The sequence below is a fragment of the Secundilactobacillus muriivasis genome, assembly GCF_054785195.1.
The window spans coordinates 1-57671 of sequence record NZ_BAABMI010000010.1 but is presented as its reverse complement, the minus strand read 5'-3'; the positions used below and the strand labels follow the sequence as shown (position 1 = coordinate 57671).

Annotated in this window: 52 protein-coding genes, 4 tRNA genes and 1 pseudogene (1 of these 57 running past the window's edge); 15 read left to right on the top strand and 42 right to left on the bottom strand. The window is 46.9% G+C overall.

From position 1 onward, the window contains the following. Positions 1-682, bottom strand: the 5' portion of a protein-coding gene (locus ACYVR3_RS02770; protein WP_054737033.1) for a serine hydrolase. The gene continues 461 nt to the left of window position 1, outside the view; only the first 682 of its 1143 coding nucleotides appear in the window; it begins with the start codon at positions 680-682; the stop codon falls past the left edge of the window. 295 nt (positions 683-977) lie between these two features. On the opposite strand from ACYVR3_RS02770, the gene ACYVR3_RS02765 reads away from it, so the two are divergent. The 4 genes from ACYVR3_RS02765 (at position 978) to ACYVR3_RS02750 (ending at position 2165) form a co-directional block, all read left to right on the top strand. Next, entirely contained in the window at positions 978-1364 is a 387-nt protein-coding gene (locus ACYVR3_RS02765) for a fluoride efflux transporter FluC (protein ID WP_461243018.1), read from the top strand. Further along, a complete protein-coding gene (locus ACYVR3_RS02760; protein WP_082405134.1) occupies positions 1361-1711 on the top strand; it encodes a fluoride efflux transporter FluC in 351 nt (116 codons plus the stop codon). The genes ACYVR3_RS02765 and ACYVR3_RS02760 overlap by 4 nt, the downstream gene beginning before the upstream one ends. 11 nt (positions 1712-1722) lie before the next feature. Further along, positions 1723-1908 carry a hypothetical protein gene (locus ACYVR3_RS02755; protein ID WP_156301787.1) on the top strand — a complete coding sequence of 62 codons (186 nt, stop codon included), beginning with the start codon at positions 1723-1725 and terminating at the stop codon, positions 1906-1908. Between the two features lie 89 nt (positions 1909-1997). Continuing rightward, entirely contained in the window at positions 1998-2165 is a 168-nt protein-coding gene (locus ACYVR3_RS02750) for a hypothetical protein (RefSeq protein WP_156301788.1), read from the top strand. A gap of 112 nt (positions 2166-2277) precedes the next feature. Here the strand turns inward: ACYVR3_RS02750 and ACYVR3_RS02745 are convergent, their stop codons facing one another. Together ACYVR3_RS02745 and ACYVR3_RS02740 are read right to left on the bottom strand one after the other, a co-directional pair. After that, positions 2278-2550, bottom strand: coding sequence for a hypothetical protein (locus ACYVR3_RS02745; protein WP_054737028.1), 273 nt, complete (start codon positions 2548-2550; stop codon positions 2278-2280). A gap of 275 nt (positions 2551-2825) precedes the next feature. Further along, complete coding sequence (locus ACYVR3_RS02740; protein ID WP_156301789.1) at positions 2826-3002, bottom strand: hypothetical protein; 177 nt, start codon at positions 3000-3002, stop codon at positions 2826-2828. Positions 3003-3317: 315 nt separating this feature from the next. Here ACYVR3_RS02740 and ACYVR3_RS02735 point away from each other — a divergent pair, with 315 nt between their 5' ends. After that, on the top strand, positions 3318-3743 hold the full coding sequence (locus ACYVR3_RS02735) for an OsmC family protein (RefSeq protein ID WP_461243017.1): 426 nt from the start codon (positions 3318-3320) through the stop codon (positions 3741-3743). Between the two features lie 122 nt (positions 3744-3865). Here the strand turns inward: ACYVR3_RS02735 and ACYVR3_RS02730 are convergent, their stop codons facing one another. Beyond that, positions 3866-4321 (bottom strand): MarR family winged helix-turn-helix transcriptional regulator, encoded by a 456-nt coding sequence (locus ACYVR3_RS02730; RefSeq protein ID WP_054737030.1) that lies wholly within the window; start codon positions 4319-4321, stop codon positions 3866-3868. A gap of 238 nt (positions 4322-4559) precedes the next feature. On the opposite strand from ACYVR3_RS02730, the gene ACYVR3_RS02725 reads away from it, so the two are divergent. The 4 genes from ACYVR3_RS02725 to ACYVR3_RS02710 are packed head-to-tail and all read left to right on the top strand — an operon-like array spanning position 4560 to position 10055. Continuing rightward, on the top strand, positions 4560-5372 hold the full coding sequence (locus tag ACYVR3_RS02725; RefSeq protein ID WP_461243034.1) for a LicD family protein: 813 nt from the start codon (positions 4560-4562) through the stop codon (positions 5370-5372). A 20-nt stretch (positions 5373-5392) separates the two neighbouring features. Further along, on the top strand, positions 5393-6925 hold the full coding sequence (locus ACYVR3_RS02720) for a Ppx/GppA phosphatase family protein (protein WP_461243016.1): 1533 nt from the start codon (positions 5393-5395) through the stop codon (positions 6923-6925). Continuing rightward, positions 6922-9096: an RNA degradosome polyphosphate kinase gene (locus ACYVR3_RS02715; RefSeq protein ID WP_461243015.1), complete on the top strand. Its 2175-nt coding sequence runs from the start codon at positions 6922-6924 to the stop codon at positions 9094-9096. The genes ACYVR3_RS02720 and ACYVR3_RS02715 overlap by 4 nt, the downstream gene beginning before the upstream one ends. Next, positions 9096-10055 carry a Ppx/GppA phosphatase family protein gene (locus tag ACYVR3_RS02710; protein WP_461243014.1) on the top strand — a complete coding sequence of 320 codons (960 nt, stop codon included), beginning with the start codon at positions 9096-9098 and terminating at the stop codon, positions 10053-10055. The genes ACYVR3_RS02715 and ACYVR3_RS02710 overlap by 1 nt, the downstream gene beginning before the upstream one ends. Positions 10056-10499: 444 nt before the next feature. Here the strand turns inward: ACYVR3_RS02710 and ACYVR3_RS02705 are convergent. From ACYVR3_RS02705 to cdaA, 13 genes are all read right to left on the bottom strand, one after another. Next, positions 10500-10571: transfer RNA gene (locus tag ACYVR3_RS02705), tRNA-Asn, on the bottom strand. Positions 10572-10612: 41 nt separating this feature from the next. Beyond that, positions 10613-10684: transfer RNA gene (locus ACYVR3_RS02700), tRNA-Asn, on the bottom strand. 40 nt (positions 10685-10724) lie between these two features. Further along, positions 10725-10796 (bottom strand) — tRNA-Asn (locus ACYVR3_RS02695). A gap of 64 nt (positions 10797-10860) precedes the next feature. Then, complete coding sequence (locus ACYVR3_RS02690) at positions 10861-11169, bottom strand: hypothetical protein (RefSeq protein ID WP_057152113.1); 309 nt, start codon at positions 11167-11169, stop codon at positions 10861-10863. 626 nt (positions 11170-11795) lie between these two features. Beyond that, positions 11796-12881 carry an ABC transporter ATP-binding protein gene (locus tag ACYVR3_RS02685; RefSeq protein WP_461243013.1) on the bottom strand — a complete coding sequence of 362 codons (1086 nt, stop codon included), beginning with the start codon at positions 12879-12881 and terminating at the stop codon, positions 11796-11798. A gap of 167 nt (positions 12882-13048) precedes the next feature. Continuing rightward, positions 13049-13897 (bottom strand): glucosaminidase domain-containing protein, encoded by an 849-nt coding sequence (locus ACYVR3_RS02680; protein WP_461243012.1) that lies wholly within the window; start codon positions 13895-13897, stop codon positions 13049-13051. Positions 13898-14104: 207 nt separating this feature from the next. Next, on the bottom strand, positions 14105-15310 hold the full coding sequence (locus ACYVR3_RS02675; RefSeq protein ID WP_461243011.1) for a glucosaminidase domain-containing protein: 1206 nt from the start codon (positions 15308-15310) through the stop codon (positions 14105-14107). Positions 15311-15494: 184 nt separating this feature from the next. Continuing rightward, positions 15495-16202: a glucosamine-6-phosphate deaminase gene (locus tag ACYVR3_RS02670; RefSeq protein ID WP_057152126.1), complete on the bottom strand. Its 708-nt coding sequence runs from the start codon at positions 16200-16202 to the stop codon at positions 15495-15497. 128 nt (positions 16203-16330) lie between these two features. After that, positions 16331-16480, bottom strand: coding sequence for a hypothetical protein (locus tag ACYVR3_RS02665; RefSeq protein WP_202813656.1), 150 nt, complete (start codon positions 16478-16480; stop codon positions 16331-16333). A 971-nt stretch (positions 16481-17451) separates the two neighbouring features. Next, positions 17452-19269, bottom strand: coding sequence for a glutamine--fructose-6-phosphate transaminase (isomerizing) (glmS, locus tag ACYVR3_RS02660; RefSeq protein WP_461243010.1), 1818 nt, complete (start codon positions 19267-19269; stop codon positions 17452-17454). Positions 19270-19539: 270 nt separating this feature from the next. Continuing rightward, positions 19540-20892 (bottom strand): phosphoglucosamine mutase, encoded by a 1353-nt coding sequence (gene glmM / locus ACYVR3_RS02655; protein ID WP_057152116.1) that lies wholly within the window; start codon positions 20890-20892, stop codon positions 19540-19542. Between the two features lie 24 nt (positions 20893-20916). Further along, a complete protein-coding gene (locus tag ACYVR3_RS02650; protein WP_225352108.1) occupies positions 20917-21888 on the bottom strand; it encodes a CdaR family protein in 972 nt (323 codons plus the stop codon). Further along, complete coding sequence (gene cdaA / locus ACYVR3_RS02645) at positions 21885-22736, bottom strand: diadenylate cyclase CdaA (protein WP_054737201.1); 852 nt, start codon at positions 22734-22736, stop codon at positions 21885-21887. The genes ACYVR3_RS02650 and cdaA overlap by 4 nt, the downstream gene beginning before the upstream one ends. A gap of 252 nt (positions 22737-22988) precedes the next feature. On the opposite strand from cdaA, the gene ACYVR3_RS02640 reads away from it, so the two are divergent. Further along, positions 22989-23651 carry a DUF1361 domain-containing protein gene (locus ACYVR3_RS02640; RefSeq protein ID WP_461243009.1) on the top strand — a complete coding sequence of 221 codons (663 nt, stop codon included), beginning with the start codon at positions 22989-22991 and terminating at the stop codon, positions 23649-23651. A gap of 437 nt (positions 23652-24088) precedes the next feature. Here ACYVR3_RS02640 and ACYVR3_RS02635 read toward each other — a convergent pair. Next, positions 24089-26194, bottom strand: a pseudogene (locus ACYVR3_RS02635) (cation:proton antiporter). Between the two features lie 20 nt (positions 26195-26214). After that, entirely contained in the window at positions 26215-27123 is a 909-nt protein-coding gene (gene murB, locus ACYVR3_RS02630) for a UDP-N-acetylmuramate dehydrogenase (protein WP_461243008.1), read from the bottom strand. A gap of 186 nt (positions 27124-27309) precedes the next feature. Between murB and ACYVR3_RS02625 the strand changes: the two genes are divergently transcribed. Then, entirely contained in the window at positions 27310-28074 is a 765-nt protein-coding gene (locus ACYVR3_RS02625; protein ID WP_461243007.1) for an exodeoxyribonuclease III, read from the top strand. Positions 28075-28099: 25 nt separating this feature from the next. Beyond that, entirely contained in the window at positions 28100-28633 is a 534-nt protein-coding gene (locus ACYVR3_RS02620) for a 3'-5' exonuclease (protein ID WP_461243006.1), read from the top strand. A 66-nt stretch (positions 28634-28699) separates the two neighbouring features. On the opposite strand, the gene ACYVR3_RS02615 is transcribed toward ACYVR3_RS02620, so the two are convergent. The 16 genes from ACYVR3_RS02615 to ACYVR3_RS02540 form a co-directional block, all read right to left on the bottom strand. Further along, entirely contained in the window at positions 28700-29200 is a 501-nt protein-coding gene (locus ACYVR3_RS02615; protein WP_461243005.1) for a GNAT family N-acetyltransferase, read from the bottom strand. Then, positions 29193-29672, bottom strand: a complete 480-nt coding sequence (gene tsaE / locus ACYVR3_RS02610) for a tRNA (adenosine(37)-N6)-threonylcarbamoyltransferase complex ATPase subunit type 1 TsaE (RefSeq protein ID WP_461243004.1) — start codon at positions 29670-29672, stop codon at positions 29193-29195. Before tsaE ends, ACYVR3_RS02615 begins: the two co-directional genes overlap by 8 nt. 88 nt (positions 29673-29760) lie before the next feature. Then, entirely contained in the window at positions 29761-30741 is a 981-nt protein-coding gene (gene pta, locus ACYVR3_RS02605) for a phosphate acetyltransferase (protein ID WP_054737195.1), read from the bottom strand. A gap of 54 nt (positions 30742-30795) precedes the next feature. After that, positions 30796-31506: a uracil-DNA glycosylase gene (locus tag ACYVR3_RS02600; RefSeq protein WP_054737194.1), complete on the bottom strand. Its 711-nt coding sequence runs from the start codon at positions 31504-31506 to the stop codon at positions 30796-30798. A 183-nt stretch (positions 31507-31689) separates the two neighbouring features. Continuing rightward, positions 31690-32265 (bottom strand): LURP-one-related/scramblase family protein, encoded by a 576-nt coding sequence (locus ACYVR3_RS02595; RefSeq protein WP_461243003.1) that lies wholly within the window; start codon positions 32263-32265, stop codon positions 31690-31692. A 489-nt stretch (positions 32266-32754) separates the two neighbouring features. After that, on the bottom strand, positions 32755-33225 hold the full coding sequence (smpB, locus tag ACYVR3_RS02590) for an SsrA-binding protein SmpB (protein WP_420852582.1): 471 nt from the start codon (positions 33223-33225) through the stop codon (positions 32755-32757). A 23-nt stretch (positions 33226-33248) separates the two neighbouring features. Then, positions 33249-35657, bottom strand: coding sequence for a ribonuclease R (gene rnr / locus ACYVR3_RS02585; RefSeq protein ID WP_461243002.1), 2409 nt, complete (start codon positions 35655-35657; stop codon positions 33249-33251). Between the two features lie 19 nt (positions 35658-35676). Beyond that, the gene (locus ACYVR3_RS02580) at positions 35677-36426 is read right to left on the bottom strand and encodes an alpha/beta hydrolase (RefSeq protein WP_461243001.1); all 750 of its coding nucleotides are present in this window, start codon (positions 36424-36426) and stop codon (positions 35677-35679) included. A gap of 70 nt (positions 36427-36496) precedes the next feature. Then, positions 36497-36733 carry a preprotein translocase subunit SecG gene (gene secG / locus ACYVR3_RS02575; RefSeq protein ID WP_057152119.1) on the bottom strand — a complete coding sequence of 79 codons (237 nt, stop codon included), beginning with the start codon at positions 36731-36733 and terminating at the stop codon, positions 36497-36499. Positions 36734-36846: 113 nt separating this feature from the next. Next, positions 36847-38385 (bottom strand): ClC family H(+)/Cl(-) exchange transporter, encoded by a 1539-nt coding sequence (locus ACYVR3_RS02570; RefSeq protein ID WP_461243000.1) that lies wholly within the window; start codon positions 38383-38385, stop codon positions 36847-36849. 154 nt (positions 38386-38539) lie between these two features. After that, positions 38540-40099, bottom strand: a complete 1560-nt coding sequence (locus tag ACYVR3_RS02565; protein WP_461242999.1) for a hypothetical protein — start codon at positions 40097-40099, stop codon at positions 38540-38542. A gap of 314 nt (positions 40100-40413) precedes the next feature. Next, on the bottom strand, positions 40414-41733 hold the full coding sequence (gene eno / locus ACYVR3_RS02560) for a phosphopyruvate hydratase (RefSeq protein ID WP_054737137.1): 1320 nt from the start codon (positions 41731-41733) through the stop codon (positions 40414-40416). Positions 41734-41895: 162 nt separating this feature from the next. Continuing rightward, entirely contained in the window at positions 41896-42654 is a 759-nt protein-coding gene (gene tpiA / locus ACYVR3_RS02555; RefSeq protein WP_461242998.1) for a triose-phosphate isomerase, read from the bottom strand. Positions 42655-42803: 149 nt separating this feature from the next. Beyond that, the gene (locus ACYVR3_RS02550; protein WP_057152123.1) at positions 42804-44006 is read right to left on the bottom strand and encodes a phosphoglycerate kinase; all 1203 of its coding nucleotides are present in this window, start codon (positions 44004-44006) and stop codon (positions 42804-42806) included. Positions 44007-44127: 121 nt separating this feature from the next. Next, entirely contained in the window at positions 44128-45141 is a 1014-nt protein-coding gene (gene gap / locus ACYVR3_RS02545) for a type I glyceraldehyde-3-phosphate dehydrogenase (RefSeq protein ID WP_461243033.1), read from the bottom strand. A gap of 27 nt (positions 45142-45168) precedes the next feature. Beyond that, on the bottom strand, positions 45169-46197 hold the full coding sequence (locus ACYVR3_RS02540; protein WP_461242997.1) for a sugar-binding transcriptional regulator: 1029 nt from the start codon (positions 46195-46197) through the stop codon (positions 45169-45171). A gap of 273 nt (positions 46198-46470) precedes the next feature. Between ACYVR3_RS02540 and ACYVR3_RS02535 the strand changes: the two genes are divergently transcribed. Continuing rightward, positions 46471-46542 (top strand) — tRNA-Arg (locus tag ACYVR3_RS02535). A 513-nt stretch (positions 46543-47055) separates the two neighbouring features. Here the strand turns inward: ACYVR3_RS02535 and ACYVR3_RS02530 are convergent. Both ACYVR3_RS02530 and ACYVR3_RS02525 read right to left on the bottom strand, forming a co-directional pair. Continuing rightward, positions 47056-47259: a hypothetical protein gene (locus tag ACYVR3_RS02530; RefSeq protein WP_461242996.1), complete on the bottom strand. Its 204-nt coding sequence runs from the start codon at positions 47257-47259 to the stop codon at positions 47056-47058. 104 nt (positions 47260-47363) lie between these two features. After that, a complete protein-coding gene (locus ACYVR3_RS02525) occupies positions 47364-48302 on the bottom strand; it encodes a DMT family transporter (RefSeq protein ID WP_461242995.1) in 939 nt (312 codons plus the stop codon). A gap of 531 nt (positions 48303-48833) precedes the next feature. On the opposite strand from ACYVR3_RS02525, the gene ACYVR3_RS02520 reads away from it, so the two are divergent. After that, positions 48834-49427: an ATP-dependent Clp protease proteolytic subunit gene (locus ACYVR3_RS02520; protein WP_057152125.1), complete on the top strand. Its 594-nt coding sequence runs from the start codon at positions 48834-48836 to the stop codon at positions 49425-49427. A gap of 393 nt (positions 49428-49820) precedes the next feature. Here the strand turns inward: ACYVR3_RS02520 and whiA are convergent, their stop codons facing one another. The 4 genes from whiA to ACYVR3_RS02500 all read right to left on the bottom strand — a co-directional run bounded on the left by whiA (position 49821) and on the right by ACYVR3_RS02500 (position 53582). Continuing rightward, the gene (whiA, locus tag ACYVR3_RS02515) at positions 49821-50759 is read right to left on the bottom strand and encodes a DNA-binding protein WhiA (protein WP_057152098.1); all 939 of its coding nucleotides are present in this window, start codon (positions 50757-50759) and stop codon (positions 49821-49823) included. A gap of 14 nt (positions 50760-50773) precedes the next feature. Then, positions 50774-51784: a gluconeogenesis factor YvcK family protein gene (locus tag ACYVR3_RS02510; RefSeq protein WP_461242994.1), complete on the bottom strand. Its 1011-nt coding sequence runs from the start codon at positions 51782-51784 to the stop codon at positions 50774-50776. 1 nt (position 51785) lies between these two features. Continuing rightward, positions 51786-52661: an RNase adapter RapZ gene (gene rapZ / locus ACYVR3_RS02505; protein WP_054736791.1), complete on the bottom strand. Its 876-nt coding sequence runs from the start codon at positions 52659-52661 to the stop codon at positions 51786-51788. 96 nt (positions 52662-52757) lie between these two features. Then, a complete protein-coding gene (locus ACYVR3_RS02500; RefSeq protein ID WP_461242993.1) occupies positions 52758-53582 on the bottom strand; it encodes a LysR family transcriptional regulator in 825 nt (274 codons plus the stop codon). Between the two features lie 168 nt (positions 53583-53750). Between ACYVR3_RS02500 and ACYVR3_RS02495 the strand changes: the two genes are divergently transcribed. Then, entirely contained in the window at positions 53751-54764 is a 1014-nt protein-coding gene (locus tag ACYVR3_RS02495) for a YeiH family protein (RefSeq protein WP_461242992.1), read from the top strand. Positions 54765-54845: 81 nt separating this feature from the next. Here ACYVR3_RS02495 and ACYVR3_RS02490 read toward each other — a convergent pair. Then, the coding region (locus ACYVR3_RS02490; RefSeq protein WP_461242991.1) for a beta strand repeat-containing protein at positions 54846-57671 on the bottom strand (2826 nt) is incomplete at its 5' end.

Below are 57671 nucleotides of genomic sequence, written 5' to 3'. Positions count from 1 at the left end.
ACTTGGTGTTGTAGCTTGGTGTTGACCCACCAGCAACCCACTGACCAAGCGCGATGGCGGCGTTATTCGATGATTCGATCAACGCGGCATCGTACAATTGCTTAACCGTGTAACTGTTCTTGGTAAACTTAAAGCCACCATAGGTACTTGAGTTCCCCATTGACTTCAAGCCTGAATAACTGGTTGTTACCTTAGAATCCCAGGTTGCACTGGTATCGTCAACCTTTTGTTCGACAAGGTAAAGGGTCATCAACTTCGAAACTGATGCAATTGCCCGTGGGGTGTTGGCGTTCTTTGACCAAAGCACCTTCCCCGTTGAGGCGTTCATTGCAACTGCCGCTTTGGCATACTTCAACGAAAGTGGCGCCTTACCAGCCGTTAAATACTTGTGCCAAACGTAACCGGAAACGGTGCCGGCACCATTTTTAACCGCGTAGTAAATGGCCTTAGTTGAGCCATGCTTTAAGACGACCTTCTTTGTCGCGTACCAAGTGGTGTTGGGGTACTTTGACAAGCTTGCCAATTTCTTAGTGTGTGTTAAGTTGTAAACCGCTCCGGAAGCGGAAGTGCGGTGATAAGCAGTCGACGTCATTGACGTGGTGCTGACAACGCTATAACTCGCTGCTGACGCGGATGTAGTGGTGGTCATGAGACCGAAAATCGCCATTAAAAAGGCAATCATCACGAAGACCGCGCGTTGAGACTTTGTTTGTGTATTTGTCATGTGATCCTCCTTGTTTATTATCAAAAATAGCATGCACCCCTCCGGAAGACAACGGCTGACATGGAATTGTAACTAAATTGTGAGAAAGTGAAATAACTGATCCACGTCAATTACTACTGAACCGGCACCCTGATTATGATCAGATTAGTGCCGTTTCGAATCGTCGATGTCAAACTTTCCTTCCCCTGCTTGAAGTTTCTCCCACAGACGCCTAGACTAAATAAATATTCTTAATCCGAAAAGGAGGCTTTCAATGTTAAAACGAATCATTGCCATCTTTGTCTTTGGGTTCCTGGGAAGTGCAATCCGTCTTGGGTTAACCACGCTTTTAGGCACCCATCACTACCTCACCATCTTTTGCATCAATGTAGTTGGCTCGCTCTTACTTGCCTTAATTACTCAGGCCCTACCACGATTGCTACCAATTAGTCCGGCAATTCTCAGTGGCCTAAGTGTCGGTCTAATTGGCAGTTTTACCACTTTTTCAACCTTCAGCGTGGACACCGTCACGCTTATGCAACAGGCAGGGGGCCTACTTGCCGGACTTTACTTTGCTGGTAGTCTATTTTGTGGGTGTCTGGCTGCCCTTTGGGGGCGTCAGCTTAGTCACAAATGGGTTGAAGGGCGGCGATTTCAATGATGATAACCATCCTGATTTGCCTCGCTGGTGCCATCGGTGCCGTATGTCGGTTTGGTATCACCCAACTTGGTAATCGTATCTTCAATTGGGTGCCACTGCCCCTCGCAACTCTGGTCATCAATCTTAGCGGTGCGTTCGCGCTTGGCGTTTTAGCCGGTGCGTTCGCCGCCACGACCACCATCTGGCTCGTTGGGAGCGGCTTTATGGGCGGTTTCACCACTTTTTCAACGTTCAGTAACGAAGTCGTGACCCTGTTTAACAAACGACGATTACTTGCGATTGGTTACTTAGCACTCACCGCATTTGGTGGTGTCTTGTTGGCGGCACTCGGTGCAAGTTTAGCTTGAGGAGGCTCGTTTTGAAAAATGTACTAGTTGAACTCTTTGTTCTATTATTAACGATTCTTCTCTTCTTAATTGGCATGACACAGTTTAACCAGCCAAATCACCCTAAACATCAGCGGTTATCGGTCATGTCGACTAGTTTAGTTCTACATACAATATCTTTAAATAACCGAAATACCAGCAAAGTCATGACGTTTTAATTCATCCTCGAAAAAAAGATGCATATTGCTCCCCTTTTCCAATCACCCCCGCTATAATGGTGGCAACATTGATTAAGGAAGTGACACATATGCAAGCGAACCAATTTAATGATCACCACTCACAGCCACACATTGACGATAACCAAGTCCGTCCCGTAACCCCTAAGGACGTTCAACAAGTTCACGATCCCGCCGTTTTAAGTTACCTACAGGCGCATTCCTTTGGGATCGATCCTCGAACGAACCGATTCTTCTAGTCTTCTGTAGACGAGATAAAAATAATGCCGCGGATTCCTCAACATTAGGAATTTGCGGCATTATTTTGTATTTTCACTTATTCAGTTTTTATAGACACGCGTTGTGTTTCGACTACCCCTCTTCAGGATCATCAAGGTCACGTTCAATATCAATTCCGTACAGCTGATTAACAGCTGCTTCTTTTGGTGCTTGGTGAACGACCAAAATGGTAGTTGCGCCCTTGCTGCTGACGTAACCCGCAAAACTGGTGACCTCTTCAACAACGTACGCTAACCCATCGGAGTGAATGATGTACTGTCCCGCAACCGGCATGGTTTCAAAGTACACCTTGTTCATCCGAATATAATCATCTTCATCATGCAACACAACCATTACTTTATACAACACGTTGACTCCTCTCAATGATGCCCAGCTCGTCAAAATTCGTTTCGCACCAACCCAGACGAGCCATAGATTGATGTCCGTTAATTTTATTAAACCACGGTTAAATGTGGATAGCAAGCGCCCCAATGCTCTACTACATGAACACCAATCACGACTTAACCCTCTAAATCTAACATGGGGCGCTCAACGCAAGCTACCTCCAAAATAGCTTGGGTTGAACGCCCCAATCAGTTATCCTAATCATCTAAGCTCATATTCAGTCCGATTGCCAACAACTAATCGTGATTCAGCTTCGGGCGCACCCGGCGTTCCCCATACTGCCGGTTATACGCTTCAGCTAAGGCCTTAAACCGAGTCATCGCCTCTGGTTCGATCAGCTCTCCCTGCTGGCCGAGTTGGTGCATCCAAGCGCGTTGCACCGCTGGATGGCTCGAGAAGTCAATCATGCTCATTATTGATTCCCTCCAAATAAGTTAAATCTGCCCAACCTCCTTCGATAGTCCTATTATAGCGCATCAATCAATAATGGTCTAGTTATTAATCGTTAATTATTAAATAACTCAGTCAAAACAAGAAGTTGTTATAACGCGCTTATCAGTGTCCTTTTGCGCATTGTTACTCAACACAGCATTTAAAATATATCAAAAAGATTATAAAAATTGGTATACCTCTGAAATGATAAAATTAGTTCCGCCTAATTTCAGTGATAAATAATTGAAATCGGTTTTGAAAGCGGTTAAACTAACACCATTAGGAGGTTATTTGGTATGACACTAGAACGAAATGGTAAACGATACATTAAAAAATACGAAACGGACGCTATTAATCAAGATGGCCTCAACGGCGCAGCGTACATTCCAAACGGCTTAGCCGTCGTCGTTAGTGATCCGCTAAAGGATACGCCGGGTGCCAACCCCGAACAGTTGCTCGGCCTGTCTTTGAGTACCTGCATGGGGGCAACGTTACAGGCAATTGAACGCGAAAACGACCTCCCGCACCGGGCAAAAGTTCGGGTTCACGTCACCATGGTCAAGGGGACTGGCGGCCTCGAATTTTTAGTTGATGCCAAGATTCAAATTCCGGGCATCTCCCACGATCAAGCCGTCGATTTCGTTCATCAGGCTGAAAAACGGTGTCCGGTTTCAAAACTTCTCAGTAATAGCGGTAATTACACGCTGGAAGTGATTGATTAAAATTGATAAGCCAAATAGCCCCACATGCCCATCGCGAGACATGTGAGGCTATTTCATCTTCATGAGGTTAACTGGTCCAGCTCATGGTCGCCAATCAACAACCAGTCGTTCGCTTGTGGCGTCTACTCGCTGGCCTTACCATTATTCTCTAGCTTGGCAACTTCACTGAATTCTTTAATAAAGTCAAGCAACGATTCCGCTTTTTCCTGTCCAAAGATGTTCACCCAGCTGGTAAACCGGTCGCTTGCCTTTTGGGTCACGATTTCTTCAATTTGACGGCCACGAGGGGTCAAGTGCAGGTATTGACGTCGGTGATCCTTATCATCACGTTGTTGATAAATGTAATCAAGATTCAACAACACTTTGATCTGCCGTGAAATAGCGCTTCGCGTCACACCGCGGTTATCGGCAATTCGGGCAAGGGTCACGTTGCTCTTCTCCGCGATGTCGTGCAAAATGAGGTACTGCTCAAACGACAAATTGTAGGCCGTTGCGGGTTCTGAAACAAACGAATCCAGGTATTTTAGTGATTTGATATACACATCAATATATTCATCAAGCAACTGTTGAACTTTCATAATTTCCACCCATTTTTCTATAATATATCCCTTAGTATCCTATCATTAACCCCGTTAAATTACCACTCGCTGAGTTAAAAAAACGCGACTTGCCACCCGTGCATTTCAGCCCGCCTATGGTAAGATTAAGGTAAATCAATCAACGATTCGATAACGTTGCTCCCGAACTGGTCCAGTTGGCCAGCGACGCCTGTTCGCTGTCGATCGTTTTACTACTTTACCTAGGGAGGCAACACTCATCGACTTAACAACCCGTATTCACCGAGTTGAACTCGGCAACTTAAAACAGATCATCGACATTTGTGACGACTTATCATTAAACTACTTTCTCATCGGCGGGTCCCTCCTAGGCGCCATCCGTCACAAGGGCTTCATTCCCTGGGACGATGACATGGATATCGGCATGACCCGAAACGATTATGAGCAGTTCGCCAAATACGCCCCGGCACGACTTCGCGACAGTCACTACTTTCTTCAAACCGCCTATTCCGACCATAACTACGGTTTTAGTTATATGAAGCTACTGGATCGCTATACTTATATTGAAGAGAAAAATAACGCTAATAACGCGCGTAAAGGGGTGTTCATCGATATCTTCCCCTTCGATCGAATTCCCGATGACCCAGCTAGTCGTCGTAATCAGATCACGCGGTTTAAACTACTTGATAGCCGCATCATTTTAAAAGCTGGTTACGGGTTAATCGAAACCCCACTTCGGCGCCTCAAACCCGACCTGGATCCCGATCAAATTGAATCGATCACCGACCTCAAACAAGAGCGCGACCAAGTTATGCGTCAGTACAACGCTGGACCGTTCCTTAACCTCAAAAATCTGGCCTCACAGTACGCCTACGACAAAGAAATTTTGACCGTTGCAGAAAGTACGCATTTGACAACGGTACCTTTTGAGTCGTTGTCGGTGAAGGTGCCGGTTGATTACGACGCCATTCTGACGCGACTTTACGGCGATTACATGACATTGCCACCGGAACATCAACGGACAGAAAAGCACATTAGTAAGTTAATTATGGACAACCAAGTATTTCAATAAGTTTTATGGAGGCGATAGTCATGCCAAACCACTATTTTGGCACTATGATCGTGACGGTTCAGGGTCTAGAACTTCTCATTGTTGACCTGAAGACCCTTAAACCAATTGAACGGGTGCATAAAGAACTCCCTGTTGGCGACGACCTTTATCAGCACCAACCCATTAACTTCGAGTTAGTGAGTCAGATGTCCTCGGCGCTCCGGGGATTTCTCCAAATTATCAACGATTACCAGATTTCGGACTACCAGCTTTGGGGGAGCGAAGCCTTGTCGCGTGCACTCAACGCCGATTTTATCGCCGACCAGCTATTCTTACGGACGGGGGTTCAGATTCACTGGCTATCGATCAGTGAAGAAACCTATTACCGTAACCAAGCGGTCTTACTGGATCTGCGACAGGAGAAACACACCAAGCGCGGCCAACTGATTCACTTTATCGGCATCAATTCTGGGAACACAAGCATTACCCAGTTCTGCGACCTCTCCTTCGTATACTCGACCCACTTTTCACTGGGGCCCGTTCGAATTGCTGAGGATCTGCAAAGTTTACGTCAAAGTGCCCCTAACTCAGTGGAGGTCCTTCGAGACTACATCGACAGTAAATTGACCGATGTGAGTCAGTTACTTCCTAGCGAAGCCATTGCGGGTCCTAGTGAGGTTATCTTACTGGGGTCAATGCCGTTAAGCCATTTAACCCTGAACACCACGCAGCAGGCGACGTTATCAATTGACGAGTTCGATGCGTTATTTGACCAAGTCGTTGATGCTTCTGATCAATATCTGATCGATCAACTGGGCGTTCCTGAAACCGAAGTCCCCCTGCTGTTGCCGGAAATGCTGTTGTTGCGAAAACTACTGCGCTTTACGCAAGCAACCTCCGTGCATTTTTCCCACAACACCGTCCTCGACGGTCTCGCCATTAACGAGTCCATTCGGGCCGGGTTTAGCAATTACGATTTTTCGGAGCAAACCATTACCGCTGCTGAAAATATCGCGAACCACTACAACGTGGAGCCGATTCATCAACACTTGGTGACCAAGTTTGCGCTCCACTTGTTTGATCAGTTAAAGCCGATCCATCAATTAGACAAGCGCGCTCGATTACTCTTGCAAGTTGCCTCGATTTTACATGATGTCGGCGCCTACATTGATACTCACGAGCACTACTTACACTCTGATTACATCATTCAGCACTCCAACATCGTCGGACTATCAGTCCACGAACGACAGTTAATTGCAGCAATCACCCGTTACCATAGCACAACCACCCCGAGTGAAGATTTAAGCCACTTCCAAAAAATGGCCACTTCTGAGCGATTATTGATTGCAAAACTGGCGGCCATTCTGCGATTAGCGGATGCGCTGGACGATGACCGGCAGCAAAAAATCAAACGAATCTCCGTTTCCATCAAATCGCCAGCCGTTGTCATCACCGTCTTCAGCAACGACAATTTATCGTTTGAAAACTGGGAGTTCGCCTTCAAGAGTCGATTCTTTGAAGAAACCTTTGGTCTGAAACCCCGTCTTAAACAAAGGAGCGTGACAGCAAAATGAGTGGTAAACGAAACTACAATGATCCTAACTACTACACCAACCGCGAACTCAGCTGGTTAGCCTTCAACGACCGGGTTTTAGAAGAATCCCGGGATAAGCTAAACCCGCTGTTGGAACGCCTAAAGTTTTTAGGGATCACCCAAAACAATCTGGATGAATTCTTCATGGTTCGGGTCGCCTCACTGGCTAAATTAGCAGCGGTTGACTACCCCAAACCTGATGCGTCCGGAATGACCGCGGAAGAACAACTTCGAGCGGTGAATAAACAGGCGCACGAGATGTTAGTCAAGCAATATAACACCCTCAACCGGTCACTGTTACCGGCCATCGTTACGGAAAACATTTTTCTAAAATCAATCGATGACCTAACGGATGCCCAGTTCCAGTTCATCAAAGGTTACTTCCATGATGAACTCTATCCGGTCCTAACCCCAATGGCTGATGATAGTTCTCGGCCATTTCCGTTCATTGCAAACGACACCTTGAATCTTGCAATTCAACTCGTTCAAACCGATGATCCTGACACTAAGTTATACGCAACGTTACAGATTCCCGATGTTTTCCCACGAGTGGTTCGTTTACCTGGTGAGGAAAACAGTTTTATCCTCCTCGAAGACATCATTAAAGCCTTCGTTGGCCAGCTGTTTGTCAATTACCAAGTCACTGAAAGTGCTGTATTCCGGGTGATTCGGGATATGGACCTCGATGTCGCTGAAGAAGATACCTCCGACCTCCTCAAGGAAGTCCAGCAGCAGCTCAAACTTCGTGAACACGGAAACGTCATCCGGCTTGAAATCGAAAACACCATTAGCAAAAAAGTCCTGAAGCGTCTCACCAAGCAACTCAGCATTCCGGACTACGCCTTTTATGAAACGAGCGGCCCCGTTGACCTGACCTTCTTGAATAAGCTCGCTAGTGCGGTCGTGAACCACCCCGAACTCAAATACCCGAAGTTCACTGCCTACCAAGCTAAAGCGCTCGATCACAACCACAACATTTTTGATGCGATTCGGTCTCACGACTGGCTGATGCAACACCCGTACGATAAGTTTGACGCCGTTGTTGAATTTATTCGCCAAGCCTCCGTTGATCCCGACACCTTAGCCATCAAAATGACGCTTTACCGGGTTTCTGGTGACTCACCAATCATTCGTTACCTTGGCCGCGCCGCTCAAAATGGCAAACAGGTCACCGTTTTGGTCGAAGTCAAAGCCCGGTTCGATGAACAAAATAACGTTCACTGGGCTAAACAACTTGAAAAAATGGGCTGTCACGTTATTTACGGTTTGATTGGCTTGAAGACCCACTGTAAGCTATCGCTCGTTGTCCGCCGTGAACAAGGTGATATTCGCCGGTATATGCACATGGGAACTGGTAACTACAACGACGTTACCGCCCACTTCTACACCGATATGGGCATTTTCACCGCTAACAATGACATGGGCATCGATGCCACCAATATTTTCAACATGTTATCCGGCTACTCAAAGCCGCCTTACTTCCACCAGCTCCACATTTCACCAAAGGGGATTCGCGAATTTATTGATGATAAGCTCGATCAAGCCATCGCACTCGCCAAACAGGGCAAACCCGTCACGATCCGAATGAAAATGAACTCACTATCAGATCAAAAGATGATTGCGCACCTCTACCGTGCTTCTCACGCAGGTGTGAAGATTCACCTGATTATTCGCGGTATCTGCTGTTTGAAAGTTGGCATCGAAGGCATCAGTGATAACATCACCGTTCACTCCATCGTCGGTCGTTTCTTGGAACACAGTCGAATTTACATCTTTGACTTTAACGGTCAGCGCACAACCTACCTTGCCAGTGCGGACCTGATGACCCGTAACTTGAATCGGCGGGTAGAACTTCTCTTCCCCATTAATCAATCAGACCTTGAGGAACAGGCCAATCAAATTTACGATACCATGTGGAACGACAACCTGAAGACTCGAGTACTGACACCTGACGATACCTACCGTCGAGTTGACCGTCGCGGATTGACGGCGTTGGACGCTCAAACGTATTTTGCCGAAGCAGCCAGCGCTAAAGTGGCCCGTGATCAACAACTTGAAGCGGCAGCTAAACCAACGGAATTTCAACCCATGCTCAGTCCAGAAAACCAACCTAATCCGTTGAACTATGATGATGGGAGTGACCCCGACTAATGGAAAACTTTGCTGTGATTGATCTAGGCTCCAACTCAGCCCGGATGACCATTACCCAAATCAACAACGACGGCACGACACAGGCCGTCAAACAAATGAAACAATATGTACGTTTATCTGAAAACATGGGACCCAAAAAGGTGCTCCAACCAGAAGCAATCGATCGGACCCTTGAAGCGTTAAACGACTTTAAGGCCGTGTACAGCGGCCTCGACAATTTACATCTAAAAGCCGTTGCAACCGCTGCAACACGTCAGGCCAGCAACCAAAAGAAATTTCTTAAACTCGCAGAAGCTCAACTCGGGGTACCGCTCGAAGTTCTTCCTGGTACCATGGAAGCTTATTACGACTACCTTGGCGTCAGCGAAACGTTACCCTCAACCAATGCCGTTATCCTAGACACTGGCGGCGCAAGCTCTGAGATCGTGCTCGTTCAAAATGGCGCAATCAGTCACTTGATTAGCATTCCATTGGGAAGCGTTAACCTGACTCAGCAGTTTTTATCGCCCGACACCATTACGGCTAATTCACTTTTTGACGCCATGACCTTCTTCAATGATATTTTAAATAACGTCTGGTGGCTCCGAAACGGCCTTAACCTCCCCGTCATCGGGCTAGGTGGTAGTAATCGAACCATGGCGAAAATCAACCGCCGTTTCAACAACATTCTGGATTCCGAAGACATCCACGGCTATCGACTAAGCCGTCAGGCCATCGATGACACCTTTTCACGAATTGTGAGTCAGGACTTAGAAGGACGTAAAGCGATTCCGGGCTTGAGCAAGGACCGAGCCGACATCATCGTTGGTGGTCTCATTCCATTAGTGCTGTTGATGCGCTATCTTGATTCAGACCACATCACCTTTTCAAACAGCGGTCTTCGTGAAGGCATCTTGTTTGAACACCTCAAGGCGTTACAGACTGAAGCCGTTCATGATGAGATGACGGATGATTTATAATAATTGACATACAGTTTGACCACAGCATGCTTCATTGAGTGCTGTGGTCTTTTTTTAGCTTTGTCACTGTCGTTTGTGTCCAGCGTAAGTGTTGAGTGCAGTTTTGAGTGTCGGCTGTTTGTCGTCGCTTCGCTCGCCAAAGCCGCATGAAAACCGGCGCTCTCAGGCTACAAAATTCGGCGCCGCTTAAACTGTCATTTCTAGGGTTCCTGTCACTGCAAAAACTTGTCAACCACGCGCTTTCTGGCCACCACGCCGAATGGTGCTGCGCGAGACTGAGAGCTGCATGCAAGGCGACATCGGTAAACCCGCCAGGCCCGGGCGCCTTCACCGATGTCGCCTTGCACACTGCTCTCAACCCGTCTCGCTCCGCACACTTACGCTGGACACAAACGACAACAAAAAAGTCACCCATCAAAATGATGAGTGACACACGACTTATGACTGCCCCGGCTGGGTTCGAACCAGCGACCTCCTGATTAACAGTCAATTATTCTACCACTGAACTACGGGGCAATAATTAAATTGATGTTACTGTTTGAAACTTAAATGGTGAACTGCCCCGGCTGGATTCGAACCAGCGACCTCCTGATTAACAGTCAATTATTCTACCACTGAACTACGGGGCAATCATGTATACTATAAACTCATAAATGAATATTTATGAAACTGCCCCGGCTGGGTTCGAACCAGCGACCTCCTGATTAACAGTCAATTATTCTACCACTGAACTACGGGGCAAAAACACCATGTAATATTTATACCATAAACTCTCATACTATGCAAATCTTTTTCGCAGAAGAATTTAACCAATATGGTTTTCTTTTAAGACCATATTAACCTCGTTTTGAATCTTTTCGGGTTTCTCCCACTCTTCGAAATGATCCAACGCTTCCGTTGGCATCTCATAATTTTCATTCACATAGTCTTCGTAAGCAACCACGTGTGGTGAATGAGGAATGTTGAGTTGTAAAATTCGCACCTGTTTAATATAACCGCGCTCGGCAGCCAATTCGGCTCGACCATTTTGGACCATATTACTGATCTCCATGTACTTCGAACCATCCAGACGGGTAATTTCTTCGATCAACGTAAACGTTTCATGACTCTTCATTCTACGCCCTCCTTCATCGCAACTTGATTAGTATACCATAAAATAATTGACAGTGAAATATTTTTTCAAGACATCAATCAATCTTTGAAAACTGCTAAATCAACACCTTTCATCCTTAAATCTTGTTTTATAAGGTCTGATTAATCCCTATTTATAGATACCAAAAAGCCACTATCGGCTGATAGTGGCGGCATAAGAGAGAAAGAGAATTGATTAGAAGGTAATTATTCATACCTTACAAGAACTAATATAAGGCATTTTGTAAGCGCTGTCAACAGCTTTATTAATATATTTTTCCGGTTTTGGTTTTTTAGCAACAAAAGTTAATTATTGATTGCTAATTTGTGCATGATGGCGGTCTAGGGACAGCATCAAACATCGCTTTTAGGCTACTCACGTCCCCAAATCCCAAACTTCCTTTATTTCAACACGCACCCAGTTATTCGGACAACAAAAAAAGCCTTCATCACTGACGGCTTTTCGATCATTTGATTCAATTGTCAAATGAGAGATGGGCCTACTCATCGCTAGACAAGTAGGTGGTAAATAAATGGTTAATTAAAGAATACCATTATAAATTAGAAAAGTCCACATTTATGATGATAATTCTTTAATTAAATTTTCATTTATTTTAATTTATCATAACTCCCAACAACGCTAACGTGTTCTGTTGGGTGCACCAGGTTAGTTGGGTTGGTCACAACTTCACTCAGTGAGTGGCCTGACACGTTGACCCAGCAGAACAGAATAAACAGCGCGAGTACCGCAAAGGTTAACACCCGGTTGCCACCTGACATCTTTTCGCTAATGACTGAGCCATAGAAATCATGCTTAACCTTTGCTGCAACGTTCTTTTCTTCAGGATTGGCTTCTTGCCGCACCGCCACTGCTTCAGCTTGATAAGCATCAATATCAAACGCCTTTTGGGCTTCCTTCATCCGTCGCTGGAAGTGCTTCTTTTCCTTCTTATCCAGGTTCTTAAACCACTTAACGAACGACTTGTAGTTCTTCACAACATCCGCCGTAGGGCCAACCTGCTTCAAGGTACCGTAGTGAATCCACGCAACCCGATCACAGAGCATTTCAATCTGCTTTAATGAGTGACTGACGAAGATAATGGTCTTACCCTCTTCTTTAAATTCAGTGATTTTGTCCACACACTTTTGGTAGAACGTATCATCACCAACGGACAGAGCTTCATCAATAATCAAAATATCAGGGTTAACGTGAACCGCAATTGAGAATCCCAACCGGGATTTCATCCCACTTGAGTAGCTCTTGACAGGTTGATACAAGAAATCGCCAATATCAGCAAAACTGACAATATCATCCATTAACTGATCAATTTCTTCGTTGGTCAATCCCTGCATTAACGCTTTCAAGCGAATGTTTTCTAATCCGGTCAAATTGCCTCGTAGGCCAGCCCCAATTGCAATAATCGAGGTGTCACCACGAACGTCAACAATCCCAGTCGTTTGCGGAATAATCCCTGAAATGATGTTGGATAACGTCGATTTACCTGAACCGTTGACCCCAATTAAGCCCATCGTTTCACCGGCTTTAATCTCCAACGAAATGCCCATTAAGGACCAAAAATGAGGGACTGGTTTGCGGTTAAGGGCGAAGAACGCCTTTAACTTATCCGACTGAGTCTTAAATAATTCGTACTCTTTCGTTACATTTTGAACTTTAATTTTATAATCAGTTGCCATGTCTAATGTCTTCCTTACCTCTGTTTTAAGTCGCCTACATCATCGTTATCGGCGACCAGTAACGGTGAGTTTTACTGCCGTTATGCGCGACCAGTATTGCGCCGCACATATGCGTCATTATAGCAAAGTTCTCTTAGTTAAGATAGACTCACCGTCATCGTCAAACGTTATTTAGTTGCTAAATTCAGTAAATCTGTTAACTGAACCCAGCCGGTTGCTTGGGCGGTCTTAACCTGATACCAAATCGTTTGTGATTTAGTAATAATGCCCCGCTGAAGCACAGTTACCTTTTGATTGGCTAACTGATCCGTTTTGATGGACTTCGCCTTGACGCTTGGTCCGGGAACATTCTTATAAAACCGAATCGTGCCTGATTTCACCGTTGCAGTGCCATCGTAAGTTGCGTAGCTCACGCCGGGGGTGATCACCGTCGTATGGTCAGCATCGGTCGCGTGGGCCGTTGCCCGGTCAAAGCGATCATGTAGGTCGTACTGCGCAATTATTTGATTGAGCTTGTCCTGATAATTCGTATCAGTCGCATAGTTCTTGGCCACGATTGCGGTCGCTGACATATACGAATCGGCATTTTCACGCCAAGCACCCTGATATAAAAACGGGTTCCAAGTCGTCCCGCCCCGCAACACTTTAGCATAATCGTTCAACGATGCTGCGATACTTGGGTATGCTTTAAACTGGGCAAGCGTTTTATACAAATCGCCACTGGTGTTCGCTTCCGACGTTGACATCGTCACCGAACGACCGCCATAATTGCCCTTCACGCCAAAGTAATTGTTGGCCTGGGTCGATAGCGCGCTCGTTCCCCAGTCACTCTCCAAAGCCGCCTGAGCCATCATAACGGAGCCGTACAGGTGATACTTCCGGCTGACTTGTAACACTGGGGTACTGAGTTCATCGATAAACGCTGTGTGACTATCTGCTTGAGCCGTGATGCTACTGCCGACCCCAACCGACAGCAACACCCCGAGCGTTAACGTTACTTTTTTCCAAAACCTCATTGAGTCAAGTCTCCATTCTAAATGTTCTAAGCCGTGCCTATTATACCGGTTTTTCACGATTGTACAAGAACCTCGCGATAAAAATAAGCAAATCCTTAACCAATTGGCGCTAAATACCTGAAAAGGCATCACAAATTCCAATTTTGGAATCCATGATGCCCCTTGATCATTAAGTGTCAAAATTGGTAGTCCGTTGCTTATTTAACACTAACCTACCTTTGAAAATGCACTTGCTTTCACCCAGCCAGTAACATCACCGGCACTAAATCGGTACCACGTCGTCGTAATGCCGCTTTGGACGTGCGTTGCCTTTTCGTTCACGGTCACTTTTTGGTTCTTCAATGCATCGGTGGTCGTTAACTTCTTCGCGAGATAAGCCGAGTTATAAACGTGGTTATAAACCGTCTCGGATGTCGAGCCAATCGTCGCTGACGTCTCTAACTTACTATAAGTCGTTTTTGGGAAAGTCAGCGCCTTTTTGTACACCCAGTACTTCTTAGCAGTTGTTTGCTTGCTAAACCGGATCCGGTACCAGTTTGTCTTGGTAGCCGACTTGTACGCCCGACCATCGAGCCAAACTGGCCGATTTGTCCAACCACCAATCGTATACCAGCTATACTTGGTCGTTTTATAAGCACTCCCTTTAACGTGATTATAAATCGCGTAATTTCGGAAGCGACTCCCTAATACCACTGATTGGCCATTCTCACCCGTGGTATAAGTAATCTTCTTTGACTTAGTTGTTGACGTCGTATTCGTCGCCCCTGTTGTCGGCGTCGTTGGGGTTGTTGCGGTACTGCTACTGTTTGCGCTACTACTATCAGCAGTTGAACTCTCACTTGCCACACTACCGCCACTATCAAGCGTTGATAACCCATACGTTTGAATCAAATTGATCAACGACGTGCCATAAGTTGGTGCAGTCGCGTACTTACCCGTCAACGCATTGGCAGCATCTTGATAAGTGGCCGCGTTCTCACGCCAGGTGCCAGAATAGTAACTACTATCCCATGCTGTCCCATTACGTAACAATTGCGCATTATCGACCATTGATTCTTGCACACTTGGGTATTTTTTAAATGCCGCGTTGGTGTAATACAACTGTCCGTTTGCGTCATATTCGGCCGTCGACATCGTTACCGACTGACCGTTATAACTGCCTTTCACGCCAAAATAATTGTTTGCTGACGTTGACAGTTGACTCGTGCCCCAGCCACTCTCCAGCGCTGCTTGCGCCATCATGACTGATGGATACAATTTGTACTGGTTCGCAACGGTTTTAACTGGCGTTGATAACGTGCTAATAAACTGTGTCGTTTGGGTACTAGCTGCCGGTTTCACCTGGTCAGCCCCCACTAACCCACACGCCACCAAGCCGGTCAAAGCCAGCTTGAGGATGATTGGTTTTCGCATCTTTGCGTCTCCTCCTCGACATACCTATGATGTTAAGGCCATTATATCGGGATTTCTAGGTGGCTTCAATAACGAGAACATTACAATTCAACCAACGGCCACTCAATTTTTTAATTCATAAAAAAAAGAGAGCGATGTCACCATCTGCCTCTCTTATGCCGTACTGTTTAGTTTTAAGCGAAACTTACTTGGTTAATAAACTTGCTGATGCCTCATCAAGAATAACCGTCACGTGGTTGTGATTTTGTAAGAAACTGGCTGGTACATCGGTCGTTACTGGGCCTTCAATCATGGCCTTAACCGCTGCGGCTTTTTCTTCACCATAGGCTTCTAACAAGATCTGGTGACTCTTCATAATTGAAGCAATTCCCATTGAGTACGCATAACGTGGCACATCAGTTTCATGTTCAAAGAACCGGGCATTCGCCTTGATCGTTGATTCAGTTAACGTCACCTTGTGAGTGCCCATGGCTGGATCAGTCCCAGGTTCGTTAAAACCAATGTGGCCGTTTTGACCTAAGCCCAAAATTTGAAGATCAATCGGGTTGTCAGCAATGATCTGGTCGTAGCGCGCCATTTCATCAGCGGCATCCGCGTTCATGCCATTTGGCACGTAAGATTGTGCAAATGGTTTTTGATCAAATAAGTGAGTCTGCATAAAGTAATGGTAACTTTGTGGGTGGGTTGGTTCCAATCCGACGTATTCATCAAGGTTAATGGACGTCATTTGACTAAAATCAAGGTCGCTCTTAATAATGGCGTCGTACGTCGTCACCGGCGTACTCCCCGTAGCAAGGCCGTAAACCTTTGCTCCGTTTTCGTAGGCTTCCTTAAATACTTGATAGCCTTGTTGACCGCCTTCTAGCCGATCCTTAACGACAATCACATTCATTTTTGCTTTCGTTGATTCTGACATGGATTCCGCCACTCCTTTTGTTGGTATAGTCCAATAATAAGCTATCTAGACCAATATTGCAAGCAAAAGGCACCTAAAATCGGACTTTCGCTCCCACCAACTCATTAATACTTAGGCTGACGAGCACCTTTACTGCGGTCACCACGCTTGTTTGCAGCTAATGTGTTTTGTTGCGATTTAAATTTTTCCCACGTTGCATCCCGTTTAGCAGACGCCTGTTTGTTAGACGCCGTTCTTTTTTTCGTAAATTTCATTCTAATCATCTCTCTTCTATGCGCGATTCTATCACGAAAACTGGTTTAGGTCTAATACTGGGATTTGAGTTATCTATTTTGACTGTCGATTGTGTCCAACGTAAGCATTCTTGTGTTCAGTTTGTGAAGTGCAGTGATTTGCTTGGACTGTCGATTCCGGTCAGCGCCTAGGTTCCTGCTGTGGGGCCGGCCTGAGCCGAAGAGCGGTCTCAGTCCTCGAATTCAAGCCTCGCCAAAATTCATGCGAGTCTTCAATTCGTCCCCGATAATTGGCGATTGTTGGAAGTTCGTCAACAACCACCAATTATCGCGACACAGCATCCACCTAGCCGCTGACCGGAATCTTACATTGGCGCAGTTCGGCACTATCGCAGAACATCTCAAAACGCGTTGAACGGTAACGTCATCTTATCAAATCAACATAGACGTGACGGTCAACTGATGAAGCTCGACATCACGCAACCGTTAGTCCATTGCGGTTACTGAACATTGACCACAATTGCTTCCGTAGTTGTCGAGTTATCGTCTAACGTTGCCGGTACACAGTTTAGTCAACTTCAATATGTGACAGTCAGCGGTTCTGGTTGACAACAGCGCACCATGTAGTTGGAGGCGGAGGCGCGCGAGGCTCAGCAGTGTCGGTATGACTTGGGCAATCGTGCCCCGTGGGGTTCGGGGTGCGAGTGCCTTAGTCATACGCGGGCCCGGAGAGATCCGGCATGGCGGTCCTCAGCCATTCCTAGCTCGTAGGCCCGCGACCCAGCGAAGCTTGGAAGCCTATCTGGCCACTGCGTTCCAGCCTCGCATAGTGCCGGAGCCTCCCGCGGCATCCTCCCACTATCTAAACCCAGAATCATTTCACAAACTAAACACGCTTACGCTGGACACAACCGACAGCAAAAAAAGCGATGCCACTCTACTAACGTAGAATCGCATCGCTCAAATTAAACATTCATTTCAGTCACAGTCGACTATTCAACCGTCACACTCTTGGCCAAGTTCCGTGGCTTATCAACGTCTAAGCCCTTGTGTAAACTCGTGTAGTAAGCCAACAATTGCGTTGGTACAACGCTCAACAATGGTGTCATGAGTTCATCAACCTCTGGCAAGACGATGTTATCGCCATCCTTTGCCAAGTTTTCGCTCACAATGGTGATGATCTTCGCACCACGTGCCATCGTTTCTTGTAAGTTTGACCGGGTCAAACCAGCCGTCTTAGCTTGCGTGATGATCCCGATAACTGGCGTACCTTCTTCAATCAACGCAATGGTCCCGTGCTTTAATTCACCCGAAGCAAACCCTTCTGCTTGTACGTAAGAGATTTCCTTCAACTTCAACGCTGCTTCCAATGAAACGCTCCAGTCGAGGCTCCGACCAATGTAGAAGGCGTTTGAGGTGTTTAAGAAATCATCCTTGGCTAACTGTTCAATTTCAGATTTAGCATCAACGATGGCTTGGATTCCAGTTGCTACTAACCCGAGTTGTTGGCGAATATCGAACCGTTGGGCAACGATTTGGTTGTCGGATTCGCCCAAGGCCTTCGCTAAGATTGCTTCAATTGCAATTTGAGCCGTGTATGCCTTGGTTGAGGCAACCGCAATTTCTGGACCGGCGTGTAGCAACAACGTGTAGGTTGCTTCCCGTGATAACGTTGAGTTTTGAACGTTCGTGATCGTTAAGCTTTCGTACCCAGCAGCGTTAACGTTAACTAATACTTCACGACTATCAGCCGTTTCACCACTTTGTGACAAGAAGATGAAAAATGGCTTCTTTGACAAGATAGGTTGTTCGTAAGCAAATTCTGAAGAAATATGAACTTCAGTTGGCGTTTGAGTTAAGTTTTCAAATAACCGCTTGCCGACTAAGCCCGCATGGTAACTCGTCCCGGCCCCAACGATGTAGATCCGGTCAGCTTGCTTCATTGATGATAACAACTTGTCGCTGATAACGGGTTCGCCAGTTTCTGATAGGTAAACTTGGGCTAACTTCCGCATCACGTTAGGTTGTTCGTCGATTTCCTTCAACATGTAGAATGGGTAAGTCCCCTTATCGGTTTCATCCGCATTCATGTCAACGTGGAAGGTATCACGTTCAACCGCGTTGCCGTCCTTATCTTCGATCTTGATGCTGTCTGGCTTGATGGTCACAACTTCGCCGTCCATCAATTCCAAGAAATCGTGAGTTTCACGCAACATAGCTAAGGCGTCCGAACAAACCACGTTGAAGCCATCGCCGACCCCAACCAACAATGGGCTCTTATTCTTGGCAACGTACAACGTATCAGGATCTTCGCGGTCCATTAATAAGAACCCGTATGACGAACCTTTTAGTAACGTCAAAGCCTTAACGAATGCGTCGTGGGCGTTCAAGTTTTCTTCAACGGCCAACTTGTCGATCAATTGGACAACGACTTCAGTATCGGTTTGGCTTGTAAATGGTACATCACTGAGGTAATCACTCTTCAGTTCTTGGAAGTTATCGATCACACCATTGTGGACCAAGTAGAACCGGTTATCCTTAGACACTTGTGGGTGGGCGTTATCAACGCTAACAACCCCATGAGTTGCCCAGCGCGTGTGGCCGATCCCGGTGGAACCGTGAACATCTGGACCAATTTCGCGCTTCAAATCAGCGATTCGACCCTTTTCTTTCACGAGATAATCTTCACCGCTTTGGTCGTTTACATAAATACCGGCTGAATCGTAACCTCGGTATTCCAGCTTTTGGAGACCATCTAATAAGATTTTTACGGCATTATCACTACCGGTGACACCAACAATTCCACACATATGCTTTCATCCTCGAATTTTCATGATTTTTAAATTGGTATAGACTCAATTAAATTAATTAACTCTTAAGAACATGTATACTTTACAGCGATTAACGAACTGTGTCAATAATTAAGTTTAAAGTGGTATAGATTGAAAATGATTTATTTCGGCCACAAGTTAGCAAAAGGCAGTTTTCAAACAGATTTGTTTGAAAACTGCCTCCTAATTTCATGCAGAATCTTTTTTCAGTTTAATTTTCAATTAGCTTTCAAAATGACGCCATCCAGCCTAATCAACGCCGACTTCTTGCTTAACAACCGTGGCGATCCGATCGACGTAAGCTTTAACTGCTTCTTTAGTAGGTGCTTCAGCCATCACCCGCAACAGGGGTTCCGTCCCACTAGGGCGAACAAGCACGCGGCCATCGCCGGACATTTCTTTTTCCACCGTGTCAATGATTGCCTTGATAGCAGGGTTGTTCAAAGCAGCCTTCTTATCAGCAACTTTCACGTTGACTAATTCTTGAGGGTAATCCTGAACGTCAGCAACGAGTTCGGATAACTTCTTCCCCGTTTCCTTCATGATGTGAAGGAGTTGCAGACTCGTCAGCATGCCGTCACCAGTGGTATTAAAGTCTAAGAAGACGATGTGCCCTGATTGTTCGCCACCCAAGTTGTAGCCGTCCGCGAGCATTTGTTCAACCACGTAACGGTCGCCAACCTTGGTTTTCACGCTGGTCATGCCGTGGGCTTCCATTGCCTTGTACATACCTAAGTTACTCATCACCGTGGTGACGATGGTATCCTTCTTCAACCGACCGTGAGCCGCCATGTATTTGCCACAAACGTACATGATCTTATCACCGTCAACGAGGTTGCCTTGTTCGTCAACTGCGATGCACCGGTCACCGTCGCCGTCAAACGCCAAGCCGACTTGCGCGCCCTGTTCGACCGTGAACTTTTGGAGTTGTTCTGGGTGAGTCGAGCCGACGCCATCGTTAATGTTTAACCCATTTGGCGTGGTGGCGATCGTATCAAAATCAGCGTTTAAATCAGCGTAAAGCCGGGATACCAAACTGCTGGTCGCACCGTTAGCTGAATCAACCGCAATATGCATGCCGCTCAAATCATCAGAAATGGTTTGTTCCAAGAACTGAATGTACTTTTGGCTACCTTCTTGATAATCTTCGACGGTGCCCAAACCAGCTGCGGATGGCCGTGGCAAGTTATCGGGTTGGTCTAATAAGGTTTCAATTTCTTCTTCCAATGCGTCAGAGAGCTTATAGCCGTCTGCCCCAAAGAACTTGATGCCGTTATCAGCAACTGGGTTGTGAGAAGCGGTCAACATGACCCCTGCGTCTGCCCCTTGATTACGAACTAAGTAGGCAACAGCCGGCGTTGTGATCACGCCTAGTCGTAACACTTCGATCCCAACGGACAGTAATCCGGCAACCAATGCTTCTTCCAGCATCTGACCAGAAATTCGAGTATCATGGGCCACCAACACTTGTGGTTGGGCCTTCGTATCAGTTGCATGTTCTGTCAACACGTACCCACCGGCACGACCTAACCGAAAAGCGAGTTCCGGCGTTAATTCTTGGTTTGCGATCCCACGTACACCATCAGTTCCAAAATACTTCATTTGATATTATCCTCATTTCAATTCTCATTTTGATTTTGCAGTAATTGTTACCTTGACCGATGTCGGATCAATGCCAGTCACATCATGATCTGCTGGATCTAACCGAATCGTCTTGGTCTTGCTATCTTTAACGTCACTCACGTCAACGTCCGCCTCAATTTTTGAGATGGCATCCAGTTCACTTGTGGTACCGAATACCCGAACTGAACTCGTCGCACTCTTCAGTGTGTAATTGAGATCCGCATTCGCATTTTTGGCCTTAAACGACAACGGTACCTTCTTTGAATGCCCCTTTGCCGTAATTGGCAAATTTACTTGGGTCGTCGATGGCGTCAAAATCACGTTCACGGTTCGGCCCTGCTTATCCAAGGCTTCAATTACCGCTTGACTATTGACCGTTGACTTCGCATTTTGTGGTAACGTCAATTGTGCAACCACCCGGGTAACTCGGTTGATCTCACTCTTTGCACCAGTTGCCTTAACACTCGTCACATCCGTCGTTGGCGTCCCTGCTTCATAGTTATCCGCGAGTCGCGACTTATCGTAGTTCACAGTGACTGGGAAGCTGACCGTTTGACGCGGTTGAATGTTAACGGAGATGCGCTCCGGGTCGATTTTATAACTAATATCGCGGTTAAGCCCGTCTTGTTGTAGCTTGACGCTGTGCTGTCCGGTCTTTAACCCCGTCAAGTTGGCGTATACTCGAAAATTTTGGGTGTTCGCAGTTGCGGTAATTAGTGCAGCTGGCCCACTCAAATGGACCTTAACCTTTTCCGGGTAGCCCGTCACAAAGTACTTATCCGAGTTGACGTTCAACCGTAATTGAACCGATACCGTTTTATTTTCGGTAGCCGTCAAAGTCGATGAGTTTGTTTCCGAACCACCGGTTGTTTGCGTCGAAGTTGTTTTCGTACTATTCACATAGACAAACAGCATCACCGCTAAGAATAACGATAGGATCCGGTAAAGCCACCGGCTATTAAAAAATGCCTTCACTGACGCGTCCCCCCTCTAAAGTGTTGGTCAACGTAGTCAAGCACCCGGTTAAACAAATTATGCCGTTCGGGTTCCTGATCCTTGATCAGCTCATTTTGTAGGAACTTCAGGTAGTCATTTTGGTCCATGTTCCGCAACAACTCGTTATTCTTGGTGATCGACACTTCACCAGTTTCTTCAGAGATAACGATGGTCAACGCATCCGTTACTTCCGAGATACCAACCGCTGCCCGGTGCCGGGTACCAAGTTCCTTGGGAATCAAATTACTTTCCGACAACGGCAAGTATGCCGCCGCTACCGCAACCTGGTTATCGCGAATAATGACTGCCCCATCATGCAGCGGGGTATTTGGAATAAAAATATTGATCAGGAGTTCACCAGTAATGTGAGCGTTAAGCTCGATGCCGGTTTCAATATAGTCTTCCAACCCCGTATCCATCTGAATCGTCATCAACGCGCCAATTCGACGCTTAGACATATACTGAATGGCTTTATCCAGGGCTTGAATCATCTTCGTCTCGGCTTCATTGACCTGCCGATTTCGAACAAAAACAGAGCCACGGCCAAGGTGTTCCAGCCCCCGACGAATCTCGGGTTGGAAGATAATGATCATGGCGATGACGCCCCAATTAATGACCTGATCCATTAACCAGGAAACCGTTACGAGTCCCGCATAGACACTCACGATCTTGATCAACACGATCATGATAATGCCACGCAGTAGCTGAACCGCTTTGGTCCCGCGTAATAGCATAATGAGTTCGTAAAATACAAACCAGACAACCAGAATGTCGAGTAAGCTTACGATGTTATGCCACGTCAAAAAGCTACTCCAATCAAGGTTCATTAAAAAATTCCCTCCAAAAATCTATTCAGCTAACATTATAGCACGACCACCGGGGTGTGCGGAAAATTAGTGGCAGCGTGCCAACATCTGGCTACTTTTAATAACGGCCGATCGCCAAAACGATTCCACTACCGTTGCACTGATGTGTCATTTAAAACAATGAAACCGGCATTAAACTTAGTGAAATAGTATGCCAACACCCCGAGAATCTGGTACTATTTATTTAGAGACAAATCGTAAGGAGGGGTGGCTGTGAAAATTAGTGCGCGTTGGCAAATTCGGGGCTTCGTGGTGCTCTGGTTGCTTTTTTTATGGGGCTTCGTGAAGGCGCCATTTACGTTCCTGATTTTAAACACGTTTTTAGGTTACCTCCCCATCGAATTTAGTTTTCACATTCACCGGGACAAACCTAAAAACGGTCTGCTCTTTTGGGCATTAGTGATCCTGTGGCTGTTATTTTACCCCAATGCGCCCTACCTATTAACGGATCTCTTTCACCTGTCCCTTCTTAATCCTTACGGCTATGACGGCCTTTTGAGACTCTCCTTACACGTGTGGGTCTACTTCACCCTAGTTTTGATTAGCGCCCTTTTCTGCGTGATTTTAGGCTTCTGGAGCCTAAACTACGTTGCCGGAACGATTACCGAGCGCTATCTCCACGGTAATCACTGGTTACAAGCCATTCTCGTCTTGATTCTTACCTTTTTGTCTTCAGTGGGCATCTATGCTGGCCGGTTTCTTCGAATCCATACCATCTACCTCTTTATCTCCCCGGAAATCATCACGCAACGGTTGATTCACATGTGGACGCCAACGATGCTGGTGTTCGTGGGGTTGATGACCGTGATTCAGTTGGTGGCTTACTGGTTATCACATCTGGTGTACCGGCAGCAACTCGATCGGACATTGAAGTAGTGACAGTTAAATAACATATAAAATTAAAGCAGGGTACCTCGATTTTCCAAGTTGGAAAACTGGGGTACCCTGCTTTTGTTTGTCGGTGATATTAACTTAAACGATGAGCGGGCATGTTTAGGTTGAATTTGGCGACGTTTGAATACATGCGCTGTGTGTTTCTGTTCTCGAGCCTAAACGTGCTACACAAAGCAGAGACTTGCACATAGTGCACTTCCGCCACAAGCCCCAAAAACCGGGGCTTCTGGCGGAAGTGCACTATGCTCCAGTCTCTAACCGCTTTGTTCCGCACTCTGTGCGTTTCTGTTCTCGAGCCTAAACGTGCTCCGAGAGGCAGGGACTTGCACCTAAGCTACCTTCACCACAAATCCCCAAAACCGGGATTTCTGGTGAAGGTAGCTTAGGCTCCAGTCCCTAACCGCCTCTCTCCGCACTCTCTACTCTTCCGTCGTCATCATCAACACATTTTCTGAATAGTTAATATATTGCCGCAAGCGGCCTGCCATTTGCCAAGTAATATTCCCCGCTTCTAGCAACGTTTGGATGCCCGCACGTTCCGCGCCCAGTGCCATAACCCGCAACCGGTTCAGCTGAATGAGATATTGTTCCCGAGGGACGCGTTGATTTTCTCTTGCGCGCTCCACTCGATTACGATAGAAGACCACTAAGTGATAAATTGCTTGGCGGTCGATCTGCTGTGGATCAACGTCATCTCGTGCCAAATACTTCGATAACGCCTTGATTGCCGCTTTGGCACTCTCACGGTCAATCAATTGCCATTCATTTTCAACTGTTTGACCAGATTGCCGTTTTATCGTTCGAACAATAATGTTCTTGAGATGTCTCAGCCAAATCCCCCAATTGCGTGCCGCCGCAACTAACGCGTGATCAGTCGTTTGATTAAACCGTTGCCGCGTTCGCTCGACCTGCTTCATCGCTGTTTGGTAGGCATGGCGAGAAATTTGTTGGTGTTCTAACAGCCGTTTCAGGGCTGAAACTTCTCCAGCTAAAGCAACTTCTCTTAACGTCACCTCATCTTGCATGACGCGCTGCATGTCCTCATCATCGCGCACCCGCATTTCAAGACGGCGAATGATGAACTGATAATCCAAAATCAAATCATAGGCGGCCCGTTGGTTCTCTAAGTGTCGGTGTTCTTCGATGGCGTTGATTGCCAACCGCATAATGTAAATGCGGGCCTCAGCTTCACTCAACCGATGAACCGTTTCTAGCTCGTCGGCAACGGGCGCGACTTCATCATCAGCCTCGTCATCGTCGTCATCACTGATGCTTGCCCGGGTCTTCAATGGCGTCGGGTTATCCGGCGCCACCAATGGTAAGGTGATCACCGCAGCGACTAAGCTAATAATGATCACCCCCGCCGCAACGAACAGGGCCAGTGAGCGCTGTGGAAAAGCCTGACCGGACGCCGTTACCAATGGTAAGGATAGGACCCCAGCCATTGTCACGGCGCCCCGGACACCCGAAAGGCCAGCTAATAACGCCACTCGAAAACTAGCATGTTCCGTTTTGATCACGACTTGGTAAACGTAGATCCAAATAACCCGGATCACTAATAGTATCACCCAGGCACCAAACGCATACGCAACGGCCTGCAAGGTGTTGAACTGGGCATCGTGAATAATGTGGGTGGTGGCAATTGGTAATTCATCACCCAAAATCAAGAACACGATTCCGTTTAACAGGTACACAATAATGTTCCAAGTCTTTTCAGTCACTAAGCGCAGTTCTGGTAGATCTTCAATTAAGCGATTCCCCTGTGCGTGAGAAACGGCCCCGGCCGTCACGACGGCAATCACACCGGACGCGTGAAAGACCGATTCCGTGATGACGTAAACCACAAACGGTGCCATAATCTGCAACACCGTGTTAAACACCACGTCGTTGATTCCCTGACGCCGCAAGACATCCCGTAAAAATTCAATGATCGTCATCAGGATGAAACCAGCGATCAACCCCACTAAACTAATGTAAACGAAGTCACCTAAGGCTTGGCCAAAGGAGAAAACACCGGTCACCGTTGCCGCCACCGCGTATTTGAACGCAATCAAGCCCGATGCATCGTTGATCAGACTTTCACCGCTGACCAAGTGCAAGATGCGGTCGGGTAGCTTCACCCGTTTTGAAATCGACTGTACCGCAACCGGATCGGTCGGCGATAAAATCGCGGCCAGCGCAAAACTAACCGGTAACGACATTCTAGGTATCAACAGGTAAATCAAATACCCACCAACAATGGTGGTTAAAAAGACCAGTAAAATCTAATTGGCAAAAATCGGTCCCCGTAACTTCCATAACTCGCGCTTCGGAAAGCGCCGGCCATCATTAAACAGCAACGGCGCTATAAAGAGCAGCAAGAACCAATCCGTATCTAAGGGAATCTCAATCTCCCAAAACAACGCCATCACTAATCCCAGTGCGACCTGAATCAGACTAACTGGAATAAAAGTGAGGTAGTGACTGATAACGTTTGAAATCAGCACTAGGACAACAAGTAAAATAACTGCTTCTACAATCGGCAAATGGTGACCCCTTTCATGTTTTAACTAGCGGCTGGTGCCTCCCCAATAATACGAACTTCTGTTTCCAAATGAACGTGTTCCTTCTCAAAGACAACGGCTTGAACGTGTTGAATCACGGCTAAGTAATCTGACGCCGTCGCATGATCAACGTTGACGATAAAACCGGCATGTTTCGTTGAAACCTGGGCGCCACCGAATTGGTACCCCTGTAAACCAGCATCGTGAATCAACTTCCCTGCAAAATACCCGGTTGGTCGCTTAAAGACGCTCCCGCAAGATGGCAATTCGAGGGGTTGCTTAGCTGCCCGTTTGGCGTTCAAATCATCCATTTCGGCTTGAATCGCGGTGCCATCACCGGACGTTAATGCAAACGTGGCTGATAAGACAACGTCACCTTCGTCTTGGACGCGGCTATGCCGATAACTAAAATCTAAATCAGCACCGACAATCGTCTTCAATTGTGCATCCGGGGTTAGTACCTGAACGCTCTCTGCCACATTGCTAATTTCACCACCATAGGCGCCGGCGTTCATAAAAATTGCACCACCCACACTGCCTGGAATGCCCGCAGCAAACTCTAAGCCACTCAAACTTGCATGCTGGGCTAACTTGGTGACTTCAATCAAAGACGCCCCAGCAGCAACCGTTAAGTGCGTCCCATCAATGGTATGTTGTTGCATCCGGGTCAAAATCATCACTAAACCGCGGATTCCGCCATCCTTCACGATTAAATTACTGGCATTGCCAATCACCGTTACGGGAATTTGGTGCTCATTAGCATATTGTAATAACTGCTGGACCGCAGTCACCGATTCTGGAAAGGCCAAAAAATCAGCCGGTCCACCGGTTTTAGTATTGGTATACGTTGATAATGGTTCATGCGTTAAGACGTCAATGTCTGGAAACGCTGCTACAATCTCATCCGTCATGTGTCTCGTTCTCCTCGTTAAATTACTTATCTCATACCTTCTAGTTTAACATGTGCAACCGGTTTCGACCTAGTCGAGCCACTTCAAAATTCATTTTAGACCTCAGCTCACCTCAACTACCCCATTGTGACCAGAGTCTGCTATACTTAATGCATCGAAAATTTCGTCTAGAAAGGATGCCTTCTCTTGAAATTTATTTCTTGGAACGTTAACGGACTTCGGGCCATTGTGAAAAAGGACTTCATGACGACCTTTAAAGAACTGGATGCCGATTTTTTCTGCATTCAGGAAACTAAGATGCAAGCTGATCAGCTCACATTAGACTTGCCAGGTTACCACCAGTATTTTAACTATGCTGATCGTAAAGGCTATTCTGGCACGGCTATCTTCACGAAACATGAGCCAATTTCGGTTACTAATGACATCGGGGTCGATGAATTTGACCACGAAGGCCGGGTCATTGCCTTAGAATATACCGACTTTTACCTAGTCACGTGTTATACCCCTAATTCTGGTACTGGTTTGAAACGACTAGATTTTAGAATGGCCTGGGAACCTGCCTTTCAAGACTACTTAGACCAACTCAATGCCAAAAAACCAGTTATCCTGTGTGGCGACCTGAACGTTGCGCACGAAGAAATTGATATTCGCAACCCCAAAACCAACCACCAAAGTGCCGGCTTTACCGATGATGAACGTCAACAGTTCACTCATCTGTTAGACCGCGGTTACTTGGATAGTTTCCGTTACTTCAACCCCGACGCAACTGATCGCTATTCATGGTGGAGCTACCGATTCAAAGCCCGGGACCGCAACGCTGGTTGGCGAATCGACTACTTCGTCACGAGCGATACCCTTAAACCACAACTTGAAAGTGCGGACATTAAGGACCAGATTTTCGGTTCAGATCACTGTCCAATTGAACTCGTCACCCACGACCTTCACGTTTAACCCGTAATTTGAAAGGAGTTTTACCATGAATTTCGTTGCAATGGACTTCGAAACTGCCAGTGGTAAGCGCTATTCCGCCTGTTCACTGGCACTAACAATTGTCCGCGATAACCAAATTGCCGATGAATTTTACACCCTCATCAAACCCGACGTGCCCTTCTTTTGGCGGAACGTCGAGATTCACGGGATTCACGAACACGATGTGAAGGATGCCCCAACCTTCCCTGAAGTTTGGCCTCATATTCAATCGTTCTTTACCCCTGAACAACTTGTGATTGCTCACAACGCCCAGTTTGATAACGGCGTTTTAAAACAAACCCTGATCCACTATGGGCTGGACGCCCCAAGTTATCTATCATTGGACACGGTTAAAACCAGCCGGCAATTCTTACCCATGCTGGCCAACCATAAACTGAACACAGTTTGTGATGCCCTAGATATTACGTTGGAACATCACCATAACGCGTTAGACGATAGCCTAGCCTGTGCCAATATTTTATTGACAGAAGCCAATCAGTTTGGCCAAGATGCTTTAACACCGTTCGTCAAAGCAGTCTAAATCCAGTCATACTAAAAAGCCATCAACTTGATCATCTGATCGTTGATGGCTTTTCTAGTTATCATTTTATTTAACGGCAATCTGCATCTCCAGCGCAGCAACCGTTTCACCAACTGGATCCTTAACCGATAGTTCTTGAACCGTTTGAAAACCAAGCTTTTCATATAGTGCGACTGCATGCTGATTTCGTTCCTGAACCGTTAGTGTAATGACGTGATACCGACTTTCTAAGGCCGACCAATCGAGGCCGGTCAACATTAGCGCGGTTCCTAAACCTTGATGCCAATACTGTTTTAAGACAGCAACGCCAATTTCTCCTACCGCCGGGTCAGCAGTTGGCATCACCGTAACCAGCCCAATCAGCGTCCCAGATAACGCTGCCACCGCAATCAAGTGACCATCCGATTGTTCAATTTGCGAAATTTGTTGTTCTTGCTGCTCAACCGCCAAGGTCGGTCCAGTAACCTCAAACGTTGTCGATTCCGTTTGAAGGGTCGCTAACAGCGATAGCAGGCCTTGCGCATCCCGCACCGTTGCCGGTCGAATGTCAACCGCTGCCTCACTCATTAAGGTCTGCCTGCAACTTGTTCACAATGGTTTCAAAGCGATCGCCTTTAGGATCAAAAATCAATTTCCGTTGCGATTCACCGGCATCATCTTGCCGTTTAAACGCAATGCGTAAGTAGTCATCCGGTAATTCATCCGCCACAAACTTAGACCACTCAACAACACTAACCCCATCGCCGTTAAAATACTCCTCTAACCCAAGTTCATCGCCACCACCATCTTCTAGGCGGTAAACGTCCATATGATACAGTGGCAACCGTCCTTCTTGGTATTCACGAATAATCGTAAACGTGGGACTCTTGATATTGCGTTTAATGTTCAAACCGAGCGCTAACCCCTTGGTAAAGGTCGTTTTCCCCGCACCGAGGTCGCCATCCAGTAGGATAACATCCTTTGCTTGTAAATACGGGGCTAACTTTTGCCCAATCGTCATCGTTTGCTCCGGCTGAGTCACCGTTAATTCAACTGTCATGTTAGTCGCTCCTTCTAAATCAAATGAAGGAGCCACGACAATCGCTTGTCGCCGCTCCTTCAACGTTCTCTCAAATATGCGTATTTAATTAAAGTTCAACGGATTGCATTGCGGTAATGATCGCCACTTTGTAGACATCTTCTTCGTTAGCACCACGTGACAAGTCAGAAACTGGCTTGTTCAAGCCTTGCAGCAGTGGGCCAAGGGCTTCGAAGCCACCCAACCGTTGGGCGATCTTGTAGCCAATGTTCCCGGAATCCAATTCTGGGAAGATGAAGACGTTGGCTTGACCGGCAACTGGTGAACCAGGGGCTTTGCTTGCAGCAACTTCTGGCACAACAGCGGCATCAAATTGTAATTCACCATCAATTGGCACATCTGGAGCTGCAGCTTGAGCCAACTTAGTGGCTTCTTGCATCTTAGTGACAACGTCAGCCTTAGCAGAACCCTTCGTTGAAAAGCTCAACAGCGCAACCTTAGGATCAATGTCGTAAAGTTTAGCGGTTTGAGCACTTTCAACGGCAACTTCAGCAATGCCTTCAGCATCCAAGTCAATGTTGATGGCAGAATCGGCGAAGAAGTAACGCTTGTCATCCTTCAACAAAACAAAGTAGCCACTGATCCGCTTAACACCTGGCTTAGTCTTGATAATTTGCAATGCTGGCCGAATGGTGTCACCAGTTGGGTGAGCAGCACCGGAAACCATCCCGTCTGCTTCGCCAAGGTAAACCATCATCGTGCCCCAGTAGTTAGGGTCTTCCAACATCTTAGAAGCTTGTTCAGGCGTATTCTTACCCTTACGCCGTTCAACCAAAGCATCCAGCATCTTCTGCTTTTCATCAGCAGAAACGTTGGTTGGATCAACTAAAGTGAGGTCACTCAAGTCAAATCCCTTGTCAGCAGCCGTTGCTTTGATGGTATCAACGTTCCCCAACAAAACGGGTTGCAGTAATTTGTCGGCAGCTAACCGGCTGGCGGCACCAATAATCCGAACATCTTCACCTTCTGGGAAGACAATCGTCTTATTTAACCCACTAATCTTTTGCTTTAAACTATCAAAAAGTTCCACGTCATAGACCTCCAGATGTTTGAATTTCCGACTAGTCAATTCTCTCTCATACCGTTACGCGTGGTGCGCTGGCGTCTCAGCCACCGTCACGTTTTGCGGCAATTGCCAATCAATTGGCGTTTCTCCAAGTGATTCAAGTGCGATGTTGGTTTTTGAAAATGGTTTTGATCCAAAAAAGCCACGGTATGCAGATAACGGACTTGGATGCGCTGATTGTAGCACAATATTAGTTTGGGTATCAATCAAACTGATTTTGTTTTGCGCTGCCCGTCCCCACAAAATAAAGACTACCGGGGTTGGTCGTTCAGATAGCCGCTGAATCGCAGCATCCGTAATCTGTTCCCAACCCTTGCCCTTATGCGAGTACGCTTTTCCGTTTCGAACCGTTAGTACTGAGTTTAGCAACAGCACCCCCTGCTTCGCCCACTTTTCCAAGTAACCGTGGTTGACCGGCGCAATGCCTAAGTCTGACTGCAGTTCCTTGTAGATGTTTTGTAAGCTCGGTGGCACCTGTACGCCAGGTAAGACTGAAAAGCTCAGTCCATGCGCTTGATTTGGTTCATGGTAAGGATCTTGACCTAAGATCACAACCTTCACCTGACTAAACGGGGTCCATTCAAATGCCTCGAAAATGTGATACATATCGGGGTGAATAAACTGCGTCTGGTACTCTTGAACCAAAAAAGTCCGTAAATTTTGGTAAGACGCTTTTTCAAACTCTGGTTTCAAAACGTCCCACCAATCATTATGAATAAACGGTTTCATTCCCAACACCTCAAGGTTTATTCTATCATACTCAACCCAAAATTATTAGTGTAAACTTGCAATTAATCCAGAGATTACCGGCTCGACAGGTTCACATGCCATTCGCCAACAACGAAACGACCCGCGTATCCTCAAGCCGAGATACGCGGGTCATTTTCAAATTATTTTCATGAAAAAAGTTTTTTATCGCAATGGGGTTCGTTTTTTAGGGTGTTGTTCATAGCGCCAAGCACGATTACCACGCATATCCATTGGCACGTTAAACGATGCCCGCCAAGTCCGCTTAGGTAACTGCAACTTTCGCCGGTGACTTGCCCAATGATCAAGGGTCGCCGCGATGCAAATGCAAACTGGTTCCTGCCGTCGGTTTTCAACCGTTAATGCACGTAAATCACCATCACCCTGAGAGGTCATAATCAACGTTGTCCCATGATAAATTCGGTAGTCGCCAGTCACAATATTGCCGACAATCAGCCAGTGTAAATTGCTAACGTAAATCACTTCATTCAGTAGGCCAAGATGCTTAGAAATTGCCCCCACTTTTTGGTTATGATAGTAAATATCAAATCGCGGTAATATCCCCAGCGACGTCTGCTTCAACTCCGCTAATAGGTCACCGCTAATTTGATAAAGGGAAAGTGCATCTTGATGCCGTCCCCACTTACCAATCAACAAGTAAATCGAGCGTTTATCAGCATCTCGGACAACACTGGCCCCCTTGGTTGCTAAACTGTCTTGCCGAATATACAGTGTTCGCATGGAAGCCCTCCATTCAACGTCGTCAAAAGTGACATTAATCATTGTTCATTTTAACATGTTTCGTTGGTTGGCGAAAGCAATGGTGTTGTTCACGCTATCGCTTGTGTCCGGCGTAAGGGTTGGGTGCGATTTGGGTGTTGGCTGTTTGTCGTCGCTTCGCTCGCCAAAGCCGCATAAAAATCATCGCTCTCAGGCTACAAAATTCGGCGCCACTTAAACTGTCATTTCTAGGGTTCCTGACATTGCAAGAACTTGTCAACCACGTGCTTTCTGGCCACCGCGCCGAATGGTGCTGCACGAGACTGAGAGCTGCATGCAAGGCGACATCGGTAAACCCGCCAGGCCCGGGCGCCTTCACCGATGTCGCCTTGCACACTGCTCTCAACCCGTCTCGCTCCGCACACTTACGCTGGACACAAACGAAATCAAAAAGCACTAAGCAACCTGCCAACGCATTGGCAGTTCACTTAGCGCTTCAATAATCATTGCCTAGTAATGTTTCATTACTCGTGCAATTTGTCGATCTTGTTCTCGACGTTTGATGGTTTCACGTTTATCGTACTCGTGTTTCCCTTTGGCCACCCCAATCAGGACTTTCGCTACACCGTTCTTAATGTACATGCGTAGCGGAACAATGGTAATCCCCTTGTCCTTGGTTGTCCCAATTAGTTTAGCAATTTCTTTTTTATGCAGTAATAGTTTTCGATTTCGCAGTGGATCGTGATTGAATCGGTTACCCTGAGCGTACTCACTAATGTGAATATTCATCAGCCAGGCTTCACCATTGCGAATTTGCGCGAAACCGTCCTGTAAATTGACTCGTTTATCACGAACCGATTTGATTTCAGTTCCCGTCAACACTAATCCTGCTTCATAGGTGTCGAGGATCTGATAATCATGCCGGGCTTTTTTGTTTTGGGCCATAACATTTTTATCTGCTGGCGCTTTTTTCTTACTCAACAATCCTCACCTCACATTAAAGATTAACGGCTCTGTTGACCTCGGTTTTGGCCACCGCGGTTGCCTTGACCGCCGCGACTATGGTTCCGATTACCACCGTTGCCGCCGCGATTACCGCCATTGCGATTGCCGTTACCACCGTTACGATTGCCACCTTGTGAACGCTTATGGTCGCCATTTCGGCCACCATTGCCGTTGCGGTTACCGTAGTTGCCACGTCCGCGACCGCCACCATTATGATGTTCACGTTTTGGTAACAGGTCCGTTACGGGCGCTGCAGTTGGGTCAACCAAGTCAAAGTCGATCTTACTTTGTTCCTTATCGACGTTCACAACCTTCACCTTAACGGCTTGCCCGATCCGGTAAGTCCGGTGAGTGTTACGGCCAACTAAGGCAAGGTATTTTTCAACATATTCATAGTAATCATCTTGCATCCGGCTGATGTGGATCAAGCCTTCAACGGTGTTAGGGAGTTCAATGAACATCCCGAACTTCATCACAGAGCTGACACTGGCTTCAAATTCTTCGCCAAGGTGGTCAGCCATGTATTCAGCCTTCTTCATCGCATCCGTATCACGTTCGGCATCGATTGCGCGACGTTCCATTTCAGATGAGTGCACCGCAATTTCTTCCAGTAAGTCAGCGTAACGTGCCTTGCTGTCAGCGTTGATGCCCTTTTCTTCGTAGAAGTGGATCAACCGGTGAACCATCGTATCTGGGTAACGCCGAATTGGTGACGTAAAGTGGGTGTAGTATTCAGCACCCAACCCAAAGTGACCAAGAGATTGGTCAGTATACTTCGCTTGCTTCAAGCTCCGCAACATCATCACAGAAACAACGGGTTCTTCTGGCTTACCAGCAACCTGCTTCAAAACGTTTTGAAGCATCTTTGGCCGCAAGTGATCTGGATCACCCTTAACGTTGATCCCAAAGGCTGTCAGGAATTCGAAGAAGTTCTTCACCCGTTCGCCATCTGGCGTTTCGTGAACCCGGTAGATGAACGGTGCTTTGGCCCGGTTGTAGTGTTCAGCAACGGTTTCGTTAGCGGCTAACATGAAGGATTCAATCATCCGTTCAGCTAAGCCGCGAACCCGGAGCTGAATATCAATGGCGTGGCCAGTTTCGTCCACGATGATTTCTGCTTCGTGATCATCGAAATCAATGGCACCACGACGCTTCCGGTTTTTGTATAAAATCTTGTGCAGTTCAGCCATGTTGTCAAACATTGGCACTAAGCGGTCGTATTGGTTACGAGTGGCTTCGTCATGGGCTTCAAGGATCTTGTTGACGTTGGTGTACGTCATCCGAGCCGTGGACTTCATGACACTTGGGTGGATCCGGTGGTTAACCACGTTACCTTCAGGATCGATTTCCATTTCACAACTCATACATAGTCGTAACACGCCTTCGTTCAATGAACAAATGCCGTTTGATAAGCGACGTGGCAACATTGGGATAACCCGATCAGTTAAGTAGACACTAGTCCCCCGTTTGTAAGCTTCTTGGTCCAGTAACGAGCCCTCTTTAACGTAGTGGGACACATCCGCAATGTGAACCCCTAAGTGATAATTCCCGTTATCCATCTTCCAAACAGTGACAGCATCATCCAAGTCTTTTGAAGACTCGCCATCGATCGTCACTAAATCTTGATCAGTGATGTCTTCGCGGCCGGCCATTTCGGCTTCAGTCACGTGATCTGGAATAGCGTCAGCTTCCTGCAAAACGTCCTCTGGGAATTCTGCTGGAATATCATGGGCATACACGATTTGTAAAATATCGATACCAGGATCATCAACACTCCCGATAACCTTCTTAGCGATCCCAATCATGGCTAATGGGTGATCACTGTTAGGATATTCGGTAATTTCAGCCGTGACTACTTCACCTGGCGTTGGTTGTAAACCGGTATCCACAATGTAGAATTTGTAACGTGCAAGCTTCTTATCAGTCAAATGAACTTGACCGTAATAGCCCATGTCGTCTTCAGTTTGGGTAAAGGCCCCAACAACGTGGGTATAGTGGTGTTCGGCAATGCCGGTCACCTTACCTTCAGGCCCCTTGTCCGACCGGGGATCAGCTGGTCGCACGATTTCCATTTCAACTTCGTCACCGTTCAAGGCTGACATCGTGTTGTCTGGTGCCACGTAAGCATCTGGTAGTTCATCATCGTAAGCGACGAACCCAAATCCCTTATCGTTAGCGTGAAAAATCCCGGTAAGCGTCCGAGCCTTTTCATCTAATTGAAATTCGCCTTCGCTGGTCACGACGACCGTTTTTTCACGTTCAAGTCGAGCCAATTCTGACACGATCAGCTTGAACGCAGCTGAGCCATGATAGTGTAAGGCGTCCGAAACGTCTTCTACTCGGAAGCGCTTCGTTGGATTTGCACGTAACAAATCCTCAATTTGTTGCTTTAAGTTGTTATCTTCCACGATTGTTTGTCCTCATTTATTAATTATAGATTGTTTGTAAGTAGGCATCTAAATCTTGTTCGAGTTGGTGCCGAGCGTTGTTGACCGTAATCACGTGGCCTGCATCCTCATAGTAGTGAAAATCGACCGTTTTAGCGTTGACTAACCGGTCACGTAGCTGATACACCGCCTGCGCATCAATCAACTCGTCTTGACCGCCTTGCGCGACAAAAACGGGTTGCTGAATCGCTGACAGTTGATCAGCAACCGTTCCCGCAAATGCATCGATTTGCTGCAATTGATCGGGTACCCGATCGTTTAACCAGGCAACGTTTTTATCAATTTGAGTTTGGTCTAACCCACCGTACTGGTAAGTCGCTGTCGCTAATCGCGCGAACTCTGGCAGTAAGTGGTTATCACTCGTCATCACCACGGGTGAACTAAACGAGCCCCCGCCAAGTAACGTTGCATCCGTCTCTAACGCCCGCATGGCAAAGATACCACCTAGCGATAAACCAAAGATACTGAGTTGCGTGTATCCCTTGTCCCTTAAGAACTGTAACGCGGTTTGGGTATCCTGCCACCAAGCGGCCGGTGAGCCCTGCGTTAAAATGTCCTTAGGCTCACCAGTGGCGTGCCCCGTAAACATTGGTGCCAACACGGTATACCCCTCACGTTGTAAATGCCGCCCTAACATGCGGACATCATTAGCGCTACTGGCATAGGCGTGTAATAGCACGATTGCCCGCGGACCAGCTTCAAAGAAAAATGGCTTGGGCATCTGAATCATCGTTTGTTCACCTCCCGTTTAATCATTTACAGAAAAATCCCCCTGCGAAAGTCACAGGAGGATCTGGTTGCTAGTGTGAAGAAAGATAAGTTAATGCCAACGCCAGCACAAAGAAGATAACTCCCAAGACAACGGTGACTTTTTGCATAAATGCTTCGAAGCCCCGCGCTTTTTGTTGTGAAAATAAATCTTGTGAACCGCCACTTAAAGCGGACATTGCGTCATCTTGTTTTGCTGGTTGCATTAACACTGCGATAATAATTAATACGCTATCAATCATCAATCCTGTTAACAGTAAATTGTACAAGAAATTGCCTCCTATTGTTGCCCAGTCTCTGACAATACCTCTTTATAATTTATCATAAAACGGCCTAGAATACTACCCACGGCGCTTAAGAATCTTATCGTGGGGGTTATTTTTTAATCACCGACTAACTGCTTCATTGCTTGCCGAACTGCGCGCAGTGTCCGCGATTCAACGTTTAGGACTAGCAGATCGCCTACCCGAATAATGGTATCACCATGGGGAATCAACACTTTTTCACCACGTTGCAATTCAACGAGCAGCGCCCCCTGAGGCCAGTTCACTTCTCGAACCTGCTTACCTGCGAGGCTGGATTCGACAAACACCGGAAACGAAATTTGTTTCAGTGGGGTCGTTTGCGTCTGCTGCCGATGCTGTAACAATCGATCCAACATTGCCGCATATACGGGTGCGCCGCCCAGTATATCAACCGTCATATACGCAACCAACGAGACGATGGCTAACGGCATCAAGTGATGCAAAGTCCCCACCATTTCAGTAATTAATAGAATCGCAGTAAACGGTGCCTTGCTAATACCAGCAAAGTATCCCGCCATGGCAGCAATCACAAAAATCGGCACTTCAGCGGCTGGCATCAGCCCCCAGGTCACCATTAGTTGACTAAAGAAGCCCCCAAACACGGCCCCCAACGTTAAGATGGGCAGAAAAATACCACCTGGTAAGCCCGTACCATAGGCCATCATGGAATAAATAAACCGGAGCACAAAAATCAGCAGTAACACCAAAGCAGTAGGTGCATTGCCACCAATCGATACAATCAAACTATTGCCACCACCAAGGATCTGGGGAATAAACCAGCCAACTGGAATCAATAACACAAACGCGATGATGCTATTATAGTCGTCTGGTAGCCACTTCAATTTTGAATACCAGTTGCCGACTCGTAACACAACGATTTGATACAATCGGCCAAGTAACCCTAGTAACAAACCTAACAGGAGTAACCAGCCATACTGTGATAGTGGTAGCGCCCGCAAATAAGTAATATGTAAGACCGGTGTTAAACCAAAGAACACGGTTGATACAAAATCAGCAGCAATGGCACTCGCTAATGCCGTGATCCACACCATCGTTGAAAAGTTATGATACACCTCTTCCAAAACAAACAGTGAGCTGGCAATTGGCGCGTTAAACGCGGCGGATAACCCAGCCGAGGCCCCGCTGGCAATAATGATTCGCCGGTCAACGCCGGTTAAATGCCGTTTAGCCGCAAACCCTTGACCCACCGTGGCACCTAATTGGATCGATGGTCCTTCACGTCCTAAAAATAGACCACTCCCAATCGCAATCACGCCACCAACGAATTTCTTCCAGAGTACTGGCCACCAGTGATAGTCTAATTCGCCCATTAACTGACCTTCAACTTGTGGAATTCCAGAGCCTTTAATATCTGGCGTCTGCTTTAACCACCGACCTAAAATCAATGTTAGCCCTAAACTAATCAGTACCCACACGATCAATAACCACCAGTGTTCGTGGGCTTGGCCAAAATACCAAGTCACTAATTTCAATCCCTGACTAATCAATAGTCGAAAAAAACTAACGACTACACCGGCTAACAGACCGACCACGATGCCTTGGACAACCGCATATAATCGGGATAGATCCCATTTTTTTAATCGTTTCGTCTTCATTCGCACGCTCCTCATTCAAATCTGCCATTAATAGTTTATCACAACTCAGATTGTTTCAGCCGGCAACTCACTAGTCAATTGCGCGAAACACGCCAAAAAGTTCGGCTTTAGACCGAACTTTTTGGCTCATACAATTAAGCGATGCATTTAACGCCTATTTTTGAAGTGCTAATAGCTGTTGCAATAGTTTGATCAACTGTTGTTGTAACTGGCGAATTCGGGTTTGCTTAGTCGTCTTTTTCTTGGTTGGCGTTGACTTTCCTTTTACCATCCGCTTAGTCTGTTGCTTACCCTTATGCTTATTTTGCTTATGTTTGGCTTGTTTGTGCTTCGCCTTAGTTGGCTTAACTTGTCGCTTGGTTTGTTTTCGGGTTTGCTTTGAACTAGTCGTTTGAGAACCCGTTTGCGCAACTGGTTGGACCTCAACTTTAATTTGAGTTGGGGTCGTCCCCTGATTAGCCGTTGTAGGTTTTACAGTTGTCGCAGGTCGTGCTTGGTTAGTCGACCCAGTTGAACTTACTGGACGAGTTGGATTTGAGACTGATTTAACTGGTTCAGTTGGTTTTGAAGCCAGTGCTGGGGTCGCTGTGCCTGCTATCGGCTGCGTCACCGGTGTGGCTGGCGTTGCTGTACCTGACGCACTTGTTTTCATTGGCACCTCTGGCATTACCGAACTCGACCCATTTGGGTTTGTAGCCACATTCGGATCCGCCGAACCTGTCGCGTTTGGTTTCATTGGCGTCTCTGGTGTTTCTGCACCCGACTCATTTGGCTTTTCAGGTGAGATTGGTGGCGTTACAGTATTCGGTGCTAGTGAAACCGGTGAGGTCGCTGCATCTGACGGATTAACGTTAGACGCCTGACCAGGGTTAGCCGCTTCATTCCCCGCAACTGAATCTGGATTCACGACTGTCTCGCTTCCAGTCGTCGCCCCTTGACTAGCTTCCGGCTGCGATGCATCAACAGGTGACATCGCACCAGTTTGCGAATCAACTGGTTTAGGCGTCTCAGACTGGGTTGGTGCAACTTCTCCCTTATGAGGAGGACTAGGCACTTCATTCACCATCGAGGATTCTGAGTTTTTTTCAGGACCTTTTTGATTATCAGTACCGGTCAATGAACTCGATTCGGTTCCCGTTTCAGGCTTCTGAGCGTCACTATTATTCTTAGTTAATACGTAGTTGACCTCATCATACGGTGCTGCATGTCTAACGGTTTGGCTTACAATTTGGAACCCTTGCTGACTAATTTTATTTTCTGCGTGAGCAACTTCTTTTTGATAGACCGCCATTCCCGGTTCGACCTTCCTCGACCAACCATGTAATCCTATCGATTTATAATCGATTTTATTACCATCTTCATCGAAATAGTTAAAATAAATACTGTTGGCCATTCGTTCTAAAACCACTCGAAAACCTTGAACACCATCAACAATTGGACCATCTGGTTGCACATCGACCACGTTTTTAAGACCGTGTTTAGCGCCCCCCGTAGGATTGGGATTATCGGTTGTAATATCAGCCACATTTGTTTTAATCAGTTGACCATCCGTGGTACGGTCATAATAACTATAGCGAAACGTTTTAGCCTCCGTAATCGACGCAACGGATTGAATCACCGTTGGGGGCGTCGCCGCTTTCACCTGGTCGGTTTGAGCCGCCGCACCTAATAACGTCCCCGCTAACATTAACATCCCGATTGTTTTCTTCTGCATAAACTTAAAACTCCTTTTTCTTCAAAGTACACTTAGTTACGATACGTTGACCGGGAGAAGTTTTATTAATTATGATTTGGAAACAATTACCCGAATTCGTTTGATTTAACCAAAGACACGCTCGTACTGGTTACCTTAGGACGTCAACGTTAGCTGAGGTGTCACGGTGGGTGTCACCACTTTTTCACACAATAGATGCTCATCAGTTATGACACAGCCTAATTCTTACTGAGCGTACAAAAAAGAACGAACGCCGATTTCTCAACGTTCGTTCCTTTAATGATGTCTACAACTTTACTCGATGTTGAGTAAAATTACTTGTTTTGGATAGCTTCGCGAGCTTGTTCTGACAAGTTGTAGAATGAGTGGATCCCCTTGTAAGCTGAAACTTCACCAAGTTGGTCTTCAATCCGCATCAATTGGTTGTACTTAGCGATCCGTTCGCCACGGCTCATTGAACCAGTCTTGATTTGACCAGCGTTCAACGCAACAACCAAGTCAGAGATAGTGGTATCTTCAGTTTCACCAGAACGGTGAGAGATGATAGCCGTGTAGCCAGCTTCCTTAGCCATTTCAACGGCTTCAACAGTTTCAGTCAAAGTCCCGATTTGGTTAAGCTTGATTAAGATCGAGTTAGCAACGCCCATCTTGATACCCTTTTCAAGGTAATCAGTGTTCGTAACAAACAAGTCATCACCGACTAATTGAACCTTCTTGCCTAAGCGAGAAGTTGCCATTTGCCAGTCTTCCCATTCGTTTTCATCCAAAGGATCTTCGATAGAAACAACTGGGTACTTGTCAACGATGCTTTCAAGCAAGGTTACGAATTCGTCAGCAGTGTATGACTTGCCATCACCAACTAAGTCGTAAGTCTTAGTTTCAGCGTTGTAGAATTCTGATGAGGCACAGTCAAAGGCGATTGCAACGTCTTTGCCAGGTACGTAACCAGCCTTCTTGATAGCTTCTACCAAGATTTCGAATGGTTCTTCGTTGTTCTTCAAGTCAGGTGCGAAACCACCTTCGTCACCAACGGCAGTAGAGTAACCGCGGTCGTTTAAGATAGCTTTCAAGGCGTGGAAAGTTTCTGCACCCATCCGGATAGCTTCTTTAACAGTTGGTGCACCAACAGGCATGATCATGAATTCTTGGAAGTCAACCTTGTTGTTGGCGTGCTTCCCACCATTGATAACGTTCATCATTGGAGTTGGGAGAACGTGACCATTGAAGCCGCCTAAGTAGTTGTAAAGCGGAACTTCAAGTTCGTCAGCAGCTGCACGGGCAGCGGCTAAAGAAACACCCAAGATAGCGTTGGCACCAAGCTTACCCTTGTTAGGCGTACCGTCTAACTTGATCATAGCTTTGTCGATTGCGATTTGGTCGGTAACGTCAAAACCAACGATTTCTTTAGAAATCAAGTTGTTAACGTTGTCAACGGCCTTAGTAACACCCTTGCCGCCAAAACGGCTCTTGTCGCCATCACGTAATTCAACGGCTTCGTGTTCACCAGTAGATGCACCTGAAGGTACGATTCCACGGCCAACTGCGCCGGCTTCAGTGTAGACTTCAACTTCAACAGTTGGGTTACCACGTGAATCTAAGACTTCGCGTGCGTAAATATCAGAAATAATTGACATTATATTCTCTCCTTATGAATGTTTAACCTAGCGGGAAACAGTTCCCCGCAGTCTATTTTATAAGTTTACCCTTGAACTTGCAATTACTATTTCGGTTTATTTGCAGATGAAACCGCTTCGATGTTAAATCTTGCTGGGAAGTTATCTCATTAATGAAACAAACTAGACTTGTTGGTAATTAACTAACTTTAAATACGTCTCCGCATCCAAGCTAGCACCACCAGCCAAAACACCGTCAATGTTGGGTTTTGCCATGATTTCAGCAATGTTGTCGGGGTTAACACTCCCGCCATACAGCACCCGCATCTCGTTGGCCACCGGATCACCGTACAAATCAGCTATCGTTTGCCGAATCAGGTAACACCCCTCTTCAGCTTGCGCCGCGGAAGCTGATTGACCGCTCCCAATGGCCCAGCTTGGTTCGTAAGCAATCACGAGCTGACGCGCTTGAACTTCAGTGATGCCCTTCAGCGCACCGGTCACTTGGCTTACAACCCAGTGGATCTTTTCGCCAGCCTCTAATCGGCCCATGGTTTCGTCACAACACAGAATCGGTGTCATCTGGTTGCGATAAACCGCGTGGACTTTTCGATTAATGACGTCGTTGGTTTCGTTAAAGTAGCTTCGCCGTTCTGAGTGTCCACAAATCACGTATGGGATGCCCATATCGGCTAACGCTTGAGGACTGGTTTCCCCGGTGTAAGCACCACTATCTTCATAGTAGCAATTTTCAGCTGCGACTCGCAGCCGTTGACCGGGATTCTCCGCCAACATACTTGCTAACAAAATCGCTGGGGCCGCGATTGCCGTTTCAACTTCGGCAGGATCGGGCACCCGTTCTGAAACAGTCTGCATAAATGCGCGGGCGTCGGTGATGGTTTTGTTCATCTTCCAGTTACCCGCAATTAATGGTATCCGCACAGTAAACGCTCCTTTGTTAAATCAAATTTCACATTCCTATTCTATCGGAAACAACCTGATTTAGCTAGTAACGTCGTTCAAAGTTAACCTGACTTTAAGCAAAGAAGCCAGGACACACCGTCCTAGCTTCTTCATTTGATCAACACAAATTACTTGTCGCTGATTGCGGCAATCCCAGGTAAAGTCTTACCTTCAAGGTATTCAAGTGAAGCGCCACCACCAGTAGAGATGTGGGTCAATTGTTCACCAACACCCAATTGTTGAACGGCAGCAGTTGAATCACCACCACCAACAATGGTCGTTGCATCACTCAAAGTACCAAGGAACTTACCAATTTCAAGGGTACCTTCAGCGTAGTTGCTCATTTCAAACACACCCATTGGGCCGTTCCAAACAACTAACTTAGCTGACTTTAAGACATCCTTAAATTCAGCAACTGACTTAGGGCCGATATCCAAGGCCATGTAGCCATCAGGAATGTCGCCTTCAACCGTCTTGTGAGGGGCATCGTTGTCAAACTTTTCAGCAACGATTGAATCAACAGGCAATACTAACTTGTCGCCAGCCTTGTCCATGATTTCCTTAGCCAAGTCGATCTTATCAGTTTCAACCAATGAGTTCCCAATCTTCATACCCTTTGCAGCGTAGAAGGTGTAGGTCATCCCACCACCGATGATAACTTTGTCGGCTTTGTCCAACAAGTTGTCGATAACACCGATCTTGTCAGAAACCTTAGCACCACCCAAGATAGCAACGAATGGGTGTGCTGGGTTTGAAACGGCACCACCGATAAACTTGATTTCCTTTTCCATTAAGAAACCAGCAGCGGTTTGTGGCATGTTAGCAGCGATACCGGCGTTTGAAGCGTGTGACCGGTGAGCAGTCCCGAAGGCATCGTTAACAAAAACGTCGCCAAGTGATGCCCAGTATTTGCCCAAAGCAGGATCATTCTTAGATTCACGCTTAACTTGTTCGCCATCCTTAACGTCTTCGTAACGGGTGTTTTCCATTACAAGTACGTCACCGTCTGACATCTTGTTGATAGCGTCTTCTAATTGTGCCCCTTCAGTAGCTGGTACGAAGGTAACTGGCTTGTTCAGCAAGTTAGACAACCGTTCTGCAACTGGACGCATTGACAAAGCAGGCTTGTCTTCTTCCTTCTTGATCCGGCCCAAGTGAGAAAGCAAGATTGCCTTACCACCGTGATCGATCACGTATTGAATCGTTGGCAAAGCTGCCACGATCCGGTTGTCGTTGCCAATAACGCCGTCTTTGATTGGGACGTTAAAGTCGACACGCATTAACACTTTTTTACCTTGTAACTCTAAATCAGAAACTGTTAATTTAGCCAATTCTAAACCCTCCTGGTGAGTGTTGATTGTGAAATAAATTCATGTTTAATGACGTAAAAGGCGGAGAAAGTCGCCTCCCTCCGCCTTTACATCGTTTAAAAGTTTAAATTAAAGCTTTATATTAAAGCATTGAAGCAAACTTCAACAAAGTACGAACCATGTTGCAAGTGAAGCCCCATTCGTTGTCGTACCATGCAACAGTCTTAACTAATTGCGTGTCACCGGCAGTGGTAACTTCAGTTTGAGTTGGGTCAAATACTGAGCCGTGAGGGTCGTCGATGATGTCAGTTGAAACGATTTCGTCATCGTTGTAACCGAATGCGTCGTTACCTTCAGTGTGCTTCTTGATTGCTGCGTTGATTTCGTCGGCCGTAACCTTCTTGTCAAGTACAGAAACCAATTCAGTCAAAGAACCATCAACAACAGCAACCCGTTGTGCGTGGCCTTGTAACTTACCCTTCAATTCAGGGATAACCAAACCGATAGCCTTAGCGGCACCAGTTGAGTGAGGAATCGTGTTGATGCTTGCAGTACGGTTGTTACGCATCTTCTTGCCGCGAGGGCCATCAAGAATTTGTTGCGTAGCAGTGAAGGCGTGAATGGTAGTCATCGTACCAGCCTTGATACCGAATTCTTCGTTTAAGAAGTAAGCCATTGGTGCCAAGCAGTTAGTGGTACATGAACCGGCAGAAACGATCTTGTCATCAGCTTGTAACGTGTCCAAGTTAACACCAGGAACAACGGTACGTACAGCGCCTGCAGGAGCTGAAACTAAGACACGCTTTACGCCAGCGTCCAAGTGAGCTTGTGACTTTTCTTCTGAAGTGTAAAAACCAGTACATTCAAGAACAAAGTCAACCCCGTCGTTCTTAACCCAAGGAATGTTTTGAGCCTTTGGTTCTGCATATACAGGGATTTCCTTACCGTCAACGACGATGCCAGTTTCAGTAGCTGAAACTTCGCCAGGGAAACGACCATGTGTTGAATCATACTTTAAGAGGTATGCCAACATTGAAGGGGTAGTCAAATCATTGATAGCTGCAACTTCAATGTCTGCTGAATGAAGTTCGTGAATCCGCTTGAACGCTAAACGACCAATGCGGCCGAAACCATTAATACCAATTTTTAAAATTATTTTAAACAGCAATACCAATTAATAGTATCACTTTTTTAAAATCTTGTCAGCTAATCCTTCATCGGTTACCAAATAAGTGGCAGCCGGTGGGATCTTAAAATACGCCTCGACAGCGTCAGCCTTGGTGTGACCTCCAGCAACGGCAATCACCAGATCCATTCGATCAAGGTCTGAAATTGACAGTCCCAACCGTGGTACCCGGTAAACAATCTCACCATTACCATTAAAGAAGTCACCGAACGCTTCGCCTACCGCGTTATGTTCACGCAACGCATTCGTCACGTCCGTTGGCATCTGTCGCCGTTTCGCCATCGCCATTGCATCGCCAACACAGTGAATCGCCACGTTCGCGTGACTGATCGTGGTCAGCGTTCTTGCAATCATTGGCTCCTGACTCAGCGTTGAATACGTTGCTGCCGAGGTTAATTCTGGTAGGTAAAGGGCTTGATAACGGCTGTTTGTGGCAGTCGCCATCTTGGCACAGACCGTGTTCGCCTGAATCTCAGGCGATTCACCCATACCGCCCCGAGCCGGCACAAACGTCAGTTGCCGATTTTCGGCAAGGTCCTCAGTTAGTGTCTCAGCAACGGCGGCCATCGTTGTTCCACCCATGACAGCTAAAATGCTATCACCGGATGGTAACTGATCTCGTAACAACGTTGCCGTTATCTGACCCATTGTCCGTTTAATATCGGACTGCTGGTCAGAATCACCAGTGACGATCCGGCACCCTTTCAGGCCCAGCCGGTCTTGAAGTAACCGTTCCTTTTTACGAAGGCCAGTTATATCATCTACCAGTGGTTGAAGGTTCGTCAACGCGCGTTGTCCATCATCAGTTAGACAGACTCCGTTAACGCCCATGGCAACCAGACCGTTGGCAACTAAGAGATCCAAATCGGTTCTCACGCTCCGCTCGGTCATGTTCAGCTTATCGGCCAACAAGCGCCGACCCACCGGTTGCATGACGTTAATGGTAAGCAACAACGAGTAGCGGCCGATCAGTTTCTGCGTCATCTTAGGGACAACGGCATTCACCCATCTCCACTCGAGATCCATGTCCAACCCTACTCTCTCTTTGAAAAATAAAGCTATGGGACATTAACTGTCCCGGCATGACATATGATGACCCATCAAGGTCAAAAATTAATGGGCTCTCACCCACAACGTCATTATAACAGCCCAACTTTGCGAATGCAATCGAATCGACAAACCTTTTAATGATAGCGTTTTCAAAGGTTCGATGAAACTTTTTTGATGATTTCACTTGTATTTATATTCAAATTCGGGTATAGTATTTTGTGTTGACGACGCAGTCAACGGTAACGCAATGCGCCTGTAGTGTAATGGATCGCACGTAAGATTCCGGTTCTTGAGATGGGGGTTCGATTCCCTCCAGGCGCATCATAGGGTTCATAACTTAATATAACTTAGTAGAATGCTGATATAACGGCATTCTATTTTTTTACCATCGTGTAATTTTGCATGGTTTTAGATAGATCTTCGGTAAACAATATATACTCGCGAGGGGCAATAGAAAAGAGGTAGGTCATAATGGCTTACCTCTTTTTCTTATTATTTGCGTAGCCAAGCCACATTTTCGTATAGTGTTCCCCTATCGTTCATCCGTACAGAATATAATTCTGTACATTTCAGTAAAAAGCGCTCTACGGGCATATAGTGCTTTGAAGTGCGTTTGAGAGAACTCATTTATCTACAATTTATATTTAAATTTTTCTTTGAATCTCGTTATACACCGAACCCGGTTAGCTACGTTTGGTATTTACACGGATACACTAAGCCATTTTTCGGCTGGGTGTGCTTAATTTTAGGATACCCACCATTGTAATAAATTTAAGGTTGTTTCAGCTTGCTTAAATTACCAAATTATGATTGAAGACTTCCGTTAACCTACAGTTATTTTGCACTTACCACATCAGAAATCCAAACATCTTCGTTCTCGGTACTCCCCATAAAAATAGTTTCGGGTTGATCATCATCTTCATTCTCAATCTCTTCGACAAATATTGTCCTGTTAGTTCCATCTTTAAGTTTAAACCGTACTGTTCTTGCTCTAAATGCAGCAATTATCTCTGAAAGTGTCATCTTATTAGGATCCATTTTCATCACCTCACCACAGTAATGGTAAAGAAGCTAGTTTCCCCAGACTAATCATCATTATTATTCTAAGAACTCACATCCACATCGCCCAAAGAAACTCCCGTTCACTCATCCCCACGATCATTCCGCCGAATTCGATCCCGCAACCGATCAAAATCAATCGAAATCAGCAACACAGCCAAAATAATCAAAATACCACCAACGATATCAAACCCCGTCAGTGAAACCCCTAACCAGACGGAAAATACCGCTGCAGATAACGGCTCTAACGAATCTAATAAACTCGCCGTGGTAGCTGAAATCACCTTAAGTCCAGCGTTAAACAAGAACAACGTCACCACCGTGCCAATCAAAACCACAAATAGTAATAAACCAATCAGCGGTAAATCAACGTGCGTTGGCCCTTGGGTAACCGATGGAAAAATGAACATCGTCAGTCCTGACACGATCAGCCCCCACCCCGTACAGTTCATGGTACCGTAAATCGGCAAAACGCGTTTAGGAATCAGCGTATAGGCCGCGCTCCCCACTGCCGATAACATACCCCAAAATAACACGGAGGTTGATACTGCCAACCCATTGAAGCGCCCGTGAGTCACAATCAACACCGTCCCGATAACTGCGACAACAATGCCAATCCACTCAGCTCGACCCGGTAGTTGTCGGAATCGAACTGCGGTATAAAGCACAACGAAAAACAAACCTAAATACTGCAAAATCGTCGCCACCGAAGCATTGCCATCATGCACGGCAATGAAGTAGAAATACTGCGCGGGTATCAACCCAAACCAACCATAGTAGGCAACCTGCAGGGCGTCTCGTCGATGATGCAGTATCGCAAATGGGCGTTGATGTAACATCCCGCTGCCAATCAACAAAATCACCCCGGCTAAAATCATCCGCAATTGGGTCAACCATGCTGGTGAAATTGCGGGATAACGGTCAAAAATCACCCCTGCTGCAACCCCTGATAGTCCCCAACCAGTAGCGGCAACTGCGGCTAAAATAATGCCGCTCAATGGCGCACGTTTTTCTTCGGTCATCACCCAGCCCCCCCAATCCATGATTTTCCCAACTTGCTCACAACTTCATAATAGCAATTTATATCACCGAAAACTATGGTTTCAGCACGATTTTAACAAGTTGGTTAATTTAACCGGTAATCAGCGGTTGCTGTGCTCAACGCCGTCCGTTTTCCGTTATCGATAACTATCGGCAAAATCCAAACCCGTCAGCATTGTTCACACCACTACTTCATACTCACCGCGAAACGAATCGACAACCCCACTGTGTATTTCAAAATAGTAAACGCGTTAAAGTAACTGTCTTCGCGTCACCACTCATTTCAGGTTATTTGGCAATTTAATCTACCATGATTTGATAAATTCAGCGCCCTTTTCCCGCAACAATCATCAATTTATGGTATCCTAAAAGTTGTCACAGCACCGATTAGTCCTATTGGTCAAAAAGTTGAGCGTTTTTGTTTGACCTTTATTGACCATTGGGTTAAACTACAAATCAGTTAGTCGGAAGTGACTACCATTATTTACGAAATTAAAGGAGGCTGCAAAGCTATGAACTTAGTCCCAACGGTTATTGAACAATCCTCCCGCGGCGAACGGGCTTATGATATTTACTCTCGTTTGTTGAAGGACAGAATCATTATGCTTTCCGGTCCAATCGAAGACGATATGGCCAATGCGATCATCGCCCAACTCTTGTTCTTGGACGCGCAAGATTCTACTAAAGATATTTACCTCTACATCAACTCTCCAGGTGGTGTGATCACCTCTGGGATGGCGATCTACGATACGATGAACTTCATCCAATCTGATGTTCAAACGATTGTTACTGGGATGGCGGCCTCAATGGCCAGCGTCTTGGCATCGTCAGGTACTAAGGGTAAGCGGTTTGCCTTACCTCACTCACAAGTCTTGATTCACCAACCATCTGGTGGCGCTCAAGGCCAACAAACTGAAATTGAAATTGCTGCCGAAGAAATCTTGAAGGCTCGTAAGATGATCAACGAGATTTTGGCTGGTAACTCTGGTCAACCAATCGAACGCGTTAACACGGACACTGAACGTGACCACTACTTAACCGCTCAAGAAGCCGTTGATTACGGTCTGCTAGATGCCATCATGACAAGCAGCAAGGATCGCAAGTAATCGGTTGCTCCATTAATTAAATGTATGTTAAAACGGATCGAACCACCTGTCTTGGGTGTTCGATCCGTTTTTTTGTTGTCTGCTATCGTTTGTGTCCAGCGTAAGGGTTGGGTGCGATTTGGGTGTCGGCTGTTTGTCGTCGCTTCGCTTGCCAAAGCCACGGTAAAACCGGCGCATTCAGGCTACGAAATTCGGCGCCACTTGGGCTGTTATTTCCAGGGTTTCCTGAAGCGTCCGTAATTTGTCAACCACGCGCTTTCTGGCCACCACGCCGAATGGTGCTGCGCGAGGCAGAAGGTTGCATGTAAGCACGACCCAGCCAACCTACCAAAACCCGGTAGCTTCGCTGGGTCGTACTTACACTCCACCTTCTAACCGCCTCGCTCCGCACACTTAAACAACTTTAGCGCCCCGCAAACTATCAGCATATTCACTGATCTTGCGCAGTCGATGATTGATTCCCGACTTCGAGATTGGCCCACCCGGTACCATCTCCCCGAGTTCCTTCAAGCTAACTTCGCGGTTAGCCAATCGAGTTTCGGCAACTTCACGGAGTTTGGGTGGTAATTGGCCCAAGCCAACCGTGCTGTCGATGTACTGGATGTTGTCGAGTTGCTTGCTAGAAGCAGTTGCGACTTTATCCATATTAGCGTTCTCACAGTTGACCAAGCGGTTAACGGAGTTGCGCATATCACGCATGATTCGAACGTCTTCAAACTTCAACATGGCACTCGTCGCACCAATTAATGACAAGAAGTCTGCAATCCGTTCCCCCTCTTTGAGGTAGGTGATAAACCCACCCCGTCGAGCAGTCGTCCGGGCATTTAGCCCAAATTGGTTGATCATGCTGGCAATCATTTCGTTATGGTTTTCGTAAACGGAGTAAATCTCCAGATGGTAGCGAGACGTTTCTGGGTTGTTGACCGAACCACCAGCTAAAAAGGCGCCGCGGAGGTATGACCGTACTTGGCCTTCGTCCTTTAATAAGGCTGCTGGTACTTCTTCGATCAACTGGCCGTCCCGGAAGATCCCTAAATCATCCAGAACTTTGTCGGTACCTTCATTGACTCGCACGATGTAGAGGTTGTTTTTCTTCAACTTCATCTTGCGGCGAACCATGAGTTCACTTTCAACTGAATAAAACTGCTTCAATAATTGGTAGATGCGCCGCGCAATCGCCGGGTTTTCGGTTTGAATATTTAACACGAAATGGTGATTGGCTAGCGCAATCGAGCCGTTCATCCGAATCAGCGCAATGAGTTCCGCCTTGGCGTTTGCCCGGTGAACTTCCAATGTTGTGAGTTCTTTTTTAACTTCACTTGCGTATGACACGTGATGACCTCCCCTCAGATGTGTGTGTCGAATCGTGAGTCAACTTGGCCGATGAGGTTCATTAACTCATCAACCACTAATTGACCGTTATGGAACGCACCGTTATCGCGCAGTTCCAAGAAATCGGACGAGATCACGCGACAATCTTGGTCTCGTAGCCCCTTAAAGTCGTGTTTCACTTGCCGGGACATTTCGTTCCAGCGTTGATAATCAATGTATTCGTCCGGAACCTTTTTGGTGTTAACTAACACCGTGTTGATCACGTTTTGGTGCAAATGCTCATTTAAAACGCGGACGTGATCAGCATCCGTGAATTTTTCAGTTTCACCCTTTTGAGTCATGATATTGCAGATGTAGATCACTTCTGCAGAAGTCTGCCGAAGCGCTTCGCCCACGTTCTCAATCATCAGGTTAGGTAGAATGCTAGTAAATAAACTACCGGGCCCTAAAACGATTTGATCCGCGTCCATAATGGCGTTGATCACTTCATCAACCGCCTGTGGTGCAATGTCTTGGTGGGCACTCGAGGTTACCCAGACCCGCTTGATCAACTTATGGGCCGCCGTAATTTCCGATTCACCAGTCAACGTGGTGCCATCGGAAAATTCCGCGTTGAGCTCCAATGGTTCATTAGCAGCGGGATAAATGTGACCATCCACTTCCATGATGTTCGACAGTTCTTGAACGGCATCAAAAATCCCGTGTCGCATCTCAGACAACGCCGCAATGACGAGGTTGCCTAGCGCATGACCCGCGAAAAATTGATCGTTACTATCGAAGCGGTACTGGAACAACTGCAAAATAATCGGCGACAATTGGGATAGCGAGACCACGACGTTGCGAATGTCTCCAGGTGGGACCACGTTAACGTAGTCCCGGATGATGCCAGATGAACCGCCATCATCTGCAACCGTCACGATTGCCGTTATGTCCACGTCATGCCCCTTGAGGTTTCGTAAAATCACGGGCAGGCCAGTTCCGCCACCCATGACCACCACCTTTGGGCGATGTCGTTCTTCCATCATACTAAGATTCCTTTCGTTTCATAATATCGCGATGCGTAATGTGAACTGGATAGTTCTCACCCAGCGCGTTACCGATGCGTTCAGTTAAGGCAACGGAGCGATGTTGGCCACCAGTACAGCCAATCGCAATGGTTAAATTGGTTTTACCTTCCCGCTTGTAGCCGGGCACAATTGATTTTAAGAGGCCCACAAACTGAGCGTAAAACTGTTCCGTCTCTGGTTGCGCCATGACGTAATCGTACACGGGCTTATCGAGACCGGTTTGATTTTTAAGTTCTGGTAAGTAGTACGGATTGGGGAGGAACCGAACGTCCATCACGATATCGGCGTCGATCGGCAACCCGTATTTGAACCCAAACGACATCACTTCGATGTGGAAAGTCTGCGTGTCGCCTGATTCAAAGCTGTGGAAGATTTCTTCTCGTAGCTTCCGGGGGCTGAGCGTGGTGGTATTGATCACCAACTGGGCAGCCTGCTTCAACGGTGCTAACAGCTTGCGTTCGTCCTTGATACCGTCGATCACCCGACCGTTTCGGGCCAGTGGGTGGTTACGTCGAGTTTCTTTATAACGCGAGACCAGGGTTTCGTTGTCCGCGTCAAGGAAGACGATTTGAGCGGCATCCGATTCATTCAGATCCGAAATATCTTCCGTCATCTTCATGATTTCGTCGTAAAAGGCCTTCGCCCGTAAATCGATGACGACGGCAACCTTCTTGATCTTGCCGGATTCTTGAACCAGTTCCCAGAACTTGTTCATTAACGAAGGCGGCATATTGTCGATACAAAAGTAACCAAGATCTTCAAATGCTTGCATGGCCACCGTTTTTCCGGCACCACTCATGCCAGAAATGATGACGAGTTGAACGTCATTTTTCATCAAAATTATCTCCCTCAATTCCCCATTCAATACAGACAACCATTGTAACATACCTGGCGTGTCATAGCGACTAATAACCGGGTGTTTGCTAAAACTTTACTTTTGATCACGGACCGCTGCCTCAATTAATTGCCGCAACTGGGCGAGCTGTTGATTGGGTTGCTGATCAACGCCAATCAGGTAAAACTGGCGTTGATAGTTGGGACCAATGTCTCGCTTAATAACCTTTTCTGGCACGATTTCTCGGGACATGATGGTCTTACCAATCCCCGCCGCTAGTAGGCCCAGAATTGTCTGGTTACTATCAACAACTAACGTTTCTTCGGGCACGATGCCCCGTTCATGAAGGTAGGCCTCGGTATAGTGGCGCACGCCAGACCCCGGTTCTCGTAGTAACCAGAGATTTGTCGTGGGATTGCCCGCCAAGACCAACTGATCACCCGGCAGCTCGGTTTGAATCACGTAGTCCGCCAACATTGGCTTTTCAATCACGCCATAGGCTAACTTTCGGTTAACAACACCTTCTAAAATGGCGGCTGAATTCATCGTCTGAATCGTAAACTGGTACTGTTTGGCCGCCAGTAACGTTGACATCACCCGTGGCAATAATTCAACCGAGGTCGTCTGAGAAAAGCCCAGCGTTACGTTCGTCTTAGCATGCTTGGCCGTTTGCTTGATCTGGGCTACCGTCGTTTGCCACTCAAGTTGCTGCCGCTGGTATGCCACGTACAGTTGATCCGCTGCCTTGGTCGGTTGCACTTGACGGCGGCCATTTCGTTCAAATAAGGTCACACCAAAGTGATTTTCCAACTGATTGATCTGCACGGACACGCTCGGTTGCGAAATAAATAGCTGCCGCGCCGCCTGAGAAAAGTTGCGGGTTTCATACACCGCCATAAAGGCGGCTAATTGTCGTTCCATCCTAATCACCTGCTTTAAATCGCTAACTATTAAAAATTTTAATTATTAGTATTAAGAATCCATATTTCAGTAATAACGCCCCGTCCCGTATACTATGTCGAGTAAGTTATTGCACTGAGGTCGAGTTGTTAGTCCCAGTGTACACTAGTTCACGAGGAGAGAGAAATTATGAAACCCGTTCGCGCCGTTTTACCCGGTTTTGGATTAAGTTTAGCGATTGCAATTATTAGTCAGTGGATCAACGCCGACCTACTCAAAGGTATCGGTGCGCCCACCGTTGCGCTCCTGATTGGCATCTTATTAGGCAACACCGTCGTCCGTCAGCCATTTTGGTACAGCGGTACCGCTTGGTCAGAAAAACGCCTTTTGGAGTATTCGGTGATGCTCCTTGGCGCAACGATTACGTTTCAAACCATTCAACAGCTTAAGTTAACTGGGATCATCTTTATCGTGCTCCAGATGACGATTACGATCAGCGGCGCGATTTGGTTAGGTTCTCGGCTGCATTTTTCCGAAGGCATGACGCTTTTAATGGCTGGCGGTAACGCCGTTTGTGGGTCGTCCGCCATTGCCGCCATTACGCCCGCAATCGATGCTAAGGATGAAGATAAACGGTTGGCCGTGACGTTAGTTAACCTGATGGGGACCATCTTGATGCTGACGTTACCCATTATTAGTCTGTTTGCCTTCCATCACGACAACTTTCTGCGAGGCGCCATGATTGGTGGGACCGTTCAATCCGTTGGCCAAGTGATTGCCAGTGCGACCATGATCAACCAGCCCACCACCACCTTCGCAACCTTGTTTAAAATCATGCGGATTATTCTTCTGATTGCGGTTGTCTTGATTTTCAGCCAAATTCACCAACACCATCAAGCAGCAACGACCACCACAACTGTCAAACCCAATATCAGTGCTAATTTAAAACGCGCGCTCCCATGGTACGTTGTCGGCTTCGTTGTGCTCTGTACGTTAAACTCTTGGGTGCACTTTAATCCCATCATTTCAAACTCAGCCCACTTTCTCAGTGGCTGGTGCGAAGTGACCGCCCTGGCCGCAATTGGTTTACGGCTAAACTTTGCGGCGTTCGTAAAGGCTGGTAAGAAACTAGCCTTTTACGGCGGTGGCGTGCTCCTGCTCCAAGTTGTTAGCGTTTGGGTACTGATTACGGTGCTCCTATAATTGCCCATCATTAAAGGCGGGCTGATTTCCAAATTGGAAACCAGCCCGCCTTTTTTAATCATTCAATCTAAATACTTTGAGTTAATCCTCATCCTCCCGTTTCTTTCTAATGCCCAGTAAGCCAAGCAGTCCACTCAATCCAAGCATGATCAAACCTGCTGATTCAGCCGTGGTTGTTGCGTGCTCATCCGTTTGTGGCAGTTGATTCTGGTTAGTGGTTGTTGATGTTGTGTCACCTGCCTGATTTTCGTTAACCGCGGTCAACGTTGCCTGCTCAGCGTTAGTTGTTCCGGCGAGGCCACCAATTTGGCTCGCCCGCTCATCTGACGTTAACTGGTCAACTGATTGACCTGTAGTGTGCCGAGCTGTGTGCGCTTCCGTTCCATCATGTTTCGTAGTCGCTGCCGCTTCAGCCTCATCGTCATCCGTTGTCTCCGTGATGGCGTCAAGCGCATCATCAGACGCTACCGTACCCGGTGTCACTGCCATCGAGGCAACTGGTACGGAGTCTTGTGCTTGATCATTAGTGGTTTCAGTCGTGTCCATCACTGGAATCAGGGTGTATGTGACAACTTCCGTGGTGGTGATTGTCCCATCTGGATTGATCGTACCCGTGACGGTCGTCTTATCAGCCGTGTAACCTGGTTTATTTGGTACTGCAACCGTTACGGTATCGCCCGTCTTGCCGGTGACTGGCTGACTCGTTACTGGATCAGTTGGCGTAGTCTTCCCGTCACCGCCAATCGTTTGCGTTGAAATTGCAATCGTGCCAGTTACCGTATTTGGCGTGTACGTCACCTTATCCTTAGTCGTGATCGTGCCATCTGGATTGATGACACCCGTAATGGTCGTTTGATTTGGCGTGTAACCCGGCTTAGTCGGTACCGGAATGGTGATGCTGTCACCCGTCTTACCAGTAACGTTAGCGCTCATCACTGGCGCATCAGTTGTGGGTTCGCCATTACTATCCAACGTCGTGCTTGGAATTGAGACCGTCGCCGTCACGGTATTTGGCGTATACGTTACCTTATCCTTGGTTGAAATACTGCCATCAGGTTCAATGGTGCCAGTCACGGTTGCCTGACTTGGTGTGTACCCTGGCTTAGTTGGCACATCAACTTCGACTGTGTCACCCGTATGGCCGTTAATTGGTGCGCTGATAACTGGTTCGGTGTCGACCGGTGTGCCAGTGCTGTCAACCGTGGTACTTGGAATTGATACCGTGTTCGTGACCGCATTTGGCGTGTATGTCACTTTATCCTTGGTCGTAATCGTGCCATCCGGGTTGATTGTTCCCGTCACGGTCGTTTGACTTGGCGTGTACCCTGGCTTAGTTGGCACAGCCACTGTGACGGTATCGCCCGTATGACCATCGACCGGTGCGCTTGTCACTGGTTGGTTGTCAACTGGCGTTCCCGCACTAGTCAACGTCGTGCTTGGAATTGAAACCGTGTTCGTGACTGCATTTGGCGTGTACGTCACTTTATCCTTGGTCGTAATCGTGCCGTCCGGGTTGACCGTCCCTGTCACGGTACTTTGACTTGGGGTATATCCCGGCTTAGTAGGCACATCCACCGTCACCGTATCACCCGTGCTACCATCAACTGGTGCGCTCGTCACCGGTTGCTTATTCACTGGATCACCTGTGCTATCAAGCGTAGCACTTGGAATCGATACGGTTGTCTCAACTGGGTTAGGGTCATACGTGACCTTATCCACAGTGGTGATTGTACCGTTCGGATTAACGATACCAAGAACCGTGCGCCGATTTGGCGTATACCCTAGTTTCGTTGGCACATCAACAATCACAGCATCGCCTGTCTCAGCAGTGACTGGGGTACTGGTGACCGTCTTTGTTGAAACTGGCTCACCAGCACTATTATCCGTTGTTGTCGAGATTGAAACCGTGTTTTTAACCGTGTCTGGCGTGTACGTGACCTTGTCCGTAGTGGTAATCGTGCCATCTGGATTAATGACACCGGTGATCGTATCCATATTTGGGTGGTAGCCTTGCTTAGTTGGAACAGCTACCGTGACCTTGTCACCGGTAACGCCATTGACTGACGCGCTCGTCACTGGTTCAGTATCGATCGTACCACCATCGCCGTTAAACGTTGTTGCTGGAATTGAAATCGTGTCGTTTACTGGGTTCGGGCTGTAGTTAACCTTTTCCGTGGTGGTGATCGTACCATCTGGATTGACTATCCCAGTGACCGTGGCCTTATCTGGCGTGTAACCTGGCTTTGGCGGTACTGGTACTGTAACTATATCGCCAGTCACACCACTGACCGGTGTACTCGTCATTGACTCAGTAGCAATCGTGTCACCATCACCATTGATCGTGGTGGTTGGGATTGTAACCGTGTTGCTTGCTGGATTTGGTTTGTATGTCACCTTGTCCGTGGTTGTGATGGTGCCATCTGGATTAACCACACCCGTAACAGTTGTTTCATTTGGCGTGTAGCCTTCCTTGGTTGGTACTGGTACGGTAACTTTATCACCGGTAACACCATTAACTGGTGTACTTGTGACTGGGTTCGTGTCAATCGTGTCACCGTCACCATCGATCGTGGTGGTTGGGATTGTAACCGTGTTGCTTGCTGGATTTGGTTTGTATGTCACTTTATCTATGGTTGTGATAGTGCCATCTGGATTAACCACACCCGTAACCGTGGTTTTATTCGGGGTATAGCCTTGCTTTGTTGGGACAGTGACCGTTACCTTGTCACCGGTCAGGCCACTAACTGGTGTGCTCGTCATTGATTCAGTAGCGATCGTGTCACCATCACCATTGATCGTGGTGGTTGGGATTGTAACCGTGCCCTTAACTGCGGTCGGCGTATACTTAACCGTCTCCGTTGTCGTAATCGTTCCATCTGGATTAACTACACCAGTAACAGTTGTTTT

What these genes read in the sequence shown, in the direction of transcription:
- ACYVR3_RS02765 (WP_461243018.1), top strand. Translation starts at nt 978, where the DNA reads ATGTTAAAACGAATCATTGCCATCTTTGTCTTTGGGTTCCTGGGAAGT.
- ACYVR3_RS02760 (WP_082405134.1), top strand. Translation starts at nt 1,361, where the DNA reads ATGATGATAACCATCCTGATTTGCCTCGCTGGTGCCATCGGTGCCGTA.
- ACYVR3_RS02750 (WP_156301788.1), top strand. Translation starts at nt 1,998, where the DNA reads ATGCAAGCGAACCAATTTAATGATCACCACTCACAGCCACACATTGAC.
- ACYVR3_RS02740 (WP_156301789.1), bottom strand. Translation starts at nt 3,002, where the DNA reads ATGAGCATGATTGACTTCTCGAGCCATCCAGCGGTGCAACGCGCTTGG.
- ACYVR3_RS02735 (WP_461243017.1), top strand. Translation starts at nt 3,318, where the DNA reads ATGACACTAGAACGAAATGGTAAACGATACATTAAAAAATACGAAACG.
- ACYVR3_RS02730 (WP_054737030.1), bottom strand. Translation starts at nt 4,321, where the DNA reads ATGAAAGTTCAACAGTTGCTTGATGAATATATTGATGTGTATATCAAA.
- ACYVR3_RS02720 (WP_461243016.1), top strand. Translation starts at nt 5,393, where the DNA reads ATGCCAAACCACTATTTTGGCACTATGATCGTGACGGTTCAGGGTCTA.
- ACYVR3_RS02715 (WP_461243015.1), top strand. Translation starts at nt 6,922, where the DNA reads ATGAGTGGTAAACGAAACTACAATGATCCTAACTACTACACCAACCGC.
- ACYVR3_RS02710 (WP_461243014.1), top strand. Translation starts at nt 9,096, where the DNA reads ATGGAAAACTTTGCTGTGATTGATCTAGGCTCCAACTCAGCCCGGATG.
- ACYVR3_RS02690 (WP_057152113.1), bottom strand. Translation starts at nt 11,169, where the DNA reads ATGAAGAGTCATGAAACGTTTACGTTGATCGAAGAAATTACCCGTCTG.
- ACYVR3_RS02685 (WP_461243013.1), bottom strand. Translation starts at nt 12,881, where the DNA reads ATGGCAACTGATTATAAAATTAAAGTTCAAAATGTAACGAAAGAGTAC.
- ACYVR3_RS02680 (WP_461243012.1), bottom strand. Translation starts at nt 13,897, where the DNA reads ATGAGGTTTTGGAAAAAAGTAACGTTAACGCTCGGGGTGTTGCTGTCG.
- ACYVR3_RS02675 (WP_461243011.1), bottom strand. Translation starts at nt 15,310, where the DNA reads ATGCGAAAACCAATCATCCTCAAGCTGGCTTTGACCGGCTTGGTGGCG.
- ACYVR3_RS02670 (WP_057152126.1), bottom strand. Translation starts at nt 16,202, where the DNA reads ATGAATGTGATTGTCGTTAAGGATCGGCTAGAAGGCGGTCAACAAGGC.
- ACYVR3_RS02665 (WP_202813656.1), bottom strand. Translation starts at nt 16,480, where the DNA reads ATGAAATTTACGAAAAAAAGAACGGCGTCTAACAAACAGGCGTCTGCT.
- glmS (WP_461243010.1), bottom strand. Translation starts at nt 19,269, where the DNA reads ATGTGTGGAATTGTTGGTGTCACCGGTAGTGATAATGCCGTAAAAATC.
- glmM (WP_057152116.1), bottom strand. Translation starts at nt 20,892, where the DNA reads ATGAAGTATTTTGGAACTGATGGTGTACGTGGGATCGCAAACCAAGAA.
- cdaA (WP_054737201.1), bottom strand. Translation starts at nt 22,736, where the DNA reads ATGAACCTTGATTGGAGTAGCTTTTTGACGTGGCATAACATCGTAAGC.
- murB (WP_461243008.1), bottom strand. Translation starts at nt 27,123, where the DNA reads ATGACGGATGAGATTGTAGCAGCGTTTCCAGACATTGACGTCTTAACG.
- ACYVR3_RS02620 (WP_461243006.1), top strand. Translation starts at nt 28,100, where the DNA reads ATGAATTTCGTTGCAATGGACTTCGAAACTGCCAGTGGTAAGCGCTAT.
- ACYVR3_RS02615 (WP_461243005.1), bottom strand. Translation starts at nt 29,200, where the DNA reads ATGAGTGAGGCAGCGGTTGACATTCGACCGGCAACGGTGCGGGATGCG.
- tsaE (WP_461243004.1), bottom strand. Translation starts at nt 29,672, where the DNA reads ATGACAGTTGAATTAACGGTGACTCAGCCGGAGCAAACGATGACGATT.
- ACYVR3_RS02600 (WP_054737194.1), bottom strand. Translation starts at nt 31,506, where the DNA reads ATGAAACCGTTTATTCATAATGATTGGTGGGACGTTTTGAAACCAGAG.
- ACYVR3_RS02595 (WP_461243003.1), bottom strand. Translation starts at nt 32,265, where the DNA reads ATGCGAACACTGTATATTCGGCAAGACAGTTTAGCAACCAAGGGGGCC.
- ACYVR3_RS02580 (WP_461243001.1), bottom strand. Translation starts at nt 36,426, where the DNA reads ATGATTCAGATGCCCAAGCCATTTTTCTTTGAAGCTGGTCCGCGGGCA.
- ACYVR3_RS02570 (WP_461243000.1), bottom strand. Translation starts at nt 38,385, where the DNA reads ATGAAGACGAAACGATTAAAAAAATGGGATCTATCCCGATTATATGCG.
- ACYVR3_RS02565 (WP_461242999.1), bottom strand. Translation starts at nt 40,099, where the DNA reads ATGCAGAAGAAAACAATCGGGATGTTAATGTTAGCGGGGACGTTATTA.
- eno (WP_054737137.1), bottom strand. Translation starts at nt 41,733, where the DNA reads ATGTCAATTATTTCTGATATTTACGCACGCGAAGTCTTAGATTCACGT.
- ACYVR3_RS02540 (WP_461242997.1), bottom strand. Translation starts at nt 46,197, where the DNA reads ATGGATCTCGAGTGGAGATGGGTGAATGCCGTTGTCCCTAAGATGACG.
- ACYVR3_RS02530 (WP_461242996.1), bottom strand. Translation starts at nt 47,259, where the DNA reads ATGGATCCTAATAAGATGACACTTTCAGAGATAATTGCTGCATTTAGA.
- ACYVR3_RS02525 (WP_461242995.1), bottom strand. Translation starts at nt 48,302, where the DNA reads ATGACCGAAGAAAAACGTGCGCCATTGAGCGGCATTATTTTAGCCGCA.
- ACYVR3_RS02520 (WP_057152125.1), top strand. Translation starts at nt 48,834, where the DNA reads ATGAACTTAGTCCCAACGGTTATTGAACAATCCTCCCGCGGCGAACGG.
- ACYVR3_RS02510 (WP_461242994.1), bottom strand. Translation starts at nt 51,784, where the DNA reads ATGATGGAAGAACGACATCGCCCAAAGGTGGTGGTCATGGGTGGCGGA.
- rapZ (WP_054736791.1), bottom strand. Translation starts at nt 52,661, where the DNA reads ATGAAAAATGACGTTCAACTCGTCATCATTTCTGGCATGAGTGGTGCC.
- ACYVR3_RS02500 (WP_461242993.1), bottom strand. Translation starts at nt 53,582, where the DNA reads ATGGAACGACAATTAGCCGCCTTTATGGCGGTGTATGAAACCCGCAAC.
- ACYVR3_RS02495 (WP_461242992.1), top strand. Translation starts at nt 53,751, where the DNA reads ATGAAACCCGTTCGCGCCGTTTTACCCGGTTTTGGATTAAGTTTAGCG.